At 73.5% G+C, this 57,671-nt stretch carries 42 protein-coding genes (2 of these 42 running past the window's edge); 19 read left to right on the plus strand and 23 right to left on the minus strand.

All coding sequences use genetic code 11. The annotated features are described in order from the left end of the window. A protein-coding gene (locus ACZ6QO_RS14335) for an MHYT domain-containing protein (RefSeq protein WP_465850782.1) crosses the window boundary here: on the plus strand, positions 1-125 show its 3' end. It extends 760 nt beyond the left edge of the window; 125 of the gene's 885 nt are visible here — the last part of the coding sequence; the start codon falls outside the window, past its left edge; the stop codon is at positions 123-125. Between the two features lie 56 nt (positions 126-181). On the opposite strand, the gene ACZ6QO_RS14340 is transcribed toward ACZ6QO_RS14335, so the two are convergent. Next, positions 182-1,207 (minus strand): 6-phosphofructokinase, encoded by a 1,026-nt coding sequence (locus tag ACZ6QO_RS14340; RefSeq protein ID WP_465850784.1) that lies wholly within the window; start codon positions 1,205-1,207, stop codon positions 182-184. A 152-nt stretch (positions 1,208-1,359) separates the two neighbouring features. Continuing rightward, positions 1,360-2,397, minus strand: a complete 1,038-nt coding sequence (locus ACZ6QO_RS14345) for a lactonase family protein (RefSeq protein WP_465850785.1) — start codon at positions 2,395-2,397, stop codon at positions 1,360-1,362. A 114-nt stretch (positions 2,398-2,511) separates the two neighbouring features. Here ACZ6QO_RS14345 and ACZ6QO_RS14350 point away from each other — a divergent pair, with 114 nt between their 5' ends. Further along, entirely contained in the window at positions 2,512-3,483 is a 972-nt protein-coding gene (locus tag ACZ6QO_RS14350; RefSeq protein ID WP_465850787.1) for a bifunctional helix-turn-helix transcriptional regulator/GNAT family N-acetyltransferase, read from the plus strand. A gap of 410 nt (positions 3,484-3,893) precedes the next feature. Then, positions 3,894-7,394, plus strand: a complete 3,501-nt coding sequence (locus ACZ6QO_RS14355; RefSeq protein ID WP_465850789.1) for a P-loop NTPase fold protein — start codon at positions 3,894-3,896, stop codon at positions 7,392-7,394. Positions 7,395-7,423: 29 nt separating this feature from the next. Here the strand turns inward: ACZ6QO_RS14355 and ACZ6QO_RS14360 are convergent, their stop codons facing one another. After that, entirely contained in the window at positions 7,424-7,891 is a 468-nt protein-coding gene (locus tag ACZ6QO_RS14360) for a Dps family protein (RefSeq protein ID WP_465850791.1), read from the minus strand. A gap of 110 nt (positions 7,892-8,001) precedes the next feature. Between ACZ6QO_RS14360 and ACZ6QO_RS14365 the strand changes: the two genes are divergently transcribed. Next, positions 8,002-9,096: a helix-turn-helix domain-containing protein gene (locus tag ACZ6QO_RS14365; protein WP_465850793.1), complete on the plus strand. Its 1,095-nt coding sequence runs from the start codon at positions 8,002-8,004 to the stop codon at positions 9,094-9,096. Further along, positions 9,093-11,687: a VIT domain-containing protein gene (locus ACZ6QO_RS14370; RefSeq protein WP_465850795.1), complete on the plus strand. Its 2,595-nt coding sequence runs from the start codon at positions 9,093-9,095 to the stop codon at positions 11,685-11,687. Before ACZ6QO_RS14365 ends, ACZ6QO_RS14370 begins: the two co-directional genes overlap by 4 nt. A gap of 144 nt (positions 11,688-11,831) precedes the next feature. On the opposite strand, the gene ACZ6QO_RS14375 is transcribed toward ACZ6QO_RS14370, so the two are convergent. Continuing rightward, positions 11,832-12,665, minus strand: coding sequence for an SWIM zinc finger family protein (locus ACZ6QO_RS14375; protein WP_465850797.1), 834 nt, complete (start codon positions 12,663-12,665; stop codon positions 11,832-11,834). A 71-nt stretch (positions 12,666-12,736) separates the two neighbouring features. Continuing rightward, positions 12,737-16,108: a DEAD/DEAH box helicase gene (locus ACZ6QO_RS14380; protein ID WP_465850799.1), complete on the minus strand. Its 3,372-nt coding sequence runs from the start codon at positions 16,106-16,108 to the stop codon at positions 12,737-12,739. A 523-nt stretch (positions 16,109-16,631) separates the two neighbouring features. On the opposite strand from ACZ6QO_RS14380, the gene ACZ6QO_RS14385 reads away from it, so the two are divergent. Continuing rightward, positions 16,632-17,048 (plus strand): hypothetical protein, encoded by a 417-nt coding sequence (locus ACZ6QO_RS14385; RefSeq protein WP_465850800.1) that lies wholly within the window; start codon positions 16,632-16,634, stop codon positions 17,046-17,048. A gap of 43 nt (positions 17,049-17,091) precedes the next feature. On the opposite strand, the gene ACZ6QO_RS14390 is transcribed toward ACZ6QO_RS14385, so the two are convergent. Together ACZ6QO_RS14390 and ACZ6QO_RS14395 are read right to left on the minus strand one after the other, a co-directional pair. Continuing rightward, positions 17,092-17,340, minus strand: a complete 249-nt coding sequence (locus ACZ6QO_RS14390; protein ID WP_465850802.1) for a hypothetical protein — start codon at positions 17,338-17,340, stop codon at positions 17,092-17,094. A 263-nt stretch (positions 17,341-17,603) separates the two neighbouring features. Further along, a complete protein-coding gene (locus ACZ6QO_RS14395; protein ID WP_465850804.1) occupies positions 17,604-18,023 on the minus strand; it encodes a GlcG/HbpS family heme-binding protein in 420 nt (139 codons plus the stop codon). A 103-nt stretch (positions 18,024-18,126) separates the two neighbouring features. Between ACZ6QO_RS14395 and ACZ6QO_RS14400 the strand changes: the two genes are divergently transcribed. From ACZ6QO_RS14400 to ACZ6QO_RS14415, 4 genes are all read left to right on the plus strand, one after another. After that, entirely contained in the window at positions 18,127-18,552 is a 426-nt protein-coding gene (locus ACZ6QO_RS14400; protein ID WP_465851131.1) for a MarR family winged helix-turn-helix transcriptional regulator, read from the plus strand. Between the two features lie 355 nt (positions 18,553-18,907). Then, positions 18,908-19,792 (plus strand): homocysteine S-methyltransferase, encoded by an 885-nt coding sequence (gene mmuM, locus ACZ6QO_RS14405; RefSeq protein ID WP_465850805.1) that lies wholly within the window; start codon positions 18,908-18,910, stop codon positions 19,790-19,792. Positions 19,793-20,079: 287 nt separating this feature from the next. After that, on the plus strand, positions 20,080-20,823 hold the full coding sequence (locus ACZ6QO_RS14410) for a hypothetical protein (RefSeq protein ID WP_465850807.1): 744 nt from the start codon (positions 20,080-20,082) through the stop codon (positions 20,821-20,823). Next, positions 20,824-22,137 carry an FMN-binding glutamate synthase family protein gene (locus tag ACZ6QO_RS14415; protein ID WP_465850808.1) on the plus strand — a complete coding sequence of 438 codons (1,314 nt, stop codon included), beginning with the start codon at positions 20,824-20,826 and terminating at the stop codon, positions 22,135-22,137. Positions 22,138-22,150: 13 nt separating this feature from the next. On the opposite strand, the gene ACZ6QO_RS14420 is transcribed toward ACZ6QO_RS14415, so the two are convergent. From ACZ6QO_RS14420 to rhaI, 4 genes are all read right to left on the minus strand, one after another. Next, the gene (locus tag ACZ6QO_RS14420) at positions 22,151-22,966 is read right to left on the minus strand and encodes a cellulose binding domain-containing protein (protein WP_465850810.1); all 816 of its coding nucleotides are present in this window, start codon (positions 22,964-22,966) and stop codon (positions 22,151-22,153) included. Between the two features lie 257 nt (positions 22,967-23,223). After that, a complete protein-coding gene (locus ACZ6QO_RS14425) occupies positions 23,224-24,939 on the minus strand; it encodes an MFS transporter (protein ID WP_465850811.1) in 1,716 nt (571 codons plus the stop codon). Positions 24,940-25,087: 148 nt separating this feature from the next. Further along, positions 25,088-27,130 (minus strand): bifunctional aldolase/short-chain dehydrogenase, encoded by a 2,043-nt coding sequence (locus tag ACZ6QO_RS14430; protein WP_465850813.1) that lies wholly within the window; start codon positions 27,128-27,130, stop codon positions 25,088-25,090. A 2-nt stretch (positions 27,131-27,132) separates the two neighbouring features. Then, on the minus strand, positions 27,133-28,287 hold the full coding sequence (rhaI, locus tag ACZ6QO_RS14435; RefSeq protein WP_465850815.1) for an L-rhamnose isomerase: 1,155 nt from the start codon (positions 28,285-28,287) through the stop codon (positions 27,133-27,135). Between the two features lie 374 nt (positions 28,288-28,661). Between rhaI and ACZ6QO_RS14440 the strand changes: the two genes are divergently transcribed. The 4 genes from ACZ6QO_RS14440 to hypF all read left to right on the plus strand — a co-directional run bounded on the left by ACZ6QO_RS14440 (position 28,662) and on the right by hypF (position 34,681). Beyond that, complete coding sequence (locus ACZ6QO_RS14440; protein WP_465850816.1) at positions 28,662-29,693, plus strand: LacI family DNA-binding transcriptional regulator; 1,032 nt, start codon at positions 28,662-28,664, stop codon at positions 29,691-29,693. Beyond that, a complete protein-coding gene (locus ACZ6QO_RS14445; RefSeq protein WP_465850817.1) occupies positions 29,686-31,155 on the plus strand; it encodes a rhamnulokinase in 1,470 nt (489 codons plus the stop codon). The genes ACZ6QO_RS14440 and ACZ6QO_RS14445 overlap by 8 nt, the downstream gene beginning before the upstream one ends. 213 nt (positions 31,156-31,368) lie before the next feature. Further along, the gene (locus ACZ6QO_RS14450) at positions 31,369-32,388 is read left to right on the plus strand and encodes a Gfo/Idh/MocA family protein (protein ID WP_465850819.1); all 1,020 of its coding nucleotides are present in this window, start codon (positions 31,369-31,371) and stop codon (positions 32,386-32,388) included. A 31-nt stretch (positions 32,389-32,419) separates the two neighbouring features. After that, entirely contained in the window at positions 32,420-34,681 is a 2,262-nt protein-coding gene (hypF, locus tag ACZ6QO_RS14455; protein WP_465850821.1) for a carbamoyltransferase HypF, read from the plus strand. A gap of 63 nt (positions 34,682-34,744) precedes the next feature. Here the strand turns inward: hypF and ACZ6QO_RS14460 are convergent, their stop codons facing one another. Continuing rightward, positions 34,745-35,458 (minus strand): lysophospholipid acyltransferase family protein, encoded by a 714-nt coding sequence (locus ACZ6QO_RS14460; protein WP_465850823.1) that lies wholly within the window; start codon positions 35,456-35,458, stop codon positions 34,745-34,747. A gap of 190 nt (positions 35,459-35,648) precedes the next feature. Here ACZ6QO_RS14460 and ACZ6QO_RS14465 point away from each other — a divergent pair, with 190 nt between their 5' ends. Then, on the plus strand, positions 35,649-36,410 hold the full coding sequence (locus ACZ6QO_RS14465; protein ID WP_465850825.1) for an alpha/beta hydrolase: 762 nt from the start codon (positions 35,649-35,651) through the stop codon (positions 36,408-36,410). Positions 36,411-36,561: 151 nt separating this feature from the next. Continuing rightward, positions 36,562-37,011 (plus strand): hypothetical protein, encoded by a 450-nt coding sequence (locus ACZ6QO_RS14470; protein ID WP_465850827.1) that lies wholly within the window; start codon positions 36,562-36,564, stop codon positions 37,009-37,011. An 11-nt stretch (positions 37,012-37,022) separates the two neighbouring features. Here the strand turns inward: ACZ6QO_RS14470 and ACZ6QO_RS14475 are convergent, their stop codons facing one another. The 7 genes from ACZ6QO_RS14475 to ACZ6QO_RS14505 all read right to left on the minus strand — a co-directional run bounded on the left by ACZ6QO_RS14475 (position 37,023) and on the right by ACZ6QO_RS14505 (position 43,243). After that, positions 37,023-38,222 (minus strand): YncE family protein, encoded by a 1,200-nt coding sequence (locus ACZ6QO_RS14475; protein ID WP_465850829.1) that lies wholly within the window; start codon positions 38,220-38,222, stop codon positions 37,023-37,025. 97 nt (positions 38,223-38,319) lie between these two features. Next, a complete protein-coding gene (locus ACZ6QO_RS14480) occupies positions 38,320-39,084 on the minus strand; it encodes an endonuclease/exonuclease/phosphatase family protein (protein WP_465850831.1) in 765 nt (254 codons plus the stop codon). A gap of 34 nt (positions 39,085-39,118) precedes the next feature. After that, complete coding sequence (locus tag ACZ6QO_RS14485; protein WP_465850832.1) at positions 39,119-40,063, minus strand: ROK family glucokinase; 945 nt, start codon at positions 40,061-40,063, stop codon at positions 39,119-39,121. A gap of 16 nt (positions 40,064-40,079) precedes the next feature. Continuing rightward, positions 40,080-40,745 carry a hypothetical protein gene (locus ACZ6QO_RS14490; RefSeq protein ID WP_465850834.1) on the minus strand — a complete coding sequence of 222 codons (666 nt, stop codon included), beginning with the start codon at positions 40,743-40,745 and terminating at the stop codon, positions 40,080-40,082. Then, positions 40,745-41,929, minus strand: a complete 1,185-nt coding sequence (locus tag ACZ6QO_RS14495; RefSeq protein ID WP_465850836.1) for an ArsA family ATPase — start codon at positions 41,927-41,929, stop codon at positions 40,745-40,747. The genes ACZ6QO_RS14490 and ACZ6QO_RS14495 overlap by 1 nt, the downstream gene beginning before the upstream one ends. Beyond that, entirely contained in the window at positions 41,926-42,363 is a 438-nt protein-coding gene (locus ACZ6QO_RS14500) for an SRPBCC family protein (RefSeq protein WP_465850837.1), read from the minus strand. The genes ACZ6QO_RS14495 and ACZ6QO_RS14500 overlap by 4 nt, the downstream gene beginning before the upstream one ends. A 112-nt stretch (positions 42,364-42,475) precedes the next feature. Continuing rightward, a complete protein-coding gene (locus ACZ6QO_RS14505; RefSeq protein WP_465850839.1) occupies positions 42,476-43,243 on the minus strand; it encodes a metallophosphoesterase family protein in 768 nt (255 codons plus the stop codon). Positions 43,244-43,485: 242 nt separating this feature from the next. Here ACZ6QO_RS14505 and ACZ6QO_RS14510 point away from each other — a divergent pair, with 242 nt between their 5' ends. The 3 genes from ACZ6QO_RS14510 (at position 43,486) to ACZ6QO_RS14520 (ending at position 52,030) form a co-directional block, all read left to right on the plus strand. Next, positions 43,486-45,285, plus strand: coding sequence for an AMP-dependent synthetase/ligase (locus ACZ6QO_RS14510; RefSeq protein ID WP_465850841.1), 1,800 nt, complete (start codon positions 43,486-43,488; stop codon positions 45,283-45,285). Positions 45,286-45,402: 117 nt separating this feature from the next. Next, positions 45,403-49,689, plus strand: coding sequence for a HAMP domain-containing protein (locus ACZ6QO_RS14515; protein ID WP_465850843.1), 4,287 nt, complete (start codon positions 45,403-45,405; stop codon positions 49,687-49,689). Between the two features lie 121 nt (positions 49,690-49,810). Next, positions 49,811-52,030, plus strand: coding sequence for an alpha-galactosidase (locus ACZ6QO_RS14520; protein ID WP_465850845.1), 2,220 nt, complete (start codon positions 49,811-49,813; stop codon positions 52,028-52,030). Positions 52,031-52,106: 76 nt separating this feature from the next. On the opposite strand, the gene ACZ6QO_RS14525 is transcribed toward ACZ6QO_RS14520, so the two are convergent. The 4 genes from ACZ6QO_RS14525 to ACZ6QO_RS14540 form a co-directional block, all read right to left on the minus strand. Next, positions 52,107-54,440, minus strand: a complete 2,334-nt coding sequence (locus ACZ6QO_RS14525) for an ATP-binding protein (protein ID WP_465850847.1) — start codon at positions 54,438-54,440, stop codon at positions 52,107-52,109. A gap of 110 nt (positions 54,441-54,550) precedes the next feature. Next, a complete protein-coding gene (locus ACZ6QO_RS14530) occupies positions 54,551-55,720 on the minus strand; it encodes a glycosyltransferase family 4 protein (protein WP_465850849.1) in 1,170 nt (389 codons plus the stop codon). Further along, positions 55,717-57,036, minus strand: coding sequence for a M48 family metallopeptidase (locus ACZ6QO_RS14535; protein ID WP_465850850.1), 1,320 nt, complete (start codon positions 57,034-57,036; stop codon positions 55,717-55,719). Before ACZ6QO_RS14535 ends, ACZ6QO_RS14530 begins: the two co-directional genes overlap by 4 nt. Positions 57,037-57,067: 31 nt before the next feature. After that, positions 57,068-57,671: the 3' portion of a hypothetical protein gene (locus ACZ6QO_RS14540; RefSeq protein WP_465850851.1), read on the minus strand. Its footprint extends 221 nt past the window's final position; only the last 604 of its 825 coding nucleotides appear in the window; the start codon falls outside the window, past its right edge — the gene reads right to left on this strand; its stop codon occupies positions 57,068-57,070.

The raw sequence follows: 57,671 nt of genomic DNA on the forward strand, positions 1-57,671 counted from the left end.
AGATCGAGCGGCACCGCGCCCAGTTCGCCGAGCACGTCCCCCCTGCCGTCGCACCCCGCGCCCAGCCCGGGCCGCCGCCTGAGGAGGGGTCTCTTTTCCGCCGCCGCGACACACCCGGGTCGTGAGACGCGCGCCGCCCCGGCCGCGACGGCCGGGGCGGCGCTGCCGCTCGGAGCTCCGATCAGCCGAAGAAGACCTCGGCCTCCTCGTAGCGGGACACCGGCACGGTCTTCAGCTCGGACGTCGCGGCGTCGAGGCCGACCCGGACGATGTCGGTGCCCTGCAGCGCGACCATCTTGCCGAAGTCGCCCTCGTGGGCGGCGTCGATCGCCTGCAGGCCGAAGCGGGTGGCGAGCACGCGGTCGTAGGCTGTGGGGGTGCCGCCGCGCTGGACGTGGCCGAGCACGGTGGTGCGGGCCTCCTTGCCCGTGCGCTTCTCGATCTCCTTGGCGAGGAACTCTCCGATGCCGCCCAGGCGGACGTGGCCGAAGGCGTCCAGCTCGCCCGCCTGCAGCGCCATCTGGCCCTCGATCGGGTGGGCCCCCTCGGCGACCACGATGATCGGCGAGTAGCGGGTCTCGAAGCGGCTCTCGACGTACTCGCAGACCTTGTCGATGTCGAACGGCTTCTCGGGGATGAGGATGACGTTGGCGCCGCCCGCCATGCCGGCGTGCAGGGCGATCCAGCCGGCGTGACGGCCCATGACCTCGCAGATCAGCGCGCGGTGGTGGGACTCGGCGGTGGTGTGCAGGCGGTCGATCGCCTCGACGGCGATGTTGACGGCGGTGTCGAAGCCGAAGGTGTAGTCGGTGGCGTTGAGGTCGTTGTCGATCGTCTTGGGCACGCCGACGACGTTCACGCCGCGGTCGAACAGCTGCTTGGCGACGCCCAGGGTGTCCTCGCCGCCGATCGCGATGAGCGCGTCGACGCCGGTGTCGGCGAGGTTGGCCTTGATGCGGTCGACGCCGCCCTCGATCTTGATCGGGTTGGTGCGCGAAGAGCCGAGGATGGTGCCGCCGCGTGGGAGGATGCCGCGCACGGTCGCGATCTCCAGCGGCATCGTCTCGCCCTCGAGCGGGCCGCGCCAGCCGTCACGGAACCCCACGAACTCGTGGCCGTAGACTCCGATGCCCTTGCGGACGACGGCGCGGATGACCGCGTTGAGCCCAGGGCAGTCTCCGCCTCCTGTGAGCACGCCGATACGCATGACGGGTTCCTCCCGATGAGGTACGCATTGAGATTTTCGAGTGAGATGCACGGCCGCCCCGGGCGCTTCGCGCGCTCCAGTGGCCGCCGATGGTACAGATTTTGCCCCAGCCACAATCAATGGTCTAGACCAACCGGGGTGAGAGGCCTTTCTCACACTACCGGTGATGCTCCCGTGGGGGCGGCGAGTACGCACGAAGGGCTGCCGATCTTGTAGCTTTCCCCGGCGGGCACGGGGATCCCGTCCCGCAGGACGAAGGTCGTCACCGCGTCCGAGCGCTCGTTGGCGACGTACATGCGATCGCCGGACACGGCGAAGTGGCGCGGCCACAGACCGCCCGATCCGACCTCGGCCACCTGCGTCAGGACGGCCTCCTCGCCGCCCGGCCGCCCGACCTCGAAGACGCCGATGGTGTCCGGCCCGCGGTTGCCGACGTACAGGTGGCGGCCGTCGGCCGACATCTCGACGTGGGAGACGTAGTTGGGCATGCCGACATGGCTGGCCGGCCTGCGGGCCAGCTCGCGCCAGGAGGAGTCGTACACCGCGACCGTGCCGTCCAGCTCGCAGCCGACGTACCAGCGGCCGTCGCGGTGGAGCATGTGGCGCGGGCCGCTGCCGGGCGCCAGCCGCACCGGGCCCTCGGGGTGCTCGGCCGGCCCCGCGCCGAGCAGGTAGCGCCGCACCTCGTCGGTGCCGAGGTCGGTGACGTGCAGGACGGCGCCGGGGCCGAACACCGCCTGGTGGGCGTGCGGCTCGGCCTGGCGGGCCGGGTCGGGGCCGTGCCCCTCGTGCGGGAACAGCTTGGGACGCCCCTGGAACAGGCCCGAGCTGCCGAGCCGGAACACCGCCACCGTGCCGTCGCCGTAGTTCGCGACCGCGAGCCACGTGCCGGTCGGATCCACGGCCACGTGACAGGGATAGGACCCGCCGCTCGCGCCGTCGGCGAGCAGCGTGGGGCCGTCCGGGTCGGCGGAGTAGGCGGCCACCCCGCCCTCCTCGCACTCCAGGGCCGCGTACAGCACGGGCAGCCGGGGGTGCAGGGCCAGGAAGGACGGCCCGGGAGCGCCGGTCTCGGCCAGCGCCCGCAGCGACCCGTCCGCCTGCCTGCGGACGACGCTCACACCCGGGCCCGTCCCCCCGGTGTCGGGTGTGTATCCGCCGATGTAGAGCAGCTCGCGCCCGGATTCCATGTGATCGACGATACCGCCACGACCCTGCCGCGACCTTGATCGGGGCCGCGGTATGGAACACGCGGCGCGGATGTGTTTGACTCGGTCAAGGAATCCTTTGATTGGAGCAACGATATGGAGGAGCTCGTCGCCCGTGTCCGCGGGTTCAACCGCTTCTACACCCGCGTCATCGGCGTGCTCGGCGCCGGCATGCACGACACGGCGTACTCCCTCACCGAGGCCCGGGTGCTCTACGAGCTGCAGAAGAAGGACGCCACCGGGACCGGCGAGCTCAAGAAGGACACGACCGAGACCGGCGAGCCGAACAGGGACGCGACGGAGACCGGCGAGCTGCGGCGGATGCTGGGCCTGGACGCCGGATACCTCAGCCGCATGCTCGCCCGGTTCGAGACCGACGGCCTGGTCACGCGGGAACGCTCCTCCGCCGACGCCCGGCGGCAGGTCGTCCGCCTCAGCGCGCGCGGCCGGCAGGTCTGGCGGACGCTCGACGACGCCTCGGCGGCCGGCGTGAGCGCCCTGCTCGAACCGCTCACCGAAGAGGACCGGCGGCGCCTGATCACCGCCATGACCACGATCCAGCAGGTTCTGGACGACCGTCCGGCCCCCGGCCGGTACGTCATCCGCCCGCCCCGGCCCGGCGACCTCGGCTGGGTGGTGCACCGCCACGGGTTGCTGTACGCCGAGGAGTACGGCTGGGACGAGACGTTCGAGGCGCTGACCGCGCGCATCGTCGCCGACTACGTCGAGGGCCACGATCCCCGGCGCGAGGCCGCCTGGATCGCCGAGGTCGACGGCGAGCCCGCCGGCTCGGTCTTCTGCGTCAGGGACGACGACCGGACGGCGCGGCTCCGCCTGCTGCTGGTCGAGCCGTCGGCGCGCGGCTCGGGCATCGGGGGCCGGCTCGTCGACGAGTGCCTGTCCTTCGCCAAGCGCGCCGGTTACGAGCGCATCGTGCTGATGACCGTCGACACCCTGACCGCCGCCCGCCGCGTGTACCAACGGGCCGGCTTCACCCTGGACGCCGAGCACACCAGGCCCGCCTACGGCACAGAAGTAACCGAACAAACCTGGTCCCGCCCCCTCTGACCTCTCCTCTCACTCAAACGTTCCTCCCCCCTCCCCACCGCGCCTCCCACGCCGACCGGACGCCCCCGTCACCACTCACCGGGGGGAGGTTCTCTCGCCCCGCATCCATCGGGGGACACCCTGCACCGACCGGACCACCGGTCCGGTTCGCCTCGCGTGCTCCACCTCACCGACGGATGTCCGTCAGGGGCGCCGCGGCGGTGGGATGGGGATACGGCGAGGCCGGCGCCTTGGGCGGTGACGGCCCGGGGAGCGTGGGAGAGACGGCAAACATCCTGTAAAGGGGTGGCGGCGGCGGGGCGCGTCCGGCCTAGGGTCGGCCAGGCCTCTGGGACCATCGGGGCTGCGCCGCATCACGCGGCCCGGCGGTCCTGGGCGTCGAGCCCGCCGCCCGGCCATGGGAGCCGCCGATGACCACGATGATCGTTTCCGCGCCGCCCGCCCCGAAGATCGGGAACCGCAGGGCGCTGGTGTTCCTCGACCGCGACGGCGAAGGCTCGGCCAGTACGGGCGGCGCGGCCGACCGAAGGCTCGTCCACGCCCTCACCTCCGAGGGGTACGCGGTCCAGACCGCCGAGTGCGTCGCCGGCGACCACACCCGGGTCGGGACGTTCCTGGACACCGTCGAACCCGGCGACCTGCTCCTGGTCCGCTGGTCCACCGAATCGGGATGGGGGCCGGGCGAGTTCGGCGCGCTGATGGGCGAGTTCGCCCGCCGCGTCGAGCGCTCCGACGGCGCGGCGCTGGTGCTGATCGTGGACTTCGGCTGGCTGGTGACGGCCAATCCCGGCCACCCGCACGAGACGCTCACCCGGCTGCGCGTCCGCGGGGAACCGGTCGCCGCGGCCGCCGCGCTCACCACCAGCGCCACGATGCCCGCGGAGCGCCCGGGCCGCGCCGTGTCCCTTACGGCGATCCTGGCCGATGGCATCCTGTCGGGCGAGGCCGATATGGACCTGGACGGGACCATCTCCGTCGGCGACCTGTACCGGTACGCCGAGGAGCGGTACGCCGACCTCGGCGCCGAACGCCGTCCCTACCTGCTCACCTATGGCGAGGGCGAGCTCATCGCCGTCGCCTGCGCCCGGCCGTCCGCCCGCGACCTCGGGCCCGTCTTCGGGGCCGCGCTCGCCCGCCTGGCGGCCGCCGGCGACACCGTCGCCCCGGCCTCGGCCGCCGAGCTGGTGTGCCGGATCTATGACGTGCACCTGGACGAGGGCGCCAGGCGGCTGCTGCGCCGCGCGACCCTCCTCGCCGACGACGAGCCGCTCACAGCGGCCACCGCCGCGCTCCTCATGGACGAACTCCAGCCGGACGACGTCCCCGGAGACGACGACGTCCATGCGGACGGCGGATACGAGGACGGCGCTCGGGCGTACGGCGCCTCTGGTGACGAGGGTGGGACGGGCGGCGGGCCCGCGCGCGACGGCCGCGTGGACGGCGGGCACGAGGGCGGCGGCGGGGCTGGGCGTGGGCGGCGGGTGGGCGACGCTCTCAGGGAGCTGGCGGGCTGGGGGCTGCTCGGGAAAGGCACGCCGTTCGCCGACCCCGCGGTACGCCGCGCGCTCACCGGCCGGCCGGACCCGCGGGAGCTGGCACGCGTGTCGGCCGTCCTGCGCCGATGGCGGGCCGCCCGGCGCGCCGTACAGCCCCGCGCCCGGCTGACCGGCGACCGCTGGACGCTCCAGGACCGCCTCGGGCACCGCGTCCACGCCGAGGCCATCGCGGCGTTCATCCGCCATCCGGAGACCCGGCCACCGCTGACCATCGGCGTGAAAGGCCCGTGGGGCGCGGGCAAGACCTCGCTGATGCGCATGGTGCAGGACCTGCTCGACCCGGGCGCCGCCGAGGACCGCCCGGCCGAGATCCACCTCATGGACACCGCCCGCCGGTCCGGGGGGCGGGTGACCAACGCCGAGGTGCTCTCCCGCGCCAAGGACGCCGGCACCGCCGGCCGGGAGTACGCGATCCCCGGCGAGCTGCCGCTGCGGCACGCCGACTGGCGGCCGACGGTCTGGTTCAACCCGTGGATGTACCAGAGCGGCGAGCAGGTGTGGGCGGGACTCGCCCACGAGATCATCAGCCAGATCACCGGCCGGCTCCCCCGTGGCGAGCGCGAACGCTTCTGGCTGGCGCTCAACCTCGCGCGGGTCGACCGTGAGGAGGTCAGGCGGCGGGCCTACCGGCTGGCCGCGACCCGCCTGCTGCCCGTCGCGCTGGCCTTCTGCGCCACACTGCTGGTCACCTGCGCGTCTCTGGCCGCGGCGGCCCTGGTGCCCGCCGCCGCCTCCCTGCTGCGCGGCGCGGCGGCCGCCGCCGGCTCCGGGGGATCACTGCTCGTCCTGGCCGCCGCCGGGATACGACTCGCACGGTTCATGGGCGAGTCGGCGGACAACACGTTCACGCGGCTCGTCCGCCAGCCGGACCTGTTCGGCGGGGCGCAGGACGCGGCCGGTGAACTGGCTCCCGACCCCGGGTACCGGTCCAGGACCGGGTTCCTGCACCTGGTGCAGACCGACATGCGGCGGGTGCTCGGCATGGTGGCCACCGAGGAACGCCCGCTGGTGGTGTTCGTGGACGACCTCGACCGATGCTCGCCCGGCACGGTGGCGCAGGTCATCGAGGCGGTCAACCTGTTCCTCGCCGGGGAGTTCCCCAACTGCGTGTTCGTCCTGGCGATGGAGCCGGAGGTCGTGGCGGCGCACGTCGAGGTGGCCTACCGGGACCTCGCCCGTTCGCTTCCCGCCTCCGCCGAGGAGCGCTCGGGGCTCGGATGGCGGTTCCTGGAGAAGATCGTGCAGCTTCCGCTGAGCGTGCCGATGCTGGACGACGGCGAACGGCTCCCGGCCTACCTGCGCGCCCTGCTGGAGGTCCCGCCCCCCTCCTCCGCCGCGCTCCCGTCCTCCAATGCGCCATCGACCTCCGCGCCACCGCCTTCCGATGCGCCATCGCCCTCCGCCGCGGCGCTCTCCTCCGGCACAGGTTCCGGCCGGCCTTCCGCCGCGTCACAGGACGCCGCTTCCGTTTCGTCCAACGGATTCACCGGTGCGGTGGTGACCTCCGGTCCACGGAACCCCGTGGCGATGGACTCCGCCTCTCGGGGCACCGGTCCAGTGGACGTCCGTTCAGGAAGCGCCGCCGCGAAGGGCGCCGCCTCTCGGGGCGCCCGTCCAGCGGGCGTCGGTTCGGGGAGGGGCGGCGCGAAGGGCGCCGTCCCGGCCGAGGCGCGCACCGGGGGCGAGCGGTTCGCGCGGACCGCCCCCGAACTGGTCGACCGCATCGAGGCCGCGATCCGGGCGATGGGACCGACCGCCGGCGATCTGGACATCGTCGCCCGCCGGGCGCAGGACACGCTGGGCGCGGCGTCCGACGACGCCATCGGCGGGCTGTCGGCCGCGACGCGCCTGGCCGCCGACCGCGTCTACGACGACCTCTACAGTGACGAGAACGCCTACGCCGCGATCGCGCGGGTTCTGCCGGCTCTCACGCTGAGCAACCCGCGCGAGCTCAAGCGGTATGTGAACGTCTTTCGCTTCTACTCCTTCGTGACCTATCGCCGCGCCCTCGCCGGAGCGCCCAAGGCGGCGGACGAGGCGGTGGCGAAGCTCGCGGTCCTGACCATCCGCTGGCCGCATCTGCTGTCCCTGCTCGCCCGCGAGACGGAGATGGGCGACGCCGCTCTCGTCGCGGATGACGCGGGGACGGCCGGGTACGCCGCCTGCGGCGGGCGGACGGTTCTGGCGGTGCTCGAACGGGCGGCGGCCGGACAGGGCGAAGACGCGTGGACCGAGGCGCTGGTCACGGCCGGCCTGGTGCGGAACACCAGGGCCGGTACGGCCCGCTGGGACGCGTTGCACGCGCTGCTGCGCACCCGGCCCCCCATCGCCCACCTCGCCTGGGACCTGCTCTGAGCCCGTCCGACCGCCATGCCTCTGGAGGGTCAGCGCTGGGCCTGGACCATCCAGTGTTGCTTCTCCAGCTCCTGGGTGATCTCGATGAGGAGGTCCTGGGTGACCGGGTCGGCCTCCTCGGTGGCGGCGATCCGCTCGCGCATCCGGGCGACGATCGTGCCGAGGATGTCGGTGAACACGGCGACGACCTTGCCGTCCTCGAGGTATCCGGCTTCGAACTGCCCTATCTGGGTGTCCCGGGCGATGGTCGCCGCGCGGCCGTCCGGATTGACGCCGAGGGCGACGGCGCGCTCGGCGGCGCTGTCGGCGCCGGTCCGCGCGATGGCCACGATGTCGTCCAGCTGCAGGTGCAGCGAACGGAAGTTGCGGCCGACGAGGTTCCAGTGGGCCTGCTTGCCCACGAGCGAGAGGTCGAGCAGGTCGATGAGGGCACCTTGCAGCGCATCGGCCGCGATCTTCTGGTTGTCGCTCGAAAGCGGGCTCGTGATCTGGGCCATGAAGCATCTTCCCCTCAAGGTGATTGATGGCCTCTTACCTAGAACGCCCTAACCACCTCCCCGGAGGCTAAACATTGACACTGTAATGATTGCAGTGTCACTATGAAGGCATGAGTGACACCTGGACGATCGGCGAGCTGGCGGAGCACGCGGCGCATCTGCTGCCGTCCACCCCGCAGCGGTCCAACGGCCGGGTCAGAGACGTGCCCAACGAGCGGCTCATCCGCTGGTACACCACGATCGGCCTGCTCGATCCGCCGCTCACCCGCCGTGGCCGCGTCGCGCTGTACGGCAGGCGCCACCTGCTGCAGTTGGTCGCCGTCAAGCGCCTGCAGGCGGAAGGGCATTCCATCGCCGAGATCCAGGCCCGGCTGGCCGGCGCGACCGACACCACCTTGGAGCAGATCGCCGTCGGGCCCGGCTCTACGGACACGACGCTCGAACAGGTCGCCGCGAGAGCCGGCACGAGTCCCGGCGCGACTTCCTCGGGCCCGGTCCGGACCACCACCGCGGCCGCCGGTGACCCGCGGGCAGGCTCGCCCGCGCAGGGCGACGGGGCCGTCCGGCCTCCGGCCGATCCGCCCTCCGATCCGCTCCCCGAGGTCCCCGGCTCGCGGCCGCGTTTCTGGGCGACGCCGCCGGCCGCCCCCGCCGACGCGGTGACCGCCGCCGCCCGCCCGGCCGCCGGCCCCGGTCCGTCCTCTGCCTCCCATCCGGCCGCTACCGTCCCCCGCAAGGCCGCCGTGCGCGGGCCGGCCGGAGGTCCGTCCGGTGTGGCCGTCTCGGCCGCCGCGCCGAGCGCGCCGGGGGCGCCGGGGGCGCCGGGCGCTCCTCCCCCGCCCCCGTCCCCGTCCATGCCGGCCCCCCACGTGCCAGGTCTGGACGCGGCCCCGGCGGACCTCCTCGCCGCTCCCTTCGGTCCCGAACAGGCCCTTCCCTACCGGCCCGGCGGCGGGGCGGGCGGCCTTCCCGCCGCCGTCTCCCCCGCCGATGACCTGATCCACGGCGTGCGGCTCGCCGCGGGGGTCACGCTCCTCCTCGAAGGGCGGGTCCCGGCGCCAGGCGACATCGCCGCACTGAGGGAGGCCGCCGCACCGCTGCTCGCTCTGCTGCGCGACCGCGGCCTCGCGCCTCCCGGCGCTCCGGGGACCGCCGCCCCGGCCGCCGGCCTCGACCCGTCTCCGCCCGAAAGGTCGTCACCATGACTGTGCAGATCACATCGTTGAAGCCAGGCGAGTACGCCCCCGCGCCCGACGCGGGGCTCGGCGCGCTGCGCACCGGCAAGGGGAACCTGCCCTTGGAGAGCGTCGAGGTCGAGGCGAACATCACCGCGCTCACCTGCGGCGTCGAGGTCACGCAGGGGTTCCGCAACCCCTATGACGTGCCCTTGGAGGCGACGTACATCTTCCCGCTGCCCGACCGCGCGGCGGTGACGGCCTTCCGCATGGAGGCCGACGACCGGGTGGTCGAGGGCGTGCTCAAAGAGCGCGGCCAGGCCCGCCAGGACTACGACCGCGCCATCGCCAAGGGGCAGCGCGCCGCCATCGCCGAGGAGGAGCGGCCGGACGTGTTCACCATGCGGGTGGGCAACATCGTCCCCGGTGAGCGCGTGACCGTGCGCCTGACGCTGAGCCAGCCGCTGCCGTACGAGGACGGCGCGGCGACCTTCCGGTTCCCGCTGGTCGTGGCGCCGCGCTACATCCCGGGCGCGCCGCTGGACGACCTTTCGGCCGGGGACGGCGTGGCCGCCGACACCGACGCCGTCCCGGACGCCTCGCGCATCACCCCGCCGGTGCTGCTGCCGGGCTTCCCCAATCCCGTCCGCCTGGCGCTGACGGCCCGCGTCGACCCGGCCGGTCTCGACCTGACGGAGATGCGGTCCAGCCTGCACGTCGTCACCCAGGAGGGTGGCGTCGTCCGGTTGCAGCCGGGTGAGCGGCTCGACCGCGACTTCGTCCTTCGCCTGTCGTTCGGCGCCTCCAGCGCGCTGGCCCTCGTGCCCGACGCTCGGAAGGACGCCGGGGAGGCCGCCGCCGGGCCGCGCGACCGCGAGGAGGGCGCCGGCGCGCCCGACACGCACAAGGACGGGGACGGGACGTTCGTCCTTACCGTGCTGCCGCCTCCCGAGACTGAGGCCGGGCGGCGGCCGAGGGACGTGGCCCTGCTGCTCGACCGGTCGGGCAGCATGACGGGGTGGAAGATGGTCGCCGCCCGCCGGGCCGCGGCGCGCATCGTCGACACCCTCACCTCCGCCGACCGGTTCGCCGTGCTGTCCTTCGACAGCGTCGTCGAGCGTCCGGAGAGCCTGGGCGCGGGGCTGGCCCCGGCCACCGACCGCAACCGCTACCGCGCGGTCGAACACCTGGCCCGGCTGGAGGCGCGAGGTGGCACCGAGATGCTCCAGCCCATGGAGCAGGCACTCGCCCTGCTGGACGACCCGGGCAGAGAGCGGGTGCTCGTCCTGGTCACCGACGGGCAGGTCGGCAACGAGGACCAGCTGCTGGAACGTCTCGGCCCGCGGCTGTCGGCCGTCCGCGTGCACACCGTCGGCATCGACCGCGCGGTGAACGCTGGCTTCCTCGGCAGGATCGCCGGGCTCGGCGCGGGCCGCTGCGAGCTGGTCGAGTCGGAGGACCGCCTGGACGAGGCGATGGAGCACATCCACCGCCGCATCGGGTCCCCGCTGGTCACCGGCCTGTCCGTCAAGGCCGACGGGCTGGACGTCGTGCCGGGGAGCCTCACCCATCTCGGTTCGCTGTACTCCGGCGTGCCGCTCACCGTCTACGGGCGGTACCGGGGCGCGGGCCGCGGAGCACTGACCGTGCACGGCCTGCGCGAGGACGGCGCGCCGTGGGAGCACCGGCTGGACGGCAGGCCCGCCGAGGGCGAGGCGCCGAGGGCCATCTGGGCGCGGGCGCACCTTCGCCGGCTGGAGGACCGCTACGCGGTCGGCGAGCACGCTCTGGAGCAGGAGATCGTCGCCACCTCGCTGCGGCACGGCGTGCTGTGCCGGTTCACCGCGTTCGTCGCCGTGGACACCCGCGTCGTCGCCGACGGCGGGCCGAAGCACCGGGTCGTACAGCCGGTCGAGATGCCGAGCGGCTGGGAGGCGCCCGGCCTGGCCGCGCCCATGGCGGCCGCCGCGCCCGTCGCCTTCACCACCGCCGCCGCGCCCGCGATCTTCAGCGTCGCCGACCGGGACGACAGGTTCGTGGCGGGCGGACCGGCCGGCGGCGAGGGCGGGCCCTTCGCGGAGGGCCTCGGAGCGCCGGCCGGCGGCGGGGACGCCGTGCCGGGCGGGGCGTTCGGCGGCGGGCCGTTCCCGGCCGCCCCGCCTGCCGCCCCGCGCGGCCGGATGTTCTCCCGGCCGGGGAGCCCGAGAATGGCGCCGCCCGCGCCGCCGGTGCCGCACTCGTTGGACCTGGTGCGGCCGCAACTGGCCGAGGAACTGGTCCGGCTGCGCGCCCAGGAGTCGATGCCCCTGTCCGACCGCCGCCGGTACCTGGCCGACCTTGGCAGCCGCCTGGCCGCCCTGGCGGCGTACGTGGGCGGGCGGAACGAGCTCACGGCGCTCGCCCGCGAGCTGTCGGCCTGCGAGAGGGCGCCGGGAGCCGACATCGACGCGCTGTGGCGACGCACCGCCGATCTCCTCACCACCCTGACCGGCGGCACCCCGTCCGGCGGCGCCCCTGGCACGGGCGACCCGTCCACCGGAGTCCCGGGCGCCGTTCCGGGCACGCCCGGCCCGGCCGGCCGGCCGCGCGCCCAGCGGCCGTCCTTCTGGAAGCGCTCCTGACCTTCGCGGGCGCCCGCTGCCGGCGCCGCCGCGGCGCCCAAGGTAAACGGCGCGGACGGCGTGGGCGTACGCGGCCGGCGCCGTCCGCGGCGCCCAAGGCGGTGAAACCCCGCCGAGGGCGCCCCGGACGGCAGCAGCGCGCCCCTATTCGGGGGCGCTCAGCCGGCGGTAGGCGGGGCGCAGGATGTCCAGCAGCGGGATGTGGCGGACCTTGACCGGCGGCGGTTCCAGGGCGCGGAGCAGCAGCTCGGGCGGCGCGGACGACGCGGCGGGCCGGGGACGCAGACGGCCGAGCGGCGCCGAGGGCGTGTAGAAGTCGTTCAGCCGCTCGGCGAACGGCACGTCCTCCACGTGGAGCGGGTCCGGCGGCTCCTCCTCCTCGTCGGTCGTCCCCCGCAGGGCGTCCAGCAGCGGCTCCTTGGCCTGCCCCCGCCAGGCGAGCACGAGGAACGGGTCGTCGTCGAACGCCTCGCCGAGCAGGTAGAGCACGGCCGACAGGTGCTTGCACGGGAAGCCCCAGTCGGGGCACGAGCAGTCCATGTCCAGCTCGTCGGCCCCGGAGGGGAACAGCGGCAGGCCGAGCCCGTCGAACACCTCGACGATCTCGGGGGGCATCTCGCCCGCCAGGAGCTTCGCCCGGTACAGCGCCTGCCCGGCGAGCGCCTCCCGGACGCCGGCCCAGTCGCGCGGGCCGTAGGCGGGGATGCGGATCGACACGCGGTACGGGTCGGGCCGCGACCCCTGCACCTTCGCCTTGACCTGCCCGGCGGCGAGGTCGATCTGCAGCACCTGGCCCTTCCTGGCGTACGAGCGCCCGCGGCTGAGCCGTCCTGAGTCGCAGATGCCCTCAAGGATGTCGACGAACCGGCGCGACCACCACTGTTCGCCGATCGACCCGCGCCTGCTGCGCGCCTGGATGCCGCCCTCGACCTGGATCGGGGCGGCGGCCTCGAACCACCCGTCCTTCCCCATCGGCATCTCAGCCCACCCCCTTCGGCACGAGGCCCGCGGGCGCCGCCCGCCGTGCCGGAGCAGGACCTGCCCGCATCTCAGCTCACCGCCTCGGGGGCCAGGCGGAACAGCTCGCGCAACTGCTCGGTGGACAGGTCGGTGATCCAGTCCTCACCCGTGCCGACGACCCTCTCGGCGAGCGCCTTCTTGCGTTCGATCATCTCGTCGATGCGCTCTTCGAGGGTGCCCACGCAGATGAACTTCCTGACCTGGACGTTGCGCGTCTGGCCGATGCGGAACGCCCGGTCGGTGGCCTGGTCCTCGACGGCCGGGTTCCACCAGCGGTCGACGTGGACGACGTGGTTGGCGGCGGTGAGGTTCAGCCCCGTGCCCGCCGCCTTGAGCGACAGCAGGAACACCATCGGCTCGTCACCGTGCTGGAAGCGCTCGACCAGCTCGTCGCGCTTCTTCTTGGCCAGACCGCCGTGCAGCCACAGCACCGGCCGGTCGAGGTGGGCGGCCAGGTACGGCTGGAGAAGCGACCCGAACTCGGCGTACTGGGTGAAGACCAGCGCCTTGTCCCCCTCCTCGACGATCTCCTCGGCCAGTTCCTCCAGCCGCGCGAGCTTGCCGGAGCGCCCGGCGAGCCGGGAGCCGTCCTTGAGCAGGTGGGCGGGATGGTTGCACACCTGCTTGAGCCGGGTCATGGTCGCCAGGACGTTGCCGCGCCTCTCGATGCCCTCGCTGTCGTCGATCTTGGCGAGCATGTCGTTCACGACCGCCTGGTAGAGGCTGGCCTGTTCGGGGGTGAGCGTGCACCACACCTTCATCTCCAGCTTCTCGGGCAGGTCGGAGATGATCGTCTTGTCGGTCTTCAGGCGGCGCAGGACGAACGGGCCGGTGGCGCGCTTGAGCGCGCGGGCGGCGTCCTCGTCGCCGCGCTCCTCGATGGGCTCCTGGTAGCGGTCGCGGAACCGCTTGGCCGGGCCGAGCAGACCGGGGTTGCAGAACTCCATGATCGACCACAGCTCGGCGAGGTGGTTCTCCACCGGGGTGCCGGTCAGCGCCAGCCGCGTGCGCGCCGGGATCGAGCGGACGGCCTGGGCCTGCCGGGCCGAGCTGTTCTTGATCGCCTGCGCCTCGTCGCAGACGACCCTGCCCCAGGCGAACCCGCCGAGCACCGCGGCGTCACGCAGCGCCGTGCCGTAGGTGGTGACGACCAGGTCGGCCTCGCGCACCACCTCGGCCAGCTCCTCGTCCCGCTTTCGGGTGCCGCCGTGGTGGATGTACACGCGCAGCGAGGGCGCGAACCGCTCGGCCTCCTTGTGCCAGTTGCTCACCAGCGACATCGGGCACACCAGCAGCGTCGGCGCGGCCGGCGCTCCGCCGGCCCGCTCCTCCAGCAGCAGCGACAGCGTCTGGGCGGTCTTGCCCAATCCCATGTCGTCGGCCAGGATGCCGCCGAGGCCGAGGCCGGACAGGAAGCTCAGCCACGACAGGCCGCGTTCCTGGTACGGGCGCAGGACGCCGTTGAACGTCTTCGGGGTCGCCACCGCCGACAGCCGCCGTTCCGCCTCGCCCGACAGCAGGTCCCCGAGCGGGCCGTCGGCGTCCACGCCGACCAGCGGCAGTTCCTCCTCGCCGCCGGCCACGACCTCCTGGATCACCTCGGCGACGGTCATCTGGCCGGAGCGACGCCGTTCGAGCACCGACAGGGCGGCCTTGAGCTGGCGGTCGTCCAGCTCGACCCACTGGCCGCGCACCCGCACGAGCGGGACCTTGAGCCTGGCCAGCTCCTCAAGCTCCTCCTCGCTGATCGTGTGGTCGCCGACGGCCAGGTCGACCTTGAAGTCGACCAGCTCGCCGAGGCCGAAGCCCTGCCCGGCCGCCGCGCGCGCCGGCGTCGCCGTACGGGCGCGGGTGGTCAGCTTGAGGCCGAGCCCCTTGCGTCCCGCCCACGCCGGCAGCCGGACGCCGTACCCGGCGGCCTGGAGCAGCGGGGCGGCCCGGCGCAGGAAGCCGAACGCCCAGGCCGTGTCCACGACCATGCCGGACGGCCGCGGGTCGCGCAGGGCCGTGTGCAGCTCGGGGCAGAGCCGCACGGCACGGCCCAGCCCGGCGAGCAGCACCTCGTCGGGGCGCCTGGGCAGGCCGGGGACGCGTCCGCCCTCCCACAGCATGGCGGCCGGCACGTACAGGCTGGGGTCGTCGACCGACTGCAGGGCGAACTCCAGCTCCCAGACGTCGTCCCCGCCACCGGCTTGCGGGCCCTGGTCGTGGTCGCCCTCGGACACCCTGGGCTCGGACGCCCAGCGCTCGGGCGGCCCCGCCCCGGGCTCCTGCCGTGGTCCGTGCCCCTGATCCTCTAGCGGCTCCGGTGGTCCCGGCTCCGGCGGACGCCGGGGTTCGATGAGGCGGAAGCAGACGCGGATCGGGCCGTCGAGCTGCTGCGCCGAGGCGAACCAGTCGTTCAGGGCGCCGGCGAGCAGCTCGGCCTGCCGCCCCTCGGCGCCGGGCAGCGCGGCTTCCGGCATGGTGAGGGCCGTCAGCCACCGTTCGGCCAGGTCGCCGCCGGGGCCGGGGCGGTTGCCGCGCAGCAGCCTGTCCGGCAGCGACAGTCGCGTGGCGGCGTCGGCGAGGGCCGCGAGCGCCTCGTGCAGGACCTCCGCCGCCGGGCGTTCCCCTCCGGCGGCCCGGACGGCCGGCGGCATGGCGGCGGCCAGCTCGCGGAAGGCGGTGGCGTCCGCGCCGGTCAGGACGGGCCGCCAGCGGGCGGCGCGCCCGCCGTCCTCGGCGACGAGCTGGGGCAGCACCCGGCCGCGCCGGACGAGCGCCCGCGCGTGCTCGGCGACCACGGCCAGATAGCGCAGTGACCCTGCCGCCCCCCACTCCGGCCGGCCGGACTCGGGTTCGGACATGTCGTGCGGGCCGGCCAGCGTGCCGAGCAGGTGCAGCGCCCTAGCGGGAGGCAAGAACAGGACGGGGACCCGCCACGGGGAGATCTTCGGCGCGCGTGCCGAGCTCTCCAGGCCCGACTCGGGCGAGGGAAGCGGACCTCGCGCCGTCGTCCCGGGAAGCCACAACCTCACCGCCCCGCCGGCGGCCACGAACGCCGGCCCCCGACCGTCCAGCGATCCCCGACCGGCCGCGGCGGACCATCGGCCGGCCGTGGCGGCCCCTTCGCCGGCCGTGGCGTACCTCCCGGCCACCGTGGCGGACCCCCGGGCCGTCGTCATGGGCCGTTCGCCCGCCGTGGCGTCGGAGTCCAAGGAGGTGGCGACCACCATGCCGAGGGCGGCGGCGAGGGTCGCGGACGAAGCGGCGTACGGGTGCGGACGCCCGGCCGCTCCACGTCCGCCGGGCCTTTTCCCCGCCAAAGCGGAGCGTTCGCCCGGCCGTGCGGGCAAGGAGGTGTCCTCAGCCCATAGTGCCAGGTCACTGCCGTTCCAGGCCCCGTGGACCACGAGCACGCGACCAACCCCCTCTGCCTGCGCCGCCCGGCTCCCCTGCCCATCGGCCACCACCACGGCGCCGTTACGCGCCGGCCGACCGTACCCCGTCATCCGCACGGTACCTGCTCGGCGGCACGGCGGCGCCCGTGTCATCCCGCGACCTCGGGCAGCGCACCGAATCCCCCACGCGTGCGGAAGGCGCCGTGCGGAAGGCGCGCGCAAGACGCGCGGGCCTCACGTGGAAGACGTGCGAACCTCACGTGGAAGACGCGTGGAAGACGCGTGGAAGACGCGCGGGCGTCGCGCGGGCGTAACGCGGCGGATGACGGCGTTGATCTGGGCTGGTGAGAGGCCGAATGCAGATTCGGGGCTCAAGCCCCGTTTCCATCCGCAGGTTTCCATGGGCCGGTGTCCATGGAGCTCGGGGCCGGATGGGGATCACCTCGTCAGCAGGAGCAGGCACCGGGGGTGTGGCGTGCCGTACGGCAGGCCCTGGCCGGTGCCGGTGGCCGCAGGACGGGCGGGGCCTCACACTGGTGCCATGAGCGGGGAGACCAGGGGCGCGCTGACGGCGGCCACAATCGCGGCGCTGGCCGAGCTGGGCCGCGTCGAGCGGGAACTGACCGGCTGGCGGTGGCTGCCGACCGCGGCCGAGCAGCAGGTGGCCGCCGAGCTGTTGGGGGTCGTGGCGGCCGGGCGGACACTGTATGAGATCGCCTTCGGCGAGGCACGGGCGGACCTGGCCGAACTGGTCGGCCCGCTGCAGGCCGTCCTAGACCGGCATCTCTCCACGCGCGAGCAGGCCGCGGCGCCGGACCTCTTCGACGCCGCGGGCGTGTGGGCGGCGGTGACGACAGTGGTGCTGGCGGCCAGGTCCGCGCCAGGCGACCAGCGGGTCCGGGTGCTGTTCGCCTACCAGCAGTTGCTGGTCCTCGTCCAGGACGGCTACCCCTACTGACCGGGCTGCGGCCGCGCCGTACCAGGGCAACCGGACATCACCGTCAGCCGCAGCCCGGGATCCACACCGGCGGATCGGGCGCGGTCAGCGGGTAGGAGTCGAGCACGGCGGCCACCGCGGACCCGTCCAACATCATCGCCTGCTCCAGCGCGTTGGCGACCGCCTCGATCGGATCCGGTTGGATCGGCGTGCTGTTTACGCAGGTGACGGTCGCGTCCTGATTGGATCGGCCGATGGGGGCGCAATCGATCGGTTCCGCCCCCTCCGCCGAGATATGTATCCCCGACTCCATGCGGCTGCATGGTGCATTGCTCTTGACCGAGCGGATCAGCGCGGTTCTGGCCCAGCGGTGGATGATCAGTGGAGGGGGTTAGGTGAGCATTCGTGGGCGGGCCGGAGGGGGCCGCGTGGATCGACGTGGCTCGGTCTGGGGTTGGTGGGCGGACGGCGACCGCGCGGACTGGAGCAGGTGCAGGGCGAGCATGGAGACCTCCTGTCGTCGAGGGCTCCGACGAGAGGCGCGGCTACGTGGAGCTCCTGACCAGGTGGACAGGCCTATGCTGACGCGGAGGGCGACAGGGAGCCGACCCCGACATCGGCGCACTGGTCATCCTGTTCGAGCGTCCCTCCGGCGATCGCGATCGCACCGACGACGACATCGCCGCGCCGGATCAGCCGAGCGGCCCTACCGGCCACGATGGGTGTTCCCGCCACGTCAACTATCTGCGCGAACGCCGCCGGGTAGGCCTGCTGCAGGCCCATCAGGTCACTGTCGTCGCGACGAAACAGCGCAACGCTGGATGCTTTCGCCGGGGCGATACGGGCCGACATCGGAGACGCGCCGTCCATGCGATCGAGAACCTGCAGGTGCCCGCCGCCGTCGACGATTGCGACCGTAACCGTCGCGCCGATTCTGGCAGCGTGCTCGCGCACGCGGTCGCTGACGGCCCGAGCTTCGTCCAAAGTGAGCGACATCGTTCCTACCTTCAGTCTCTTGGGTCGACCAATCTTGGTCAGTCCAAGAGTATCCCGGTTCGTTGGATGGACCAAGGGATTGGCTTAGGCTTCCTGCGTGGAGATGAACAAAGTGCCAACCCGTCTGCGCCGCAAACCCAGCTGGCTGATCAACAGGGCTTCCGCTCGGGCGCATCGACTCATAAAAGAAACGATGGCCGCTGCCGGCGGGCACGCCTATCACTTCGCGATCCTCGCCGCGCTGGACGAGTTCGGCCCGGACAGCCAGGTGCAGATCGGCCAACGATGTGGAATCGACCAGAGTGACATGAACACGATGCTCAATGAGCTGGTAGAACAAGGCCACGTCGCGCGCACCCCAGACCCCGCCGACCGGCGCCGCAACCTGGTCACCCTGACCGCCACCGGGCGACGACGGCTCGAAGACCTGGATATGACACTCACGGGGGTTCAACACGACATCTTGGACGCCCTATCGGCCACCGAGCGTGACACGCTCACCGGCCTGCTCACCCGTATCCTCGGCTAGCCTTCGCCTCACCTGACGTGCCCCGATGCGCTCGCGGCGCCTGCCAGGCATCAAAGGTCGTCGTCCTCACCGGCGTCGGGGTCACGCAGGTCGCGGATGGCGCCAGCCCAGCGTGGTCAGCACATCGGGCCGGACCGCCCGCCACCCGATGCCAGTCGCCGCCGTGGTACCACCAGCACGAGTTCACGGTGACACGGGGGACAATCTGACGGGTCAGGCGTAGACGCCAGTCGACTCCGACCCGCATGCACTCGTCCCCGCGGAACGGCTCCGGCCGAGGAAGCCGTCGGCCGCCGGGCGGCGGTCCGGTCACACTGGGAACGACGACCTTTCTGATCAGACATAGGGTATATACGTGACTCCTCAGCCTGATGAGAGCGATGTTGTGATCCTGGACGGCGGCCTCGCCACGCATCTGGAGGCCCTGGGTTGCGACCTGCGCGACGAGCTGTGGTCCGCCAGGCTCCTGCTGGAGAACCCCGACGTCATCCGCCAGGCGCACCTCGACTACTTCGCCGCCGGCGCCGACGTGGCCACGACGGCGAGCTACCAGGCGAGCTTCCCCGCGTTCGTCCGGCGCGGCAGGGTCCCCGAGGAGGCCCGCGCCCTGATCCAGCTCTCCGTCGAGCTCGCGGTCGAGGCGCGGGACGAGGCCGGCGGCGGCATCATCGCGGCCGGCGTCGGCCCGTACGGCGCGTACCTGGCCAACGGCGCCGAGTACACCGGCGACTACGACCTCGACGAGGACGCCCTGGTCGAATGGCACCGTCCCCGCTGGGAGGCGCTGGCCGAGAGCGGCGCCGACCTGCTCGCGTGCGAGACCATCCCCTCCTACGCCGAGGCGCGCGCGATCGCCCGCCTGCTCAAGGAGACGCCGAACGTCAACGCGTGGGTGAGCTTCTCGTGCCCGGACGGCGACCACATCGGCGACGGCGCCCGGCTGGCGGACTGCGCCGCGCTGTTCGCCGGCGATCCCCAGGTGGTGGCCGTCGGGATCAACTGCACGGCTCCGAGCAACGTCAAGAGCCTGATGGGTCACATCACCGGTTCGCCGATCGTGGTGTACCCGAACTCCGGAGAGGGCTGGGACGCGGAGAACCGCCGCTGGACCGGCGTCGCCGACCCGGTGGAGTTCGGCGCCGCCGCACGGGAGTGGCGGGCCGCGGGCGCCGCCTTCATCGGCGGGTGCTGCCGCACGACCCCCGAGCACATCCGCCGAGTCAAGGCCGCCCTGTCATGACCGCCCTGTCATGATCGCCCTGTCCTGACCGTCCCCTCCTGACCGCACTGTCCGGACACTGTCCGGATCGCACTGTCCTGACCGCCCCCGGCCGCCGCGCGGGGCATGGTTCCGGGATCACCGCTGGTCAGCGGGCCGCCCGCCTGGCACGGGCGCCGCGAAAGAGACGGCGGAAGAAGACAGTGGCCTGCCGGTAACACTGCGGTCATCCACGAGCAGCACGGCGGCAACATTGTCACGGTTCACTCCTGACAGGCACCGATGCACGGCTGTCAACAGGAGGCGCGATGACGTCCCCGCCGCATGCGCCTGACCAGCGGGCCGGAGGGCAGCGGGCTCTGCCGGGAGCGGAGCTCACCCTGGACGCCGCCGCGATGACGACCCGGGAGATCAACCGGTCGCTGCACGCGCTCCCGCGCGGCAGGGCCGTCGTGACCAACCCCGCGGGCCGGCACAACCTCGCCGTGGGCCTGGACGCGCCGGTCCAGGTGGAGATCGACGGGCCCGCGGGCTTCTACGCCGGCGGGCTCGGCAAGCGCGCCCGCGTCACGGTGAACGGCTCCGCCGGCGGCGGCGTCGGCGAGAACCTCATGTCGGGCGACGTCCACGTGCGCGGCTCGGCCGGGCGCAGCGCCGCGGCGTCCGCGCGCGGCGGGGTCGTGGTGGTGGACGGCTCCTGCGCCTCCCAGGCCGGCATCTCCCTCAAGGGCGGCACGCTCGCGATCGGCGGCGACGCGGGCGCCTACTGCGGCGTCTACGCGCAGTCCGGCGTGATCCTGGTCGGCGGGAACGCCGGGCCGTGCCTGGGAGACTCGCTGTTCGAGGCGGTCGTCTACGTCGGCGGGAAGATCGCCGGTCTCGGCACCGGGGCGGTCATCGAGGACCTCGACGAGCACGACGTGACGTTCGTGAAGGTCCTCGCGGACGGATGCGGGTTCGGCCACGTCACCCCCGCCGGGGTGACCAAGGTCGTCTCGGCGCGCCGCATGTACCGGATGCACGGCCGTCACGACGACCACGGGGCCTACTAGATGAGCCACACGTTCTCGCCCGAGGTGATCGCGCAGATCCAGGAGCGGGCAAGGCTCGGCGGCGGAGCGGTGCGCGGCTGGGGCGCCAGGCGGGCCGTGCCGGGCTTCGACGACCTGCTGCTGCTGCCCGCCGGACTGTCCTCCGGCCTCCCCCACGACCATCGGGAACGATGTGACACCCGCACCGTCCTCGGCACGAGAAACGCCGGCGAGCCGGTCGTCCTGGACATCCCCATCACGATCGCCGGGATGTCGTTCGGCGCGCTGTCGGCCGGGGCCAAGGAGGCGCTCGGCCGGGCGGCCGGCATGGCCGGCACCTCGACGACCACCGGGGAGGGCGGCATGGCCCCCGTGGAACGCGACGCCGCCAAGACCCTGGTCTACCAGTGCCTTCCCTCCCGGTACGGCTTCGACCCCGACCAGCTGCGCTCGGCCGACGCGGTCGAGATCGTCCTCGGCCAGGGCGCGGCGCCGGGCGGTGGCGGCATGCTCCTCGGCCAGAAGGTCACCACGCCGGTGGCGTTCATGCGCGACCTGCCCGAGGGCGTCGACCAGCGCTCGGCCCGCCGCCACCCCGACTGGTCCGGGCCCGAGGGCCTGCGCGTGAAGATCGAGGAACTGCGGGAGGTCACCTCCTGGCGCATCCCGGTGTACGTCAAGATCGGCGCGGCCCGGGTCGCCTCGGACGTCCGGCTCGCGGTCGAGGCGGGCGCGGACGTGGTCGTGGTGGACGGCATGCAGGGCGGCACCGGGGCGGCGGCGGAGGTGTTCATCGAGCACACCGGCGTCCCCACGCTGGCGGCGACGCGGATGGCGGCCGACACGCTGCGCGCGATGGGCGTCGAGAACGAGGTCCAGCTGGTGATCTCCGGCGGCGTCCGCAGCGGCGCCGACGTGGCCAAGGCGCTGGCCCTCGGGGCGGACGCCGTCTCGGTCGGGGTGGCCGCGCTCATCGCGCTCGGCTGCAACTCCCCCTCCGACGACACCGGAGCCGACGTCAGCCTCGGCTACCGGGCGCTCGGCACCGTCCCCGGGTCGTGCACGGCCTGCCACACCGGCGGCTGCCCGGTGGGCATCGCCACCCAGGACGACATGCTGGCCGACCGCCTCGACCCCGACTTCGGGGCCGAGCGGGTGGCGAACTTCCTGCGGGCGCTGGCCACCGAGACCACGATGCTCGCCCAGGCGTGCGGCAAGTCGTCGGTGCACCAGCTCGGCACCGACGACCTGGTGGCCCTCACCGTGGAGGCCGCGGCCATGGCCCGCGTCCCCCTGGCCGGCACCTCCTGGATCCCCGGCGCCCCGGCGACCTGACCGCGCCGCCCGGCTATCGGCGCGGACCGTAGGTGGAGGAGCAGTAGACGCTGTTCACGCCGTAGTACAGGGGGACGGGGGTGGCGCCGGTGTGCGCGGCGGTGAAGCCGACCCGCACCGATGCGCCGGGCGCGATGAACTTGTTCCAGGCCAGGTTGCGGGCGGTGAAGAAGTCGTCGGTCCGGCTCCACGCCGCCGAGTGCCCCGAGGTGAGGCGCGGAGCGGGGGCCTGCCACCTGATGGACAGCGTCCAGCCGTCCATCGGGGCCGTGCCGGTGTTCTTTATCGTGATCCAGGCGGTCTGGCCCGTTCGCCACGCCACGAACTCGTGGGTCACGTCGCACGCGAGGCTCGGCGGAGTCGAGGTCGGGGTCGGGGTGGGCGTCGGATGGGGGTAGTCATCGCGGGCGAGGGCCACGAGCGGGTCGGAGGGCGCGCTGACGTTGCCCGCCGCGTCCCTGGCGATCAGGATGTAGGTGTAGGAGGTCCCGGTGACAACGTCATAATCGTGGAAGATCGTGTAAGGGGCCGACCCGACCTGGACGTACCCGGTGGGCGCCTGGCGGTAGACGTCATAGGCGACCACCCCCACGTCGTCGGTGGACGGGGCCCAGCAGAACAGCACGCCTTTGTAGTCGCTGGAGCAGCGGTCGTACAGGCCGGTCGGCTTCGACGGCGGCGTGGTGTCGGCGGCGGCCCGTGCGCCGGAGGCGGCGAGACCCGCCGCGGAGGTCGCCGAGGCGGCGTACGCCCCGGGGACGGCGGTCAGCACGAGGGCGAGCAAGGCGGCGGCCAGAGCCGCCCACGAACGCGGTAAACGGACTCTCATCCGGTCCTCCATCGGTCCACGACGGCGACGACTTCCCGCAACGAGCGTCCGACACCCCCCACCGCCCCGTAAAGCCACCTCCGCTCCCCGCCGCCAGGCGTACTGGTCGCCCGTGAACCTTTCATCCGGAACGCGCGCCATCGCCGCCGGCCGACGATCGGGATCACGGACCCGGCACCCGCGGCGGCCGGCGGGATCCGTCGCGCGCCCGGCCCCGGCGCCGGTGAGCGCCCCGGCGACGCGGGCCGGGGCGGAGGTCAGCCGGTGGAGCGCGCGAGAGAGCCGGTCACCGGGTCGCCGCCGGACCGGCCGGGGCGTGGCCGCCCGGGGATGAAGTACGTGATCACGGCGCCGAGGAGGGACACCCCGCAGGCGATCAGCAGGGCCACCTGGAGGCCGCGCAGGGAGGGCAGGGTGTACGGGCCGACCGCAGCCAGGGTCATGTGGGCGAGCACGACGCTGGTCACCGCGCTGGAGGCCGAGGTGCCGATGGAGCGCATGAGCGCGTTGAGCCCGTTGGCCGCGGCGGTCTCCGACGCCGGCACCGAGCTCATGATCAGCGCCGGCATCGCGGCGTAGGCCAGGCCGACGCCGGCCGCGATCACCGACCCGCCGATCAGGACCTCCCACGCCGAGCGCATCAGGCCCAGCGTGGCGGCGTACCCCGCGGCGATCACCAGTGTGCCGGCCATCAGGGCGGCCTTCGGCCCCCACCGCCGCGACACCCGGGCGGACACCGGCGAGAGCAGCATCATCACCAGGCCGCCGGGCGCCAGGCACAGTCCCGCCTCGACGAGCGACAGCCCGAGGCCGTACCCGGTCGACGGCGGGCTCTGCAGCAGCGTGGGCAGCACCAGCGACATCGCGAACAGCGCGAAGCCGACGACCACTGAGGCCAGGTTCGTCAGCAGGACGGGGCGGCGCGCGGTGGTGCGCAGGTCGACCAGTGGCGCGCGCAGGCGCAGCTCCATCAGGCCCCAGGCCACCAGGACGACCACGGCGGCGGCGAACAGCCCGAGGGTGGGGGCGCTCCCCCAGCCCCAGTCGCCGCCCTTGGTGACGGCCAGCAGCAGGCAGACCAGGCCCACCGTCAGGCCGATGGCGCCCGGGACGTCGAACCTGCCGCCGGCGCGCAGGGGCGACTCCGGGACCATCAGCGCGACCAGCAGCAGATCGACCGCTCCGACCGCTGCCGACATCCAGAACAGGGCGTGCCAGTCGGCGTGCTGGGCGATGAACGCGGCGAGCGGCAGGCCGATGGCGCCGCCGACGCCGAGGGTGGCGCTCATCAGGGCCATCGCGGACGGGAGCCGCTCGGGCGGCAGCTCGTCCCGCATGATGCTGATGCCGAGCGGGATCACCCCGATGGCGCATCCCTGGAGCACCCGTCCGGCGACCACCGGGAGCAGCCCGTCGGACAGCGCGCAGACGGCGGACCCGATGACCATGAGCAGCAGGCTGGCGAGCATGACGCGCCGCTTGCCGTACAGGTCGCCGAGCCGGCCGCTGACCGGGTTGCAGACGGCGGCGGCGAGCAGTGTGGCGGTGACGATCCAGGAGGCGTCGGCCGCGGAGGTGTGCACCAGGCGCGGCAGGTCGGGGATGAGCGGCACGACGATCGTCTGCATCAGCGACACGACGATGCCGCTGAACGCGAGCACCGGCACCACCGCCCCGGGGTCCCGCGCCGTCCCCGCGTCCGCGCCCCGGGCCCGGCGAGAGCCCGCGCCGCCGGCCGCCGCCTCCGCCTCATGGCCACCGGAACTCCCGTCCACGGCCGCCGTCTCAGCCTCACGGCCGCCGGAACCCTGGCCCACGGCCGCCACGGGCGCCTCATGGCCACCGGAATCCTGGCCGACGGTCGCGGAGCCCTGACCGCCCGGACGCTCATGGCCGGTCGCGGAGCGCAGGCCGCCTGCGCCGGCGCCGTCCTCGGTGCCCGGAGGCCCGCCCTGCGAAGTCGAACCGCTCACCGGCCGCCCCCTCGATCGCTGATCACCGGAAAGTACGCGTGAGTACGATACCTACCCCTTGATCACGATCTGTCGTACCCCTACTACTCGTACTTCGTCGGGACGATCAGGAAGGTACGGGTGGGTGGGGGCGGGGCGTCCTGGCGGGTCAGCGGAGGAAGGCGGCGGGGACGCCGGAGTCCACGGGGATGTGCAGGCCGGTGGTGAGGGGCAGGTCGCCGCCGGTGAGGGCGAAGACGGCGGCGGCGACGTGCTCGGGGAGCACCTCGCGTTTGAGCAGGGTGCGCTGGGCGTAGTACTCGCCGAGCCTCTCCTCGGGCACGCCGTACACCGCCGCGCGGTCGGCGCCCCAGCCGGAGGCGAAGATGCCCGAGCCGCGGACCACGCCGTCGGGGTTGATCCCGTTGACGCGGATGCCGTGCGCGCCGAGTTCGGCGGCGAGCAGGCGGACCTGGTGGGCCTGGCCGGCCTTGGCGGCGCCGTAGGCGACGTTGTCCGGGCCGGCGAAGACGGAGTTCTTCGAGCAGATGTAGACGACGTCCCCGCCCATGGCCTGGTCGATCATGACGCGCGCGGTCTCGCGGGAGACGAGGAACGAGCCCCGGGCCATGACGTCGTGCTGGAGGTCCCAGTCGGCGAGCGTGGTCTGCGTCAGCGGCCGCGACAGCGACAGCCCGGCGTTGTTGACGACCAGGTCGACCCCGCCGAAGGCGAGGACCGCCGCGCGCACCGCGGCCCTGACCTGCTCCTCGGAGCTCACGTCCGCCTCGACGGCGACGGCGGCGTCGGCCGTGCCGATGCCGGCGGCGACCTTCCCCGCCGCGCCGAGGTCGCGGTCGGCGACCACGACGCAGGCGCCCTCGGCGGCGAGCCGGCGGGCGGTGGCCGCCCCGATGCCCGACCCGCCGCCGGTCACCAGCGCGACGCGGGTCGCCAGCGGCTTCGGCCTCGGCAGCCGCCGGAGCTTGGCCTCCTCCAGTTCCCAGTATTCGATGCGGAACTTCTCCGACTCCTCGATGGGCCGATAGCAGGACAGCGCCTCGGCGCCGCGCATCACGTTGATCGCGTTGACGTAGAACTCGCCGGCGACCCGCGCCGTCCGCTTGTCCGCGCCGAAGCCGAACATGCCGACGCCGGGCACCAGCACGATCGCCGGGTCGGCGCCGCGCATCGCCGGCGAGCCGGGGACGGCGTGGCGTTCGTAGTAGGCGCGGTAGTCGTCGCGGTAGGCGGCGTGCAGTTCGCGCAGCCGGGCGACGAGGTGTCCGAGCGGCGCGTCCGGCGGCAGGTCGACGACCAGGGGCGCGATCTTGGTGCGCAGGAAGTGGTCGGGACAGGAGGTGCCCAGGGCGGCCAGGCGGGGGTGCTCGGCCCGCGAGAGGAAGTCGAGCACCTCGGCGGTGGCGGTGTAGTGGCCGACCTGGCGGGCGTCGGTCGAGCACAGGCCCCTGACCACGGGGAACAGCGCGGCGGCGCGCTCGGCGCGCTCGCGCTCGCCGAGCCCGGGGTGGACGACCGGGCCGAACGGCTCCGGCCGGCCGTGCTCGGCGATGTGGCGCTCGGCCGTGCGGATGATCGAAAGGGATCGGGCCTCGCACTCGTCGCCGGTGTCGCCCCAGGCGGTGATGCCGTGCCCGCCGAGGATGACGCCAATGGCGGCGGGGTTGGCGTCCTTGAGCGCGGCGATGTCCAGGCCGAGCTGGAAGCCGGGACGCCGCCAGGGCACCCACAGCACGCGGTCGCCGAAGATCTCGCGGGTCAGCCGCTCGCCGTCGGCGGCGGTGGCGAGGGCGACGCCGACGTCCGGGTGCAGGTGGTCGACGTGGGCGGCGTCGACCAGGCCGTGCATGGCGGTGTCGATGCTGGGCGCGGCCCCGCCCCTGCCGAAGGCGCAGTGGTCGAACGCGGCCACCATCTCGTCCTCGCGCTCGGCCCCCGGATAGACCCGGACGAGCGAGCGCAGGGCGGACAGGCGCAGCACGGCCAGGCCGTCCTCGGTGAGCGTGCCGAGGTCGCCGCCGGAGCCCTTCACCCACATCAGCTCGACGTCCGCGCCGGTGAGCGGGTCGGTGGCGGCGCCCTTGGCGGAGGCGTTGCCGCCGGCGTAGTTGGTGTTGCGCGGGTCGGCGCCGAGCGCGTGCGCCCTGCGCAGCAGTTCGCCGACGACGGGGTGGCTCGCGGAAGCGGTCATGGTCAGGCTCCCCAACCGGCCTGGGTGCCGCCCACCCGCTCGGCGACGATCTTGTCCGCGTAGCCGGACCGCCGGTAGGAGGCCATCGGGTCGGGGTCGAGGCCGCTCTCTTCGCGAAGCTCGGCGAGCAGCGGGCGCACGTCGGTGTTGTAGGCGTCCATGAGCACGGCGTTGGCGCCGAGCACGTCGCCCTCGGACTGCGCGGCGGCGAGCGCGTCCCCGTCGACGAGCAGCGCCTTGGCCGTGGCTTCCTGGACGTTCATCACCGACCGGATCTGGCCGGGGATCTTGGGCTCGATGTTGTGGCACTGGTCGAGCATGAACGCCGTGTGCTCGGTGTAGCCGCCGCCGTGGACGACCTCGTACATGATGCGGAACAGCTGGAAGGGGTCGGCCGCCCCCGCCATCAGGTCGTCGTCGGCGTAGAAGCGGGAGTTGAAGTCGAAGCCGCCGAGCTTGCCCTCGCGCAGCAGGAACGCCACGATGAACTCGATGTTGGTGCCGGGGGCGTGGTGGCCGGTGTCCACGACGACCTGGGCCTTCGGCCCGAGCCTCGCGCAGTGGGCGTAGGCGGTGCCCCAGTCGGGGACGTCGGTCGCGTAGAAGGCCGGCTCGAACAGCTTGTACTCCAGCAGGAAGCGCTGCCCCTCGCCCAGCCGGTCGTACACCGCCGCCAGCGCCTCGGCGAGGCGGTCCTGCCGGGCGCGGATGTCGTCCTGGCCGGGGTAGTTGAGGCCGTCGGAGAACCACAGCTTGAGGGTGCCGGACCCGGTGAGGTCCATGATGCCGACGCATTCGAACAGGTGGTCCAGGGCCTTGCGCCGCACCGCCGGGTCGGGGTGGGTGACGCTGCCCAGCATGTAGTCGTCGTCCTGGAAGACGTTGGAGTTGATCGCGCCGATGACGACGCCGAGGTCGTGGGCGTGCCGGGACAGGTCGGCGTAGTCGTCCACCTTGTCCCACGGGATGTGCAGGGCCACGCTCGGCGCGACGCCGGTGTAGCGGTGCACCTGTGCGGCGTCGGCGAGCTTCTCGTAGGGGTCGCGGGGCACGCCCGGCCGGGCGAACACCTTGAACCTGGTGCCCGAGTTGCCGAACGCCCACGAGGGTGTCTCGATGCGCTGGCGGCGCAGCGCCGCCTTGATGTCGATCGCCATGATCTCCCTGATCGGTCGAGATGAACACTTCGTCGAGCGTGAACACGCCTTCGTCCGGGCGGCACCCGGCGAGGCCGGCGAAGAACGGCGCCGTCTCCGCCTGCCGGCGGGCGTCGACCTCGCTCTCGGCCGTGGCGGTGGGAGCGGCGCTTGGCGCACACGGTCGAAAAACGTTTTAATGACTTGCCGGGAAGGTACGGCCGCTCCCGCCGCAGTGTCAAGACGCTCTGTCAATGGGAAGCCGCGGTGTCCACGGCGTCCCGGGGCCGCCGCCGCGGGGCACGGGGGGCGTGGCCTGCGCGTGTGATACTCGTACGCATCTGGCGCGCGCCGTCCTGGCAGGTTCGACGAACGCCGACCACTGGAGGTGCCGGATGTCCACGGGGAGCGCCGCGAGCTCGGTGAGCATCAAGCAGGTCGCCGCCCAGGCGGGGGTCTCTCCCGGCACGGTGTCCAACGTGCTCAACCGTCCCCACAAGGTCGCGGCCGAGACCCGCTCCAGGGTCGAGCAGGTCATCCGCGAGCTGGGCTTCGTCCGCCACGGGTCGGCCTCGACGCTGCGCGCCGGCCAGAGCCGCACGATCGGCCTGTCGGTGATCGACATCGGCAACCCGTTCTTCACCGACGTCGCCGCCGGGGTGGAGGACGTGGCGAGCGAGCTGGGGTACGCCGTGATCCTCGGCAACTCCTCGGGCGACCGCGTCAAAGAAGAGCGCAACCTGCGGGTGTTCGCCGAGCATCGCGTGCGCGGCCTGCTGATCACCCCCTCCGACGAGGATCCCGGCCGGCTGGACGTGATCCGCGGCCGCGGCATCAGCGTCGTGCTGGTCGACCATCCGGCCCGCCATCCCGGCCAGTGCTCGGTCGCCGTCAACAACCTCTCGGGCGGCCTGACCGCCGCCGCCCACCTGCTGGAGGGCGGCGCCGCCCGGCTGGCGTACGTCACCGGCCCGCTGACGATCCGCCAGTGCCTCGACCGCATGCGCGGCGCCGAGCGGGCGATGGCCGCCGCCGGTCTCGACCCCGCGTCCGGGCTGGAGGTCGTCGAGATGCCGGCGATGAACGCGCGGGCGGGCCAGCGGGCCGGCGAGCGGCTGCTCTCCGCCGGCCGCCTGCCCGACGCGATCTTCTGCGCGAACGACCTGCTCGCCCTCGGCCTGCTGCGCGGCCTGCTGCAGGCGGGCGTCCGGGTGCCGGGCGACGTCGCCCTCATCGGCTACGACGACATCGACTTCGCCGCCGCCTCGGCGGTGTCGCTCAGCTCGATCCGCCAGCCCACCTGCAAGCTGGGCCGCATCGCGACCGAGCTGCTGCTCGACGAGTGCGACAACCCTGAGAGCCACGCCCACCAGCAGATCATGTTCCAGCCCGAGCTCGTCGTCCGCGAATCCACCCGCCGTGCCTGAGGGCGTCGTCGCCGCCGTCGACCTCGGGGCCTCCAGCGGCAGGGTGATGACGGCCCGCGTCCACGCCGGCCGGGTCGAACTGCGCGAGGCGCACCGGTTCCCCAACCGTCCGGTGCGCGCCGGAGGCACCCTCCACTGGGACATCCTGGCCCTCTACCAGGGCGTCCTCGACGGGCTGCGCAAGGCGGGGCCGGTGGACTCCATCGGCATCGACTCCTGGGCCGTCGACTACGGGCTGCTCGACCCGGCCGGGCGGCTGCTCGGCAACCCGGTGCACTACCGCGACGAACGCACCGCCGGGGTGATGGAACGGGTGACCGCCGAGGTGGGCGCCGCGTCGCTGTACGAGGTGAGCGGCCTGCAGTTCCTGCCGTTCAACACGATCTACCAGCTGCTCGCCGACCGTCCGTCCCTCGGCCGCGCCGGCACGCTGCTCATGATCCCCGACCTGCTGACCTACTGGCTGACCGGCTCGGTCGGCGCCGAGACCACCAACGCCTCGACCACCGGGCTGTACGACGTCCGCGCGGGCGACTGGGCGCGGCCGCTCATGCGCCGCCTCGGCATCCCCGAGTCGCTGTTCCCCGCGCTGCGCCCGCCCGGCTCCCCCGCCGGCGCGCTGCGCCCGGACGTGCGAGCCGAGATCGGCCTGCCGGCCGCCGGCGGGCCGGAGGCGCCGGTGGTCGCGGTCGCGTCGCACGACACCGCGAGCGCGGTCGCCGCCGTGCCGGCCGCCACCTCCCGCTTCGCCTACATCTCCTCGGGCACCTGGTCGCTGGTCGGCGTCGAGCTGCCCGCACCCGTGCTCGGCGAAGCGAGCCGCGCGGCCAACTTCACCAACGAGGGCGGCCTGGACGGCACCACGCGTTACCTGCGCAACGTCATGGGGCTGTGGATCCTCCAAGAGTGCCTGCGCGCCTGGGGCGAGACCGATCTGCCTGCGTTGCTGGCCGCCGCCGGGCGGGCGCGGCCCTTCGTCTCGCTGATCGACCCCGACGACCCGGTCTTCCTGCCGCCCGGCGACATGCCGGGACGCATCGCCGCCTTCTGCGAGCGCACCGGGCAGCCCGTCCCCGCCGGACCGGCCGAGACGGTCCGCTGCGTGCTGGAGAGCCTGGCCCTGTCCTACCGCCGGGCCGTCGCCGACGCCGTCCGGCTGAGCGGCCACGATGTGGAGGTGGTCCACGTGGTGGGCGGCGGGGCGCGCAACACGCTGCTGTGCCAGATGACCGCCGACGCGACCGGCCTTCCCGTCCGGGCCGGCCCGGTCGAGGCCGCTGCGCTCGGCAACGCGCTGGTCCAGGCGCGCGCCCGCGGCCTGGTCGGCGACATCCGCGAGCTCGTACGGCGCGGCGAGACGATCACCCACTACGAACCGGCGGCCGGCGCCGCCTCCTGGGACGCCGCCGCCACCCGCCTGGCCACCCCGCCCGGCCGGCCCGGCGGTCCTGCGGGCTCCTGAGGGTGCTGAACGCCGGCCGCGTCGGAAGGGTCGGCGGCGGCCGTCCGCGGCCGCGCCGCTAATGTGGCCGGGGAATCCCGGCGTCGGCGGTACCGACGGCGTCCCCGTCCCCCACCCCCATCCCCCACCCCCGTCCCCCATCCCCTCATCCACCCCTCACCTGCGATCGGCGCCGCCGGCGCGCGCGTAGGTGCGTTTCGCGAAGGAGCAGTCGTGCTGTCTTGGGGAATCGCCGCGACCGGAGGCATCGCCCGGACCGTCGGGCGGGTGATCGCCGCCGAGCCCGGCATGCGGGTCGCGGCCGTCGGCTCGCGCGATCTCGGCCGGGCCGCCGGCCTCGCCGCCGAGCTGGACGCGCCGCGCGCGTACGGCTCCCACGCCGAGCTGGTCTCCGATCCCGAGGTCGACGTCGTGTACGTCGCGACCCCGCACTCCCACCACCTGCCGGTGGCCGAGCTCGCCATCGCCGCGGGCAAGGCCGTGCTGTGCGAGAAGCCGCTGGCGCTGAACGCCGCCGAGGCCGAGCGCATGGTCAAGCTCGCCCGCGAGGCGGGGGTCTTCCTGATGGAGGCCATGTGGATGCGGTTCAACCCGCTTGTACGGCGGCTGCACGACCTGGTCCGCGACGGCTCCTTCGGCGAGCTGCGCTCGGTGTCCGCGTCGTTCGGGTTCCCCCTGCCCTATGACCCGGCGCACCGGCTGTGGGATCCGGCGCTCGGCGGCGGAGCCCTGCTCGACCTCGGCATCTACCCGATGGGGCTGGCGCAGCTGCTGCTGGGCGAGCCCGACGCCATGGCCGCCACCGGTTCGCTGTCGGCCGGCGGGGTCGACGCCGAGGCGGGGCTGCTGATGTCCTGGGCCGGCGGCGCGCGGGCGCTGCTGGACACCTCGCTGCTCAGCCCACTGGCCAACGCCGCCACGGTGACCGGCACCCTGATGCGGGCCGAGCTGGACACGCCGTTCTTCGCCACCCGCCGCATGGTGCTGCACGGCCCGTCCGGCGAGCCGCAGGAGCATCTCATCGACGAGGCCGACAACGGGTACGCCGGCGAGATCCGCGAGGTCCGCGACGCGCTCGCCGAGGGACGCACCGAGAGCGCGATCATGCCGCTGGACGACACCCTCGCCATGGCCCGCCTCCTGGACCAGGCCCGCGAGCACGTCGCCCGGTTCGCCGCCCCCTCCTCCGGCTCCTCCTCCGACTCCTCCGACATGGCCGCCCGGGTTCGTTGATCAGGCGGGGGGCGGGGCCGAAACTGATCAGGTGAGGCCCTGTATCCGCGCCGAGGTCCGTGTCGACGGTGTCGTCCAGGGGGTGGGGTTCCGCCCTTTCGTGCACCGGCTCGCCACGGACCTCGGCCTGCGCGGGCTCGTCGGCAACGACGAACACGGCGTGTTCATCGAGGTGGAGGGCGCCTCGGGCGCCGTCGCGGCGTTCGTGCGGGCGGTGCGCGACCGTCCGCCTCCGCTGGCGGTGGTCGACCGGGTCACCTCGCGCGAGATCCCGGTCACCGGCGAGCCCGGGTTCGGCATCGTCGCGAGCCCCGGCGCCGGGCGGGGCCGTGCCCTGATCTCCCCCGACGTCGCCACCTGCGACGACTGCCTGCGCGAGCTGGCCGACCCCGCCGACCGCAGGCACGGCTACCCGTTCATCAACTGCACGGCCTGCGGGCCGCGGTTCACGATCGTGCTGTCCTCGCCGTACGACCGCGCGGGCACCACGATGGCGTCCTTCCCGATGTGCGAGGCGTGCGCGCGGGAGTACCACGACCCGGCGAGCCGGCGGTTCCACGCCCAGCCGGTGTGCTGCCCGGCGTGCGGGCCGCGCCTGCGGCTGACCGGGACGTCCCGCCGCGACCTCGCGGGCGACCCGCTGACGGAGGCGGCGCGCCTGCTGCTCGGCGGGCGCGTCCTCGCCGTCAAGGGCATCGGCGGCTACCACCTGGCGGTGCGGGCCGGCGACGAGCGGGCGGTGTCGGCGCTGCGCGCGCGCAAGCGCCGCGAGGACCGGCCGTTCGCCCTCATGGCGGCCGACCTGGCCGCGGCGCGGCGGCTGTGCGACATCGGCCCGGAGGAGGAGCGGCTGCTCACCGGCCGGGCGCGGCCGATCGTGCTGCTGGCCCGCCGCGCGGACGCGCGCGTCGCCGCCGCGGTCGCCCCGGACGCCAGGTGGCTCGGCGTCATGCTGCCCTACTCCGCGCTGCACCACCTGCTGCTGCGGCGCCTCCCCGAGCCGATCGTGCTGACCAGCGGCAACCTGTCCGACGAGCCGATCGCCTACACCGACGAGGCGGCGTTCGAGCGCCTGGCCGGGGTCGCCGACGCCTTCCTGACCCATGACCGGCCGATCCACACGCGCACGGACGACTCGGTGGCCCGGGTGTTCCGCGGCGGCGAGCTGCCGATCCGCCGGTCCCGGGGCCATGTCCCCTACCCGCTGCGGCTCGCCCGCGGCCCGCGGCGGCCGGTCCTCGGATGCGGCGCGGAGCTGAAGCACACCTTCTGCCTGGCCGAGGGGGGACGGGCGTTCGTGTCGCACCACATCGGCGACCTGGAGAACTACGAGACCCTCCGGTCGTTCACCGAAGGCGTCCGGCACTTCGAGCGGCTGTTCGGCATCCGTCCCGAGGTGCTGGCGCACGACCTGCACCCGGAGTACCTGTCCACGAAGTACGCGCTGGAGCGCGAGGGCGTGGAGCTCGTGGGCGTCCAGCACCACCACGCGCACATCGCCTCGTGCATGGCCGACAACGCCGCCCGCGGGCCGGTGATCGGCGTGGCGTTCGACGGGCTCGGGTACGGGACGGACGGCACGCTGTGGGGCGGGGAGTTCCTGGTCGCCGGCCTGGCCGGGTTCCGGCGGGCGGGCCATCTGGCCCCGGTGCCGATGCCCGGCGGCGCCGCGGCGATCCGGCAGCCGTGGCGGATGGCCGCCGCGTACCTCGGTGAGGGGGCGGCCGGGGTCCGGGCGCGCAACGAGGCCCGGTGGGACGCCGTGGTGGCCATGGCCGCGCGCGGGGTGAACGCGCCGCCGACCTCCAGCGCGGGACGCCTGTTCGACGCCGTGGCCGCGATCGTCACCGGCCGGGACACGGTGACCTACGAGGGTCAGGCCGCCGTCGAGCTGGAGCAGATCGCCGACCCGGCCGAACGCCGCGCCTACCCCTGCCGCCTGCTCGACGCCGCCACCGGGCACGCCGGCGGATTCGCCGCGGCGGGACGCGATCTGGTGGAGGCCGCGGCGGCCGACGTCCGGGCCGGCGTGGCGGCGCCCCTGGTCTCGGCCCGGTTCCACAACGGGGTGGCCGGGCTGATCCTGGACGGGTGCCTGCGGGTGCGCGAGAGCACCGGCCTGGCGGCGGTGGCGCTGTCGGGCGGGGTGTTCCAGAACCTCGTCCTGCTGGAACGGGCGTGCGCCCTTCTTGAGGACCATGGGTTCACGGTGCTGCTGCACCGCAGGGTCCCGCCCAACGACGGCGGGATCAGCCTCGGCCAGGTGGCGGTGGCCGCCGCCAGGGGCGGGTGAGCCCGATCAGGCCGCGCGGCGCGCACGCCGGCGCCGCCCGTGGGGCGCGGCCGCCGGGGGCCCTCAGCCGGCGGAGGGGGAGCCGGCCTTCTTGGCGGCACGGGCCATCTCGACCTTGGCGCTGGCGGCGTACTTGTCGACGTACTCCTGGCCGGACAGCTCCATGAGCGCGTACATGATCTCGTCGGTGACCGCGCGCAGGACCAGGCGGTCCTCCTCCATGCCGTAGTAGCGGGAGAAGTCCAGCGGCTTGCCGTACTTGACGCCGGGCCGGATGCCGAGCTTGGGGAAGGGACGGCCGGGGGGCATCATCTCGAAGGTGTTGACCATGGCCCAGGGGATCACCGGCACCCGCGACTCCAGCGCCAGGCGGGCCACGCCGGTCTTGCCCTTGTACAGCCGCCCGTCGGGCGATCGGGTGCCCTCGGGGTAGATGCCGAGGATGTGGCCCTCGCGCAGGACGCGCAGCCCGGTGCGCAGCGCGGCCTCGCTGGCCTTGCCGCCGGAGCGGTCGATGGGCACCGTGCCGACCCCGGTGAAGAACGCCCGGCTCATCAGCCCCTTCAGCCCGCTGCCGGTGAAGTACTCGGCCTTGCCGAGCGAGATCACCTTGCGGGGCAGCGGCAGCGCGCCGAAGAAGTGGTCGGCGAACGACAGATGGTTGCCGGCGAGGATGACCGGGCCTTCCTTGGGGACGTGCTCGGTGCCCTCGGACCAGGGACGGAACACCAGATGAAGGAACGGACCCAGAATGGCCTTGACCACCCAGTAGAACACTCGGGCACCCCTTCTGCGGTTTCACGCGGCCGTACGCGCCTTTGTCGAAGGCGTCGCGTCATCTTCGCATGCCCGGGGCACACCACCTACACCTCGTGGTCCCCTGCCGCGACACCCGGGCCCGCGGATCTCGCGGGCGCGCCCCGAACGTGCGACGATCAGGCGAGCCGCACCAGGAGAGGGAACCATCATGCCGCTCATGCCGGGTTCCGAGCCCTACCAGCACGACGGTGGCCAGGTCGGAGTGCTGCTCTGCCACGGTTTCACCGGGACTCCGCAGTCGCTGCGCCCGTGGGCGAAGCACCTGGCGGCGGCCGGCCTCACCGTCTCGCTGCCCCGCCTTCCCGGGCACGGGACCACCTGGCAGGAGATGAACCGCACGCGGTGGGAAGACTGGTACGCCGAGCTCGAAAGGGCCTTCGAGAACCTCAGGGGCCGCTGCGCCGAGGTGTTCGTCATGGGCCTGTCCCTCGGCGGGTGCATGGCGCTGAGGCTGGCGGAGGTGCACGGCCCGGAGGTGCGCGGCGTGGTGGTGGTGAACCCCTCCATCGTCAGCGACGCCCCCCTGCTGAGGCTCGCCCCGGTGCTGAAGCTCGTGGTGTCCTCGGTGCCGGGGGTCGCCAACGACATCAAACGCGAGGGGGTGACCGAGGTCGGCTACACCCGCACCCCGGTGCGGGCCGCGGCGACGCTGCCGCGGCTCTGGTCGCTGGTGCAGTCGGAGCTCGGCCGCGTCACCCAGCCCGTCCTCGTCTACCACAGCCCCGAGGACCACGTGGTGAAGCCGGCGAGCGTCGAGCTGCTGCGCAAGGTGCTCGGCGGCAACCTCACCGTGCGGCAGTGCCTGAACAGTTACCACGTCGCGACGCTGGACAACGATGCCCCCGAGATATTCGAGGGGAGCCTGGACTTCATCAGAGCCCACGCGTCGGTACCCTTGCAGAGAGACTGATCCGGCCCCCGGCCCCGGCCCCCGCGCCAGGCGGTGAGCACGTGGCGGCGGCCCCCAGCGAGCGACCCAGGAGCCATCCCCGAGCAACGGTCAGCAGCACGAGCCATCCAGCGAGCGCGCCCATGAGCATAGGAACGAATCGAAGTGACCGGTGACGCCACAGAGCGATGAGGACGAGGTCTGGCGTCAGATCGTCGCCTCCTTCAACGAGACCGCCGAACCGACCTCGGGCGCGCAGCCGTGGCCCGACCGTGAGAACGTCCCCGCCGACGACACCGCCCAGGCGGTGAAGGCCGACGTCCCCGCGGAGACCCGTGAGGCCGAGCACGACGACGCCGCGCCGGACGACGACGGCGACCACTACGTTCCGCCGCCTCCTCCCCCGCTGCCGCAGATGGACCCCGGCACGAAGATCGCCTGGGTGGCCCTGTTCGGCGGTCCCGCCTACCTGCTGCTCGCCGCGCTCCTGTCGTGGCCCATGGACGGCTGGATCGTCTTCGCCGCCATCGCCGCGTTCATCGGGGGCTTCGTCGCGCTGATCGTGCGCATGGGCGACGGCTCGCCTCCGGACTCCGGCTGGGACGACGGCGCGGTCATCTGAGCCGGGAGCGGTCAGCGGGCGGCCGGGGAGCTCGCGCCGGCGCCGCCGGTCGTCGTGGCGGCGGCCTTGGAGGTGCTCGGCCGGAAGCGCTCGACCACGTCGGTGTAGTGGTCGGCCGCGTCCACGACGTGCCCGACGGCCATGGTCAGGTCGCCGACGTGGGTGACCGACTGCAGGCGCATCGTGCGCTGCCGGTCGGAGCCCTCGCCGCGCACCACCCGCCAGCCGGACGCGCCGCCGCGCAGCAGGTACGCCTCGCCCGGATGCGCCGGGTCGAACCCCGACACCCAGAAGCGGCCCTTGCCGTCGCCGGTCACGCCGTACAGCTCCGCGTAGCGGTCGGCGAGCCGCGCCCGCCGCCAGTGCTTGCCGTTCCACGTGAGGATCAGCGGGGAGATCTTGCCGTCGTCGTGGTAGACGCCGCCCACGGCGACCGCCTTCTTCGGGCCGTCCATGGCCACGTCGCGCAGGTAGCCCCCGGGGACGGAGGGCGTCGTCACCGTCTTCCAGGTGCTTCCCGACAGCCGCATGACCAACGGCTGGGACGCGCCGTCCCCGACCGCCCAGCCGTCCCCCTTGCGCGTCAGCGCGACGCCGTACAGCATGCCCTTGGCCTTGCCCTTCGCGGCGGTCCAGCCCTTGGCCGTGGCGGTGGCGATCAGCGTGTCGCCGCCGCGCCCGCCCACGGCGACCACGCGGCCGGGGACGGCGTCGACGCCGCCGAGCCAGTCGCCGCTGCCGAGCTGCGGCACGCTGACGCGGTCGAACACCGAGCCGTCGCCGCGCACCACATAGGGCAGGCCGTCATGGCCCTCACCGACCGCCCAGATGTCGTGCGCCGAGGCGGCGGCGACCGAACGCAGGTGGCCGGCGCTGGAGGCGTCGTTGCGGATCTCCACCTCGGTCCAGCTCGTGCCGTCCCAGTGGGTGATGACGCCGCGGTTCTGCCAGGTCTCCCAGACGTCCTCCTGGCCGACGGCCCAGACGTCGGTCTTCGACAGCCCGGCCACGTCGGACAGGGAGCCGTCGGTGCGCAGCCGCGCGGTCGCCGACTCCTGGAACAGGCCGGCCGGCCCGCGCTCCGCGGCATGCGGACGGGGCGGTTCGGCGTGCGCGTGCGCCGCGGATGTGGTGCGGACGAGCGCACCGGTCAGCATTCCGGTCAGCAGCACGCACAACGGCAACGCACGCCGCGACAGGCGGCGAGACATGACCAAATCGTACGTGTCCCGCCATCCCGTGCGCGCGGGAGCTGTCCCAGTGTTGACCAAACGGTCACCTGAACACAGTCGGCCCGTCGATCCGAAATCATCCGGCGGCCTCCGCGCACCCCGCGGAGCCGCGGGCGTCCGGCCGTCCCTCCCCTGCCCCGCCGTCCGCCGGGGCGGGGACGATCTCGGCCAGGACGGGCAGGTGGTCGGTGGCCGCCTCCAGGTCGGCGGCGGCGGCCTCGACTCCGCCGCACGACCGCACGGCGAGGCCGGGGGCGGCGAGCACGACGTCCAGGCGCTTGCCGGGCCGCCTGGCGGTGAAGGTGAGCCCGTCGCCTCTGGGCGCGAGTGAGTAGCAGTCGGCGAGCGTGCGGGTGAGGTAGTCCCAGGTGGGGCCGCCGGGCTGCTCGTTGACGTCGCCCGCCAGCACCAGCGGCGCGCCGAAGCGGCGGGCGGCGGCCCGGGCCAGGTCCATGATCTCCACCGCGTGGCACAGGCGGGCGGCGGCGTGCAGGTCCAGGTGGACGGAGGCGACGGTGAGCGCGACGCCGCCGCGTTCGACCACCGCGATGGCGACGCCGCGCCGTTCGAGCCCCGCGAACGCCCGCAGCAGGTGGCTCTCGGCGTGGACGACCCGCGCGCCGGGGCCGGCCAGCACCGCCACGCCGCCCCGGCGCCGCCCTGCGACGACGCGCAGGCCCGCGGCGCCGGCGAGCCACGCCCGCTTGCGCCGCCAGCGCAGCAGCCGTGGGGCTTCCTGGACGCACAGGGCGTCCGGCGCCATGGACCTGACGACCCGCGCCAGCGCGGCGTTGTCGTCGTACATGGAGCGCACGTTGTAGGTGCCGACGCGGAAGACCATGGATCGCCGACGCCTCCGGCGGTTGGACGGGCGGTCAGGGCTGGCGGGCCAGATCGGCCGCGCCGACCAGGCCCGCGGACGCCCCGAGCTCAGCGGGCCGGATGTCGGCGTGCGGGCGGTGCTCCCGGCCGGTCAGCGCTCGCTCGAACGCCGCGCGGGCGTGGTCGATCCACAGGTCGGCGGCGCGCGAGACGCCGCCGCCGAGGATGAACCGGCCGGGGTCCAACGTGGCGGCGAGGTCGGCCATGCCCTGGCCGAGCCATTCGGCCATGGTCGCGAACGCCGTGAGCGACGCCTCGTCGCCCGCCCTGGCGGCCTCGGTGATGTGCTTGCCCTCGATGCCGTCCACCGACCCGCCGGCGAGTTCGAGCAGCCGCGCGGCGCGGCCGGGGTCGGCGGCGGCGAGCAGGCGGGCCTCGTGCACCAGGGCGTTGCCGCTGGCGTACTGCTCCCAGCAGCCGAGGTTGCCGCACCCGCACGGCCTGCCCTCGGGGACGACCTGCATGTGCCCCATCTCGGCGCCCATGCCCCACCTGCCGCGGTACAGCACCCCGCCGAACACCAGGCCGCCGCCGATGCCGGTGCCGACGGTCACGCACACCACGTGGCTCTCGCCGCGCCCGGCCCCGAAGCGGTACTCGCCCCAGGCCATCGCGTTGGCGTCGTTCTCCACCACGACGGGCAGGTTGACCCGTTCGGAGACGGCCTTCTGCAGCGGCTCCTCGCGCCAGGCGAGGTTCGGGGCGAACCGGACGATCGACCGCGTCTCGTCGACGAAGCCGGCGGCGCCCAGCCCGACGGCCTCGACGTCGTGGCGGCCGGCGAGTTCGCGCACCGCCTCGGAGATCGTCTCGGCCACCCTGTCGGGGTCGTCGGCGGGCGTGGGCCGCAGGAGGTTCTCCACGATGTGGCCGTCCTCGTCCACGACACCGGCGGCGATCTTGGTGCCGCCGACGTCAACGCCGATCGTCAACGCCATTTCTCATCCCTTCACCTCAGCCCAGGTCGATGTGCTGCACCTGGGTGTCCGTGTCGCCGGCGCCCCTCGGCGTGGCCGGTCGCGACACGGCGTCCACCGCCTGGCGGAACGCGGCGAGGAGCTCCCCGCCCGCGGTGATCAGATGGTCGGCGACGTCCCCGCCGGCCTCGCGCCGGGCGGCCTTGAGCCGGCAGACGGGGCAGGCACGGCAGATGTACTCATCGTCGTCGTGCCCGGACACCGCCTCGGCCCACACGTCACCGGACGAGCGGGCCGCGCCGCCGCCGAAGGCCTGCCCGAGCCCTTGGCCGAGACCGGCCACCGAGCCCTTCACCAGGCCTTTGCCGACCTCGCGACCGACCCGCTGCTGCAGGGCGTCGAAGAGCCTGCGCGCCTCCTCCGCGACGGAGCCAAGCGCGTCGGAGGCCTCGCCGCGCGCGTCGCGGCCCTCCTCGCGCCGGTCGCCCTCGCGGCGCCGGAACCACTCGTCACGGGCGGCGGCGTGCTCGCCCTCGCGCTGCTGCTCGCGCCGCGCGAACCACTCGTCCCGCGGCACGGGACGCGGACCGGCCTCGCCGGCGGCGGAGCGCGGCTCGTCCGCGCCGTTCTCAGGTGCTCGCACGGCGTCCGCGCGCGTCTCGGGACGCGGCGCGCCGCCGTCGCGGTCGTTCATCTCAGTCATCAGGCCCCTCCTGCCTCGAACCGTACCCGCAGGCGCCCGTCACGGAGCACGGCGTCGCCCACGGATCTGCGAGCGAGCGCCGCGGGCAGGGCGAGGACCCTGCGGTAGCCGCCCGCGGTGACGATCAGTTCGTCGCCTTTGCGGGCCAGGCCGACCTCGGATCTGTCGGCGAGGGGCAGGGCGAGGACGAGCTCGTGGACCTCGTCATCGGACCGGATGGTCATCGGCGGCTCGCCGGAGGGCGGGGCGAACGGGTCGTCCTCGGCGTACAGCCGCTCGGCCAGCCCGGCCAGCGCCTCGGCGCCGACCGGCTCGGCGGGCAGATAGGGGACGGTGTGCACGGGCAGCGGGGCGAACGACTCGCCGACCGCCGCCAGGTGGCGCGCCTGGGCGGCGACCCAGCCTCGCCGCCATTCGTCCCCGCCCTCCTCGGGGAACACCCGGTTGGCCACCACGCCGTCGACGCGGTAGCCGTACAGGCTGAGGGAGGTGAACGTGCGCCGCGCCTCGGCGACGACGACGGCCTCGGGGGTCAGCACCAGGCGGACGGAGGCGTTGCCGCCGGTCAGCAGGTCGCGCACCTCCATGAGGCCGGCGTGCAGCCGCTCGCCGGCGCTCACGACGGCGTCCTCGGGCAGGCTCACCCGGGCGAGGTGCCGCACGACCGGGGCCAGGGCGCGCATCAGCCTGCGGCCGGCCGGGAGCAGGCGTCCGACGTGCCAGTCGAGGGCCTCGGGCAGCGCCAGCAGGCGCAACGTCTCGGCGGTGGGCGCGCAGTCGACGACGACCACGTCCCACCGGCCGGTGCGCACCTGGTCGCACAGCTCAAGAAGGGCGATGACCTCCTCGGCGCCGGGCAGCACCGTGAGCTCCTCGGAGGTGACCCCGTCGAGGCCCAGCTCGGCGAGCAGCCCCTTGGCGTACTCGCGCAGCTCGCCCCAGTGGCGTTCGAGCGCCCGCTGGGTGTCGACCTGCTGCAGGTAGAGGCCGGGCACGACCTCGGACGGCTCGGCGGAGCCGGGCACGCCGAGGGCGTCGGCGAGAGAGTGGGCGGTGTCGGTGGAGACCACGAGCGTCTTGCGTCCCCGGCGGGCGGCGAGCGTGGCGGTGGCCGCGGCGACGGTGGTCTTGCCCACTCCCCCCTTGCCGGTGAAGAGCAGGACGCGCGGGGTCTCTGTGCTCATCGGCCCTCGACGCGCTTCTTCAGACCCTTCAGAGCGGTGTCGACGATGACCTTCTCGGCCTTGCGCTTCACCATGCCGATCATCGGCACCTTCAGGTCGACGGCCAGCTCGTAGGTCACCTCGGTGCCGTCGCCCCGGGGGACGAGGCGGTAGCTGCCGGTGAGCGCCGCCAGCATCCTGCCGGACTCGGCCATCTCCCAGTCGACGGCCTCGTCGCCCTGCCAGCGGTAACCGAGGGTGTACTCGTCGGTGATCACGCCGGCGTCGAGGACGAAACGGACGGTGCGCGGACGGCCGTCCTCGCCCACCGACAGGACCTCGGCGGACTTCACCTGGCCGGCCCACTCGGGGTAGGCGGCGAAGTCGGCGATGACGGCCGCGATCGCCGCCGGGGCGGCGCCGATCGTGATGCTGGAGGTGGTGCGATCAGCCATGGGCTTACCGTACTCGTTCGCCGTTCCCGCGCGAACGTCCGAGGAGGGCGACCTTCGCCGGCGCCCGGGGGACCGGCGCGCAGGGCGAGAGCGGCCCCCGCGCCCCGGCCGCTCACAGGTCGAGGGCGAAGGGACGGCCACGCCCGCGGAAGTGGCCGACGTTGACGCACTCGGTGCGGCCGATGCGCATGCGGGCGGCCAGCGGCTGGTGGACGTGCCCGAACAGCGCGTACCGGGGCTGGGTGGCCCTGATCGCCTCCAGCGTGGCCTCGCTCCCCCGCTCGAAACGGCGCGCCACCACGTCGTACAGCAGGTCGGGCACGGCGGGCGGGATGTGGCAGCACAGCACGTCGACGGCGCCCACCGCCGCCACCTTGCGGGCGAACTCCTCGTCGTCGACCTCATTGGGGGTGCGGTAGCGGGTGCGCAGGCCGCCCCCGACGAAGCCGAAGGTGAGCCCGCCGATCTCGGCGGTCTGCCCGTCGAGCACGTGGTGGCCGTCCCTGACGTATTCGCCCCAGAGGCCTGGCAGGTCGACGTTGCCGTAGGTGAGGTAGGCGGGCGTGGGCATGGCGGCGAAGATGCGGGCGTACTGCTCGCGGACGGCCCGCTCGATGTGCTCGCGCGGCTCGCCGCCGAGGGTCTCCCACAGGCGGGCGGACATGCCGCGCGCCTCGTCGAAGCGGCCGGCCGTGCGCAGCGCGACGAACTCGGTGGCGCGCTCGCGGCCGAACAACTCGGCGAAGATGCCCTGCGAGTGGTCGGCGTAGTCGACGAACAACAGCAGATCGCCGAGGCAGACCAGCGCGTCGGCGCCGTCCGCGGCACGGGCGAGGGCGTCCACGCGCCCGTGGACGTCACTGACGACATGGACCCGCATGACGCACATCGTAAACCGGGGCGCCGGCCTGCCAGGCGCTCGCGCGGAAGGGGTCACCGGGGCGACATGGAAACCCCTCTTCCCGGGCACGCTTCGTCACGTGATGGCACTGATAGCGTGAATCCGCCGTTCGGAGCGCACACTGTCTACCGGACCGTCGGCCCGACGCGATAGCGTCCAGGCGAACCATGGGCGACCATGGGAAACAGAAAGCCTCCGGGCATGCGTTCGAAGGAGTGACCGTGCGCGAGTACAGCGTTCCCGTGCTGGTGGACGTCCCGCTGTCGGCCAACTGCGCCGACATCGTCTTCGAGCGCGGCGAGCAGGAACCCGGCGCGGTGCTGATCAGCCGAAAGATCGGCGACTCCTGGACGCCGGTCACCGCCGCGGAGTTCCGCGACCAGGTCGCCGGGGTGGCCAAGGGGCTCATCGACGCCGGCGTCGAGCCGGGCGACCGTGTGGCGCTCATGTCGCGCACCCGCTACGAGTGGACCGTCGCCGACTACGCCATCTGGGCCGCGGGCGCGGTGAGCGTGCCGATCTACGAGACCTCCGCCCCCGACCAGGTGCACTGGATCCTCACCGACAGCGGCGCCAAGGCCGTGATCGTCGAGTCCGAGGCGCACGAGCGCACGGTCCGCCAGGCGATGGAGGGCGCCGCCGGCGAGCCGGCCCTGTGGTGCATCGACTCCGGCGCGCTGGGCGAGCTCACCGCGAGCGGCTCCGACGTTCCCGACGAGACGCTCAAAGAGCGCCGGCTGACCCGCGGCGGCCTCGACCTGGCCACCCTCATCTACACCTCCGGCACGACCGGGCGTCCCAAGGGCTGCCGCCTGACCCACGACAACCTGCTGTTCACCGCGCGCAACGTGGCCAGGGGCCCGCTGGAGGCGCTGTTCGAGATGGAGGGCCGGGCCGCGCTGCTGTTCCTGCCGCTGGCCCACAGCCTCGCCCGCATCATCGAGATCGTCCTGATCGAGACCTCCACCGTCCTCGCCCACACCCCGAACATGAAGAACGTCGCGCCCGACCTGCAGGAGTTCAAGCCGACCTTCCTGCTGGGCGTGCCGCGGGTGTTCGAGAAGGTCTACAACGCCGCCGAGCAGAAGGCCTCGTCGCGCGGCGCGCTCACCGGCAAGATCTTCCACCGCGCCGTCGACGTCGCGGTGGCGTGGAGCCGCGCCGAGAGCTCCGGCGGAGCGGGCGCGGGCCTGCGGCTGCAGCGGGCTCTGTTCGACCGGCTGGTGTACGCCAAGCTGCGCGCCGCCACCGGCGGGCGGCTCAGCGCGGCCGTGTGCGGCGGCTCGGCCCTGGGCGAGCGGCTCAGCCACTTCTTCAAGGGCGCGGGCATCGAGATCTTCGAGGGGTACGGGCTGACCGAGACCTCGGCCCCCTCGGCGGTCAACATCCCCGGAGCCAACAAGATCGGCACGGTCGGCAAGCCGTTCCCCGGCGTGACGATCGCCGTGGCCGACGACGGCGAGGTGCTGGTCAAGGGCCGCCACGTCTTCGACGGCTACTGGAACAACCCCGAGGCCACCGCCGAGGCCATCGACGAGGACGGCTGGTTCCACACCGGCGACGTCGGCTCGCTGGACTCCGACGGCTACCTGCGCATCACCGGCAGGAAGAAGGAGATCATCGTCACCGCCGGGGGCAAGAACGTCGCCCCGGCCCCCATGGAGGACCGCATCCGCGCCCACCCGCTGGTCAGCCAGGCGATGGTGATCGGCGACGACCGGCCCTTCGTCGCGGCGCTGGTGACGCTCGACCCCGAGGCCATGGAGCAGTGGAAGCAGGCCAACGGCAGGTCCGGCGCCTCGCTCGCCGACCTGTGCGCCGACTCTGCGGTCAACGCGGCCGTCCAGAAGGCCGTGGACGAGGCCAACATCCTGGTCTCCAAGCCCGAGCAGGTGAAGAAGTTCGTCATCCTCGAGACCGACTTCACCGAAGAGAGCGGTCACCTGACCCCGTCGCTCAAGATCAAGCGCAACGTGGTGCTGCGCGACTACGCCAAGGACATCGACGCCCTCTACGGCTGAGGCCGCGCCCGCCCCGCCCATTTCGGCCGACGCCCCTTGTCGGCTGTCGTCGTCGCTGATGAGGGCCGGTCTATACGATGGCTTGCACGGGCGTTGGCCGCGAACTTAAGGGTGGACATGGTTGAGAGCGTCAGCACCGCCAAGCGTGGCAGGTCCGCCCGCGCGGCGGCGGGCGGCCCAGAGGTCGACCTGCGGCAGCTGCTCGCCGGGCTGACCGCGGTACGCGACGGCGACTTCGGCACGCGGCTCCCTGAGGACGGCGACGGCCTCTACAAAGAGATCGCCACCGTCTTCAACGGCATGGTCGACCAGCTCTCGCTGTTCACCTCCGAGGTCACCCGCGTGGCGCGCGAGGTCGGCACCGAGGGCCAGCTCGGCGGCCAGGCCGCGGTGCCGGGCGTCTACGGCACCTGGAAGGACCTCACCGACTCGGTGAACGCCATGGCCGGCAACCTCACCGACCAGGTGCGCTCGATCGCCCAGGTCACCACGGCGGTCGCCAAGGGCGACCTGTCGCAGAAGATCACCGTCTCGGCCCGCGGCGAGATCCTCGAACTCAAGAACACCATCAACACCATGGTCGACCAGCTCTCGTCGTTCGCCGACGAGGTCACCCGCGTCGCTCGCGAGGTCGGCACCGAGGGCCGCCTGGGCGGCCAGGCGCAGGTCACCGAGGTCGCCGGCACCTGGCGCGACCTGACCGACTCGGTGAACTCCATGGCGGGCAACCTCACCGACCAGGTGCGCAACATCTCGCAGGTCGCGACGGCCGTGGCGCGCGGCGACCTGTCGCAGAAGATCACCGTCTCGGCCCGCGGCGAGATCCTCGAACTGAAGAACACGCTCAACACCATGGTCGACCAGCTCTCGTCGTTCGCCGACGAGGTCACCCGCGTGGCCCGCGAGGTGGGCACCGAGGGCCGCCTGGGCGGCCAGGCCGACGTCAAGGGCGTCTCGGGCACCTGGAAGGCGCTCACCGAGTCGGTGAACGTCATGGCGGACAACCTGACCGCCCAGGTGCGCAGCATCGCCGAGGTCACCACGGCGGTCGCCAAGGGCGACCTGTCGCAGAAGATCCGGGTGGACGCCCGCGGCGAGATCCTTGAGCTGAAGGAGACCATCAACACGATGGTCGACCAGCTCTCGGCGTTCGCCGACGAGGTCACCCGCGTCGCGCGCGAGGTCGGCACCGAGGGCAACCTGGGCGGGCAGGCGACCGTCCGCGGCGTGTCGGGCACCTGGAAGGACCTCACCGACAACGTCAACGTGATGGGGTCCAACCTCACCGGCCAGGTGCGCTCGATCGCCCAGGTGGCGACCGCGGTGGCCAGGGGCGACCTGTCGCAGAAGATCACCGTCGAGGCCAAGGGCGAGGTGGCGGCGCTCGCCCAGACGATCAACACGATGGTCGAGACGCTGAGCGCGTTCGCCGACGAGGTCACCCGCGTGGCCCGCGAGGTCGGCACCGAGGGCCAGCTCGGCGGCCAGGCGCGCGTGCCGAACGTCGCCGGAACCTGGAAGGACCTCACCGACAACGTCAACTCGATGGCGAACAACCTGACCAGTCAGGTGCGCAACATCGCCCAGGTCACCACGGCGGTGGCCCAGGGCGACCTCACCAAGAAGATCGACGTCGACGCGCGCGGCGAGATCCTCGAACTCAAGACCACCATCAACACCATGGTCGACCAGCTGTCCTCCTTCGCCGCCGAGGTCACCCGCGTCGCCCGCGAGGTCGGCAGCGAGGGCCGCCTGGGCGGCCAGGCCGAGGTCGAGGGCGTCTCGGGCACCTGGAAGCGCCTGACCGAGAACGTCAACGAGCTGGCGGGCAACCTCACCCGTCAGGTGCGGGCCATCGCCGAGGTCACCAGCGCGGTGACCTCCGGCGACCTCACCCGCTCGATCACCGTGGACGCCTCCGGCGAGGTGGCCGAGCTCAAGGACAACATCAACTCCATGGTGAAGTCCCTGCGCGAGACCACCAGGGCCAACCAGGAGCAAGACTGGCTGAAGACCAACCTGGCCCGCATCTCCGGGCTCATGCAAGGCCACCGCGACCTGGCGGTGGTCGCCGAGCTGGTCATGAACGAGCTGGCGCCGCTGGTCAGCGCCCAGCACGGCACGTTCCTGCTCGCCGAGGAGACCGCCGGCGGCACCGAGCTGCGCGTGGTCGGCGGCTACGGCCACCGCGAGAACTCCCGCCGCTACGCCCTGGGCGACTCGCTGGTCGGGCAGGCCGCGCTGGCCAAGCGCACCATCCTCGTCGAGGACGTCCCGCCCGGCTATCTCACGATCGCCTCCAGCCTGGGCGAGGCGGGGCCGGCGAACCTCATCGTGCTGCCCATCGTCTTCGAAGACCAGGTGCTCGGCGTGATCGAGCTGGCCAGCCTCAACCACTTCACCCAGATCCACCGCGACTTCCTCGAACTGCTCGTCGAGACCATCGGCGTCAACGTCAACACCATCGTCGCCAACGCCCGCACCGGCGCCCTGCTCACCGAGTCGCAGCGGCTGGCGACCGAGCTGCAGGTCGGCCAGGAGGAGCTCCAGCGCTCCAACGCCGAGCTGGAGGAGAAGGCCGAGCTGCTCGCCCGGCAGAACCGCGACATCGAGACCAAGAACATCGAGATCGAGCAGGCCCGCCAGGAGCTGGAGGACCGCGCCCAGCAGCTCGCCCTCGCCTCCAAGTACAAGAGCGAGTTCCTGGCCAACATGAGCCACGAGCTGCGCACCCCGCTCAACTCGCTGCTCATCCTCGCCCAGCTGCTCGCCCAGAACCCGGCGCGCAACCTCACCGCCAAGCAGGTCGAGTACGCCAACGTCATCCACTCCGCCGGCACCGACCTGCTCCAGCTCATCAACGACATCCTCGACCTGTCCAAGATCGAGGCCGGCAAGATGGACCTCACGCTGGAGCCGTTCCACATCCGCCAGCTCCTCGACTACGTCGAGGCGACGTTCCGGCCGCTGACCACCGAGAAGGGGCTGCGGTTCGACGTCCAGGTGGCCCGCGACGTGCCCACCCAGCTGCTGATGGACGAGCAGCGCCTGCGCCAGGTGCTGCGCAACCTGCTCTCGAACGCGGTGAAGTTCACCGAGCGGGGCACCGTCTCGCTGCGCGTCGAGCGCACCACGATGGACCCGCCGAACGGCGCCGGCCGGCACGTCCTGGCCTTCCACGTGACCGACACCGGCATCGGCATCGCCGAGGAGAACCTCTCCCAGATCTTCGACGCCTTCCAGCAGGCCGACGGCACCACCAGCCGCAAGTACGGCGGCACCGGCCTCGGCCTGTCCATCAGCCGCGAGATCGCCACCCTGTTCCACGGCGAGATCCGCGCGGTCAGCACGCTCGGCGAGGGCAGCACGTTCAGCCTCTACCTGCCGATGACCGACTCCGCCGAGGACGACCTGCCGGCCACGTTCAGCGGCACGTTCACAGGCACGGGCGCCAGCACGGGCACGGTCATGGGCACGAGCGCCGCCGGCGTCGCGCACGCCGAGCCGGTGGAGCCGGTCGAGCCGCCCGCCGCCTCACCCGTCCAGAGCGACGACTCCGCGGGCCGCCGCCTGCTCGTCGTCGAGTCGCGGCCGAACGGGCTGCTGTCGCTGCTCGCGCAGAGCGTCGTGGCCGACCTGTCGGAGACCCACGGCCTGGTGCGGGTCACCACGGCGAGCGACCCCGACAGCGCCATGGCCGCGCTCTCCCGTGACGGCTACCACTGCATCGTGCTCGACCTCGGCATGCCGCAGGACGCCGCGGCCGAGTTCCTGCGGCGGCTCGACGACGATCCCGCCCTGCGCTCGCTCCCGGTGCTCGCCCACCACACCCGCAAGCTCACCCGCCCGCAGGAGAACCTCCTCAAGGGCCGCTCTCGCACCCAGCCGCTTGAGCGCCTGCCCAGCCTGGACGAGCTGCGCGAGCGCATCACCCTGCACCTGTCGGCCAAGGGGCCCGGCGACGTGCTGCCGCTGGTGCAGGCCAGCCCCGAGGAGTCGCCGCAGGACGTCGAGAAGGTCGACAGCGGCCTGCTCGGCCGCAAGGTGCTGGTGATCGACGACGACGTGCGCAACGTCTTCGCGCTCACCAACATCCTCGAACTGCACGGCATGCAGGTGCTGTACGCCGAGAACGGCCGCAAGGGCATCGACGTGCTCATGCGCAACGACGACGTCGACCTGGTGCTGATGGACATCATGATGCCCGAGATGGACGGCTACGCCGCCACGACCGCGATCCGCGAGATGCCGCGCTTCGCCAACCTGCCGATCATCGCGGTCACCGCCAAGGCCATGCACGGCGACCGCGAGAAGACCCTCTCGTCGGGAGCCAGCGACTACGTCACCAAGCCGGTCGACGCCGAGGAGCTCATCGACCGCATGCAGCGCTGGCTGCGGCTCTGACCCGCCGAAGCCCCGGGGCGCCGCCCCGCCCGGCCGGCCGGTCAGGGCGTCTAACCCGGTGCCGGCCTCGCCTCGGGCGTGGCCGGCCGCCCTTCGTCCCTGATCCGAAAAGGATGCGCCCATGCCCGTCACCCGTCTCGACGAACACGGACGCCTCTGGGCGGTGACCACGCCGTCCACCGCGTACGTGGTGGGCGTCGAGATCGACCCGGTCACGGGCGAGGCGGCGCCGCTGCAGAAGTACTGGGGGCCGCTCATCGGCGAGGCCGCCGCGCGCCAGGTGGCCGGGGCGAGCGGTGGGCCGTCCACCCCGCACGGCGCGCACCGGCGCGAGACCAGCTTCTCGCGGCCGGTGGAGATCGAGGAGCTCCTGCCGGTGGACGGCGGTCCTCGCTGGGGCACGCCCGCCCTGCAGGTCTCGTTCGGCCATGTGCGCTCGGTCGAACTGCGCTTCACCGGGGCGCGGGCCCACGCCGAGGACGGCGCCGACCGGCTGGACATCGGCCTGGAGGACCGCCATTTCCCGCTCCAGGTGGTCCTCTCCATCCGGGCCTGGCACGACAGCGACGTGCTGGAGCGCTGGGTGACCGTGCGCAACGCCGACCATGACGGCGGCCGCTTCCCCGGACTGTCGATCGGCGTCACCCGCCTGGACTCGGGGAGCTGGTTCATCCCCGACTCCGACGCCTACCGCTACAGCGGCGTCTTCGGCGCCTGGGGCGAGGAGTTCCAGCTCCAGCGGGCCCCGCTGCCCGTCGGGGAGCTGACCTTCACCAGCCGCCAGGGCGTCACCGGCCACCAGGCCAACCCGTGGATCATGATCGACGCGGGCGGGGCCACCGAGGAGCACGGCGAGGTGTGGGGGGTCGCGCTGGCCTGGAGCGGCAGCTGGCGGCTGACCGCCGCCCACCGCCCCGAGGGCGGGGCGGCGGTGTCGGCCGGCTTCGGGCACGACGGCCTGCGCTGGGACCTCGGCCCCGGCGAGGAGCTCACCACGCCGCCGGCGCTCGGCCTGTACGGCGACGGCGGGTTCGGGGCCGCGAGCCGGGCCTGGCACGAGTACGCCCGCCGGCACGTGCTGCCCGAGCCCGCCGAGGAGCGGCCCGTCCTGTACAACTCCTGGGAGGCCACCGCCTTCGACGTCACCGAGGCCGGCCAGCTCGCCCTGGCCGAGATCGCCGCGTCGCTCGGGGTGGAGCTCTTCGTCATGGACGACGGCTGGTTCGGCGCCCGCGACGACGACCACCGCGCCCTGGGCGACTGGTGGCCGCATCCGCGGCGGTTCCCCGACGGGCTGGGCGGCCTGTTCGACGGCGTGCGCGCCCTCGGCATGCGGGCCGGCCTGTGGGTGGAGCCCGAGATGGTCAACCGCGACAGCGACCTGTACCGGTCCCGTCCCGAGTGGGTGCTGCGCATGGACGACCGGCGCCAGGACGAGAGGCGCCAGCAGCTGGTGCTGAACTTCGCGCGCGAGGACGTGCGCGAGTGGGCGCTCGGCTGGCTGGACCGCCTGGTGGCCGAGCTCCGCCTCGACTACTTCAAGTGGGACATGAACCGCCCGTTCACCCAGGCCGGCCGGCCCGAGCGGGCCGCCCGGCAGGACCTGCTGTGGATCGAGCACACGCGCGGCGTCTACCAGGTGATGGCGGCGCTGCGCGAACGCCACCCGGGGCTGCGCATCGAGTCGTGCTCCAGCGGCGGCGGGCGGGTGGACTTCGGCATTTTGCGGCACACCGACGAGGTCTGGCCCTCCGACAACACCGACGCGCTGGACCGCCAGCCGCTGCAGCACGGCTTCTCCCAGGTCTACCCGGCCGTCACCATGTCGGCCTGGGTCACCGACTCCCCGAACCCGGTCACGCGGCGGTCGGTGCCGCTGCGCTACCGGTTCCACGTGGCCATGGCCGGCGTCCTCGGCATCGGCGGCGACCTCACCGAGTGGTCCGCGGCCGAGCTGGCGGAGGCGGCCGAGCTGGTCGCGCGGTACAAGGCGGTCCGGGGCGTCATCCAGCACGGCGCCCAGTACCGCCTGGCCGGCGCGCCGGGCCGTGAGCGGTCGGCCGTGCAGTACGTGCGGGACGAGCACGTGGTCGTGCTGGTGTACAACCCCTCGGGTCGTGGCGGGCGCGGCTCGCGCTGGCTGCGGCTGACCGGGCTGGACCCCGAGGCGCTGTACGAGGTGGTCGAGGGTGGCGACACCGGCGGCGTGCCGGGCAGGCTCGTCCAGGGCGCGCGGATGTACGGCGCGGCGCTGATGGCGGTGGGCGTCCGCCCGGCCGCGTGGGAGCCGACGGGCGCCGACTACCGCAGCGACATGGTCGTCCTGCGCCGGGTGTCCTGAAGGCCGCCGAAGGCGCGGCTCCGGCGGACGGGCGGGCCGGGGCGGCTCCCGCGGCCCCCGCCGGTCCGCGAGGCGGTCAGGAAGCGCCGCCCAGGCGCTTGGCGGCCCAGGAGGCGATGCTGGCCCGGGAACGGACGCCGAGCTTGTTCATGATGCGGTCGACGTGTCCTTCCGCGGTGCGCTGGGAGATCACCAGCCTCGCCGCGATCTCCTTGTTCGACCGTCCCTCGGCGACGAGCGAGGCGACCTGCCGCTCCCGCGGCGTCAGCTGGAGCAGCGACGCGTCGGCGGGGGCCCTGTCGGCGCAGGCCGGCGCGCGGCGCGCCTCGCCGAGCGCGTAGGCGACGGCGGCGTCGAAGGGGACGTTCGCGGCCCGCCTGCGGGCGGCCTCGAAGGCGTCCTCGCCGATGGCCTCCCTGACCTGCGCCCGGCAGCGCACGCTCCAGCCGCGCAGGGTGCCCCAGTCGAACAGCGGCGCGCCGATCGGCTCCCACATCTTCTCGCTCATGCCCAGCATCAGCGCGGCGCCCTCCGCGTCGCCGTTCGCCATGGCGGTCCAGGCCAGGAACTCCATGCAGAACGGGATGCCGAGCTTGTCGGTGATGCGGCGCTTGATGTGCAGCGACTCGCGCGCGTACCTCTCCGCCAGCAGCAGGTCGCCGCGGCTCCACCAGGTGACGGCGAGGTTCCACAGGGCCCACGACCGCGTCCAGCACTCGCCGTGCGCCTGGCAGAGCGCCACGCACTCCTTGCACAGCCTCACGCCGCGGTCCACGTCGCCGAGCAGGCTGACGACCATGCCGAGCTGGCAGGACACGACGGTGGTCACCGAGGTGAGCTCGCCGGTGGCCTGGTGGTGGGCCATGGCCTGCTCCAGGTACCGGACGGCGTCGGGCAGCCGGTCCTTGGTCCACATCGCGGTGCCCATCCACTGGGTGGCGTGGGCGAGCGCGGTGTCGTCGCCCAGTCGCCGCGCCAGGTGAGTGCACTCGGTGAGGACGGAGAGCGAGTGCGAGATGTCGCCCTGCCCTGTGGCGACCCAGCCGGCCACCCACAGCGCCTTGGCCCGCTCGCGGGTGGGTTCGGTGTCCAGGGCGAGCACCTGGTCCAGCCAGCGCCGGCCGTCGCGGACGGCACGGCCGATCCAGTACCACCAGAGCGCGCCGATCATCCGCAGCCCGGTGCGGACCTCGGCGGGCTCGCCGAGGCAGAACTCCAGGGCCGCCCACACGTTGGGCTGGTCGGTGAGGAAGCGGTCCAGCCAGGCGGGCTGGCGCGGCCCGAACCAGTCGGCCTCGGCCTCCTCGGCCAGGCGCAGGTAGTAGTCGCGGTGCCGGCGGCGCGTCGCGGTCTCCTCGCCGCTCTGGGCCAGCCGCTCGCGCCCGTAGTCCCGGATGGTCTCCAGCATTCCGTAGCGGACGCCGGAGCCGTCGCCGGTGCGGCCGAGCACCGACTTGTCGACCAGGCCCGCCAGGCCGAACGTCACCTCGCCCGGCGCGAGGCCGCCGCACGCGCACACCTCCTCGGCGGCCTTCAGGTCGATGCCGCCGGAGAACACCGACAGCCTCGCCCACAAGGTCCGCTCCAGCTCCGTGCACAGGTCGAAGCTCCACTCGATCGCCGCGCGCAGGGTCTGGTGCCGCGGCACGCCGACGCGGTAGCCCCTGGTGAGCAGCCGGTAGCGGTCCTCCAGCCGGGCCAGAAGCTGCTCCACCGACAGCGCCCGCAGCCGCACCGCCGCGAGTTCGATGGCGAGCGGCAGCCCGTCCAGCCGGCGGCACAGCGCGGCCACGGCGCTCTCGTTGCCCTTGTCCAGGGTGAAACCGGTCACCGCGGCCGACGCCCGGTCCTCGAACAGCGCCAGCGCCTCGTACCCCGAATCGATGTCCCCGCTCGGGTCCAGGGGTCCCTCCGCGCCGGGCAGGGCCATCGGCGGCACCCGCCACACGTGCTCCCCGGGCAGCCCCAGGGGCTCGCGGCTGGTGGCCAGCACCCTCAGCCCGGGGGCGGCCGGCAGCAGAACGCCGAGCAGGTCGCCGCAGGCTTCCAGCACGTGCTCGCAGTTGTCCAGGACGAGCAGCAGACGCCGGTCCGCGAGGTGATCGGCCAGGGCGTCCACGGGGTCGCGGGTGGAGATGGTGTCGGGGGCCTCCACGGCCTCGGCCACCGCGCTGCCGACGAGTGAGGCGTTGTTCACCTTGCCCAGTTGGACCAGTCGGACGCCGTCGGGGAAGGTCCGTTGGAGCTGCCGGGCCACGTGGAGCGCCAAGCGGGTCTTGCCGACGCCGCCGACCCCGGTCAGCGTGACCAGGCGTGATCGGGACAGCAGGTTCTTGACCTCGGTCGTCGCCTGCCTCCGGCCGACGAAGGTGGTCATCTCGCAGGGCAGGCCGCCTGCTCTCTGCCTCACCGCGGCGATCATTGGCATCACATCCGCCGACCTGGACAAAGTGGCCTACTAGCCACCCAAAGCGCACATTCGGCTACTAACTTCGTATTAGACGGCAATCAACACATATGTCAAGTTCGGGCGGTGGGAGAGCCCGAACCGTCCAGCAGGTCGGCGAACCGCTCGGCGACCAGATCCCAGCGCCATTCGCGCTCGATCCACTCACGGCCGCGCGCTCCCATGCGCCGTGCCCGCCGCGGGTCGCGCAGCAGGCCGATCAGCGCGGAGGCCACCTCGGCCGGGTCGCGGCCGTCCACGACGAGACCGGTCTCGCCGGGCCGGACGGCGTCGGGCGCGCCACCCGAGGCCCCGGCGACGACCGGCAGTCCGGTCGCCGACGCCTCCAGGTAGACGATGCCGAGCCCCTCCACGTCCATGCCGCCGAGGCGGGTGCGGCACGGCATGGCGAACACGTCCCCCGCGTCGTAATACGACGGCAGGCTGCTCCACGGCACCGACCCGGTGACGATCACCGACCCGCCGATGCCCCGCTCCGCGATCGCCCGTTCCAGCGCGGGGCGCGCCGGACCGCCGCCGACCAGCAGCAGGACGGCGTCCGGCACCTCCAGCAGCACCCTCGGCCAGCAACGGACCAGCGTGTCCTGCCCCTTGCGCGGCACCAGGCGCGAGACGCACACCACGACGGGACGCTCGCCGATCCCCAGCGCGGCCCGTACCCCGGCGCCACCGGCCCCGGGGTGGAACACGCGGGTGTCCACGCCCGGCGCGAGGCGGACCAGCCGGCCAGGAGGCACCACCCGCACGAGCCGCTCGCGGGTGTACTCGCCGAGGTAGGTGACCACGTCCGCGCGGGCGCCGATGCGCGCCAGCATCCCGCGCGCCAGGGGGACCCCGGCCCACGCGGCCTCGTGCCCGTGGGTCAGCATGACCACCCGCCGGGCCCCGGCGGCGCGCAGGGCGGGCGCGAGCAGCCCGAGCGGGGCCGCGGCGCCGAACACGACCGTGTCGCAGCCCTCGGACCTGACCAGCTCGGCCGCCCGCCTGGCGACCTCGGGGAGCGGCAGCATCAGCGAACCGGCGTGGCGGACCACCCGGTACGGCTGGCGCGCGTCGAACTCCTCCCAGCCGCGCCAGCGGGAGGCGTACACCACGACCGAGCCGGGCGGCCGGCGCACGGCGAGCGCGTGCACGAACGCCTGGATGCCGCCGGGCCGCGGCGGGAAGTCGTTGGTGACGATGAGCGTCCTGGCAGGCCCGGGGCCGCGTCCGGCGGGGATCACGGCTCGGGCAGGCCGTGTACGCGTGCCCAGGAGCGCGCGGCCGCGAGGCGCTGCGAGGCGGTGGGGTGCGAGGCGTACATCAGGTATTCGAAGGCGTTGGGCGTCAGGTCGGAGATGTTGGTCGCGGCCAGCCGTCTCTGCATCGCGGCGAACGTGGCGGCGTCGCGGGTGAGGTCGAGCGCGTGGACGTCGGCCCTGGCCTCGATCTGGCGGCTGACGAGGTTCTCCGCCGGCCCGGACAGCACGGTGGCCAGGCTCATCAGGCCCAGCAGGACGCCGACCGCGCGGGGGTCGGCCGCCGACGCGACGCCCGTGCGGCGCCTGATCGCGGGCAGCGAGACCACCAGGTACAGCAGGCAGGCTCCCGCGGCGGCTCCGAGGGCGCCGATCAGCGTGCCGTACAGGACGTCGCCGCGCTTGGCGTGGCCGAGCTCGTGCGCCACGACCAGCTCGACCTCGCCTGCCGGGGCGCGCAGCAGTGTGTCGTAGACGACGATGCGGCGGGTGGCGCCGAAGCCGGAGACGTAGGCGTTGAGCGCCGTGGTCCTGCGGGAGGCGTCGGCGACCAGGACGTCCTCCACCGGGACGCCGTCGCGGTCGGCCATGGCGATCAGCTCCGAGCGCAGCCGGCCGGGAGGAAGCGGGGTGAAGTCGTTGAACAGCGGCTCCACGACGAGCGGGTAGACGAACGACGCGGCCACGGTGAGCAGGAACGCCCCGGCCGCCGCGGGCGCCCACCAGCGGCGCGGGGCGCGGCGGGCCAGCCAGACGACCGCGAGCACCATGATCGCGACGAGCGCGGTCTGGACGGCGAAGCTCTTGAGCCGGTCGGCCGACCACGCGGGCCAGTGCTGGGTGGACAGGCCGTACTGGCGCAGGCGGGTCTCGTACCACATGCCGAGCGGCCACTTGATCGCCAGGCTGACGGCGGAGAGGGCGACGACGCCGAGCAGCGCGCGCAGCCACCACGGCCCTTGGATGCGTTCCACGACCCACGCGCCGGCCGGGGTCGCGACCAGCACGCCGGCGACGGCGAGCGTCACCGCCAGCGACAGGTACACCGGCACGTTGACGGCGGCGTCGAAGGCGTCGGCGCGCGCGATCTGTGCCGCGGTGAAGTCGCGCGCGGGGTCGGGCGCGACGGCGGGGGCGGAGGCGGGCAGCGGGCGCCACGGCGTGGTGACGGCGACCACGGCCGCCAGCGCCGCGCCGAGCACGACCAGAGCGGCGCCGGCCGCGCGCGACCCCGGGCCGGCGCCCGCGCGGGCGTCCTCGGCCGGCTCCGCCACGCGATCGGCCCCGTCGTTTCCGTGCATGCTCTCCCCTGCCCCGTCACCGCGCCCGTGATCACCGAAGCTGGGCTCGGACGTACTGTCGCCAGGCGGCGGTGAACTCCGCGAGGCTCATGCGGAGCGTACGGGACAGCGCCGCTCGCACGTCGCCGTGCCTGGACTCACGGTAGAGGGTCACCAGGGCGCGCTCGCCGAAGCGCCCCGCGACATACCGGCAGGCGAGCCAGGCCTCCTCGTACGCCTGGGCGAGCCGCGCCGAGCCGGCGGCGAACGCGTCCGGGCCGGGAAGCTCCGAGGGCGTCCGCCCGGCGCGCACCTCGCCGGCCAGCTCGGCGGCGGCGCGGCGCACCGGGATGCCGGCGTCGAGGTAGCCCACGTAGTCGGCGAACCCCTCCACCAGCCACTTCGGGGTGCGCCCGTCGAGCGCCGCTCCGGTGGCGAGGTGGGTGATCTCGTGGGCGAGCACGACGTCGCGTCCCACCTCGCTGAGCCGGGCGAACGACCGCGGCTCGACGATCACCCGGTCGGCGCCCGCCACCGCCGCGAGGCCGCTCACCGACGCCGGGGCGGCCAGCACGGCCGCCTGCGCGGTGGTCGCGGGCACCAGGACCAGCGGGCGCACCGGACCGGCGACGCGGGCCACGAGCAGACTCGCGCGG

Source organism: Sphaerisporangium sp. NPDC049457, from assembly GCF_055586705.1.

Coding starts and splice junctions, on each gene's coding strand:
- ACZ6QO_RS14340 (WP_465850784.1), bottom strand. CDS start 1,207: ATGCGTATCGGCGTGCTCACAGGAGGCGGAGACTGCCCTGGGCTCAAC.
- ACZ6QO_RS14345 (WP_465850785.1), bottom strand. CDS start 2,397: ATGGAATCCGGGCGCGAGCTGCTCTACATCGGCGGATACACACCCGAC.
- ACZ6QO_RS14350 (WP_465850787.1), top strand. CDS start 2,512: ATGGAGGAGCTCGTCGCCCGTGTCCGCGGGTTCAACCGCTTCTACACC.
- ACZ6QO_RS14355 (WP_465850789.1), top strand. CDS start 3,894: ATGACCACGATGATCGTTTCCGCGCCGCCCGCCCCGAAGATCGGGAAC.
- ACZ6QO_RS14360 (WP_465850791.1), bottom strand. CDS start 7,891: ATGGCCCAGATCACGAGCCCGCTTTCGAGCGACAACCAGAAGATCGCG.
- ACZ6QO_RS14365 (WP_465850793.1), top strand. CDS start 8,002: ATGAGTGACACCTGGACGATCGGCGAGCTGGCGGAGCACGCGGCGCAT.
- ACZ6QO_RS14370 (WP_465850795.1), top strand. CDS start 9,093: ATGACTGTGCAGATCACATCGTTGAAGCCAGGCGAGTACGCCCCCGCG.
- ACZ6QO_RS14375 (WP_465850797.1), bottom strand. CDS start 12,665: ATGCCGATGGGGAAGGACGGGTGGTTCGAGGCCGCCGCCCCGATCCAG.
- ACZ6QO_RS14385 (WP_465850800.1), top strand. CDS start 16,632: ATGAGCGGGGAGACCAGGGGCGCGCTGACGGCGGCCACAATCGCGGCG.
- ACZ6QO_RS14390 (WP_465850802.1), bottom strand. CDS start 17,340: ATGGAGTCGGGGATACATATCTCGGCGGAGGGGGCGGAACCGATCGAT.
- ACZ6QO_RS14395 (WP_465850804.1), bottom strand. CDS start 18,023: ATGTCGCTCACTTTGGACGAAGCTCGGGCCGTCAGCGACCGCGTGCGC.
- ACZ6QO_RS14400 (WP_465851131.1), top strand. CDS start 18,127: ATGAACAAAGTGCCAACCCGTCTGCGCCGCAAACCCAGCTGGCTGATC.
- ACZ6QO_RS14410 (WP_465850807.1), top strand. CDS start 20,080: ATGACGTCCCCGCCGCATGCGCCTGACCAGCGGGCCGGAGGGCAGCGG.
- ACZ6QO_RS14415 (WP_465850808.1), top strand. CDS start 20,824: ATGAGCCACACGTTCTCGCCCGAGGTGATCGCGCAGATCCAGGAGCGG.
- ACZ6QO_RS14420 (WP_465850810.1), bottom strand. CDS start 22,966: ATGAGAGTCCGTTTACCGCGTTCGTGGGCGGCTCTGGCCGCCGCCTTG.
- ACZ6QO_RS14430 (WP_465850813.1), bottom strand. CDS start 27,130: ATGACCGCTTCCGCGAGCCACCCCGTCGTCGGCGAACTGCTGCGCAGG.
- rhaI (WP_465850815.1), bottom strand. CDS start 28,287: ATGGCGATCGACATCAAGGCGGCGCTGCGCCGCCAGCGCATCGAGACA.
- ACZ6QO_RS14440 (WP_465850816.1), top strand. CDS start 28,662: ATGTCCACGGGGAGCGCCGCGAGCTCGGTGAGCATCAAGCAGGTCGCC.
- ACZ6QO_RS14465 (WP_465850825.1), top strand. CDS start 35,649: ATGCCGCTCATGCCGGGTTCCGAGCCCTACCAGCACGACGGTGGCCAG.
- ACZ6QO_RS14475 (WP_465850829.1), bottom strand. CDS start 38,222: ATGTCTCGCCGCCTGTCGCGGCGTGCGTTGCCGTTGTGCGTGCTGCTG.
- ACZ6QO_RS14480 (WP_465850831.1), bottom strand. CDS start 39,084: ATGGTCTTCCGCGTCGGCACCTACAACGTGCGCTCCATGTACGACGAC.
- ACZ6QO_RS14485 (WP_465850832.1), bottom strand. CDS start 40,063: ATGGCGTTGACGATCGGCGTTGACGTCGGCGGCACCAAGATCGCCGCC.
- ACZ6QO_RS14490 (WP_465850834.1), bottom strand. CDS start 40,745: ATGACTGAGATGAACGACCGCGACGGCGGCGCGCCGCGTCCCGAGACG.
- ACZ6QO_RS14495 (WP_465850836.1), bottom strand. CDS start 41,929: ATGAGCACAGAGACCCCGCGCGTCCTGCTCTTCACCGGCAAGGGGGGA.
- ACZ6QO_RS14500 (WP_465850837.1), bottom strand. CDS start 42,363: ATGGCTGATCGCACCACCTCCAGCATCACGATCGGCGCCGCCCCGGCG.
- ACZ6QO_RS14505 (WP_465850839.1), bottom strand. CDS start 43,243: ATGCGGGTCCATGTCGTCAGTGACGTCCACGGGCGCGTGGACGCCCTC.
- ACZ6QO_RS14515 (WP_465850843.1), top strand. CDS start 45,403: ATGGTTGAGAGCGTCAGCACCGCCAAGCGTGGCAGGTCCGCCCGCGCG.
- ACZ6QO_RS14520 (WP_465850845.1), top strand. CDS start 49,811: ATGCCCGTCACCCGTCTCGACGAACACGGACGCCTCTGGGCGGTGACC.
- ACZ6QO_RS14535 (WP_465850850.1), bottom strand. CDS start 57,036: ATGCACGGAAACGACGGGGCCGATCGCGTGGCGGAGCCGGCCGAGGAC.